Here is a 41,700-nt window from a genome sequence, read left to right as displayed (position 1 = left end):
GCAGGGCGAGCAGGGCCCCGCCGGACCGCAGGGCGAGCAGGGCCCCGCCGGACCGCAGGGCGAGCAGGGCCCCGCCGGACCGCAGGGCGAGCAGGGCCCCGCCGGACCGGACCTCTATGCGTCTTTTGTTGCGTATATGCAGCAGTTTGCCAATGGATCCCCCATCTCCTTTACCCAGGCAGTGGCGGATCCCACCGGGCATATCTCCCAGCCCTCGGCCACCCAGGTGGCCTTGGCACCGGGCACCTATTTTGTCACCTACCATGTCTCTGCGGTCCTGGAGGCAGCCGGCTATCTCCAGATAACGCCATTTTATAATGGCGCCGCCTTTCTGGAGTACGGTGTCTACGACCGGGTGAGCAGTGCCAGTGTGAGCGTATCCGGCTCCGCCGCGTTTATCGCGGTCGTCCCGGCGCAGACTGTGCTCACCCTGAACTGCAACAGCAGTGCCGCTGTCCGGGATGGCGCCATGACCATGGTGATTATGGGGCTGCACACCGAAGAGAGCGGAGCTTGATCAAGGGAAAGCGGGGGCCGCGTGAAGGCGGCCCCCGCTTTCCCCGTTCGCTTTATCCCAGCGCCACATCCAGCACCATCATCACCAGAAACCCCAGCACAAATCCGCAGGTGCCCGCCCGGCTGTGGGCCTGAGGCACCAGCTCCTCCACCACCACATACAGCATGGCCCCGGCCGCAAAGCTCAGCAGCCAGGGCATCAGCGGCTCCACACCGGCCGCCGCCAGCACCACAAGGACGCCGAACACCGGCTCCACGGCGCCGGAGAGCATCCCTCCCGCAAAAGCCCGGGACCGGGACCAGCCCCCCTGCCGCAGGGGCAGGGCCACGGCGGCGCCCTCCGGAAAGTTCTGGATGCCGATGCCCATGGCCAGGGCCGCCGCGCCGGCAAGCCCCTCTCCGCCCGCCGCCAGGGCAAAGGCCAGCCCCACCGCCATGCCCTCCGGCACGTTATGTAGGGTGATGGCCGTCATCAGCAGGGTGGTCTGCCGCCAGGAAGCGTCCAGGCGGCCCCGGGAGCGCCGCAGGCGGGGCAGCAGACCGTCCAGCGCCGCCAGGAACACCACCCCCAGCAGCATCCCGCCCGCAGCGGGCAGCCAGGACGGCAGGGGCAGCGCCGCCGACCTGTTGATGGCCGGGAGCAGCAGGCTCCACACGGAGGCCGCCGTCATGACCCCGGCCGCAAAGCCCAGCAGAGCCTTTTGAAAGTGGGGCCGGGGCTCCCCGGCGAAAAAAAACACCATGGCCGCGCCCAGGGTGGTCATCAAAAACGTGAAGCCTGTGCCCAGGGCCGCCCAGCCAAGAGACTGCAGCATAGCACCAACGCCTTTTCTCTGATTCGGGCGGAACACCGCCCGTATGCCAGTATAGGCGGCAGGACTTCCCTGTGTGACAGGGCTTGCGTCCGGGCTGGATGTGTGCTATCATAAAAATAACAGGAAAAACTCATATAAGTTCGCTGTCATGGCGCGAACGTCTCTACGGAGCCGCCGAAGGCTCTGCTATGGGTGTCTGTTGGGAGAGGTGCAGCCTCTGCCGGCAGGCGCTTCTTTTCTGCCCAAAACACTGAAACGGAAAAAGGAGATCTGCCATGTCACTGACGATCATCAAAGGGACCATTCTGTCCGCCCCCGCCCTGGGACAGCTGGAGGCCGTACCGGGCGGGTATCTGGTGGCCGTGGACGGCGCCATTCAGGGCATCTACCCGGTGCTGCCGGAGCAGTACGCCGGCGCCCCGGCGGAGGATTTTGGGGACGCGCTGATCCTCCAGTCCTTCGCGGACCTGCACCTTCACGCGCCCCAGTATCCCATGCTGGGCATGGGCATGGACCTGCCCCTGCTGGACTGGCTGAATGCCTACGCCTTCCCCACGGAGGCCCGGTTCGCCGACACCGGCTACGCCCGGGAGATCTACCGCCGCCTGGCCCGGGAGCTGATCGAAAACGGCACCACCCGGGTGTGCATGTTCTCCTCCCTCCACACGGACGCCACGCTGATCCTGATGGAGGAGCTGGAGAAGGCGGGCGTCACCGGCTACGTGGGCAAGGTGAACATGGACCGGAACGCCGCCCCCGGCGTGCTGGAGGAGACCACAGAGGAATCCATGCGGGAGACGCTCCGCTGGCTGGAGGCGAGCCGGGATTTCCGCCTGGTGAAGCCCATGCTGACGCCCCGGTTCACCCCCTCCTGCACCGACGAGCTGATGGCGTTTCTGGGCAGGCTGGCAGCGGAGCGGGATCTGCCCGTCCAGTCCCACCTGTCGGAAAACCAGGCGGAGATGGCCTGGGTGCGCCAGCTCCACCCGGACTGCCAGCAATACTGGGAGACCTATGCCAAATACGGCCTGTGGAATGACCGCACCGTCATGGCCCACTGTGTCTGGTCCGACGGGCGGGAGCGGCGGGCCATGGGGGACGCCGGCGTGACGGCGGTCCACTGCGCCGACTCCAATCAGAACATCTGCTCCGGCGTGGCGCCGGTGCGGGCCATGCTGAACGAGGGCGTAAAGGTGGCCCTGGGCAGCGACATCGCCGGTGGGGACCACCTGCACATGTTCGATGTGGTGGCCGCCTCCATCCGGGCCTCCAAGGCCCGGCGGGTGCTGGACAACTGGGAGACGGACTTGCTCACCGTGCCGGAGGGGTGGTATCTGGGCACCTCCGCCGGGGCGGCGTACTTTGGAGAGCGGCCGGGCTTTGCCCCGGGCAACCGCCTCCACGCCCTGGTCCTGGCGGACGACCAGCTGCCTCAGCCCCACCCCCTGACGCCCCAGGAGCGTCTGGAGCGGGCGGTGTATCTGCGGCAGAACGGCGCCATCCGGGCGGTCTGGAGCGAGGGGCGGAAGGTGTTCTCCGCGGAGAATTGAGGAAAGAGCGGGATGCGTCCCGCGCTTTCCTTGTTCCCGGGCGGTTGCTGACCGCCCCTGCATCCCCGCCGCAGGAGCTGGCCATAAATAAAGATGCGGCACATCCGCCTGGATGCGCCGCATCTTTTTGTCGTTGTCACGCCCCGGCAAACTGCCCCGGGTCCCGCAGGGCGTCTGCCGTCTCCTGGGATACTTCCGCAGAGAATGTCAGCAAGCCTCCCAGGCCTTCTATGTTGATGGCGTCTCCCACGCCCTCCAGGGTGTCGGACAGGACCTCCGTGGTGACGGCATTGCTGTCGGAGCGCACCTGGGTGCGGAACACTTCCAGATATTCCCGCTCCGCGTCCGGGTCCTCCCCGGCGTGGAGGGTGGTCTCCTGCCAGTAGACATAGGTGTAGAGGGGATCTCCCTCCGCGCTCCCGTGGTCTGCGCTCTCTCCGCCGGCCTCGTTGATGAGGGCGTCGATCTCCGCCACGGCTGTGTCGTCCGTAACGGTGTACAGCTCTTGGCCGTCCGCGTCCAGGATCTGGTAGTAGTGGTCCTTTTCCGGCTCTGCGGCGGGCTCGTCTGCTGTCTGCCCGCCGCAGGCGGTCAGCAGCAGCGTCAGGGCCAGGGCGCAGAGAATCCAGCACTTTTTCATACATGCCTCCTGTAATTTTTCCATGGGCCTTCGGGCAGATGTCACCGCAGACGCAGCTCCTCCAAATAGGTCTGGTCCGCCTGGGTCATATTCTGGCACCGGGCGGAGATGTGCAGGGCCGCGGGCGTGTCGCCGCCGGCGCTGCGGAATACAAAGGATATCTCCAGGTCCCACTCACCCGGTGTCAGGGGAATGGTCTCCTGCACGTCGGTGTCCGCCTCCAGCTCCGCTCCCGTGGCCGCATATTCATAGACCGCCTCACCCTCCGGAGAGATCAGGCGGACCTCCACCCGGCTCTCGCCGGAGATCAGGCCCTCTTCTTCCAGGGGGAGCAAGTGGTTGAATTGGATCTCCAGGTCCAGGGTGTCCTCGCCGGACACCTGGAAGGGCCAGTGACCGCCGGTGACGGTGGGCCGGGCCTCCTCTTCAAAGGTGTGGTCCAGGCGGAATACATAGCCCGCCTGGATGCCGTTCAGCAGCTCCTCCCGGGTGCTGTAATACTCGTACAGAGACTCTGTGTCCTCTGCCGGGGCGGCGTCCTCCGCCGGGTCCGTCGTCTCCGGGGATGCCGCATCCCCATCGGGGGCAGTCTCGTCCCAGATGGCCTCGCCGTCGATCACCAGTGATCCGTCCTCGCCGGTGCGGACCTCCGCGTCCCCCAGGGGGACGCTGCAGGCCGCCAGGGACAATGTCATCCAACCCGCCAGGGCGAGGGCGCCCAGGCGCTTTTTCAAATCGCTCAAAGAAGTTCCCTCTTTCTCTCTCAAAACAGCTGCACCACGCCGTAGGTGAGCACCGTGACGATGGCTCCGGCGATCACCACGCCCAGAAAAATAGCCGGCACCGCGTGGCGCATGCGGATGTCCAGCAGGGCTGCCACCAGGGCGCCGGTCCAGGCGCCGGTGCCCGGCAGGGGGATGGCCACCAGGATGATGAGCCCCGGCAGGCGGTACTTCCGCACCACCCGGCCCTTCAGGTGGGCCCGGCGCTCCAGCCAGGCGATCTTGGGGCCGAAGAGGCGGGTGCCCCGCAGCCAGTCGAAGATCCGGCGGATCAGCAGCAGGATAAAGGGCACCGGCACCATGTTGCCCAGGACGGACACCACGCAGGCCACGGCCGGGGAGAGCCCCGCCGCCACCCCCACGGGAATGGCGCCCCGGAGCTCCAGCACCGGCACCATGGCGGTGCCGAAGGTCAGCAGGATCGCTTGCATCAGGTTTTCCTCTACGGGCATGGCGGCCTCCCTCAAAATTTCCGGGGCCGCGGGATCGCTCCCGCGGCCCGCCGGAAGCGTATGGTCCAGTTTACTCCAGATTCAGACGCTTTTTCAAGGTGATTGTGGTAACAATATAGAACACTGCGCCGTAAAGCACCGTCAGGACGATCATTCCCAGCATGGCAACGTGCATGGCCGCCACACCGGTGAAGTGGAAGTCCATCGATGCCAGCAGACGCTGGACCACCCCGTTATCCAGGCTGATCAGCAGAATGCCGCTGGCCATCTGCATCACGAACTGGAACACGAAGAAGAACACCACGGACATGGCCATCTTGTGGTTGGCAAAGCTGTGGCCCACCGCCAGGGCGGCATAGAACTGCAGGGAGAAGCTCATGCAGGCCGCCAGCATCAGCACCATGAATTCCATCAGGAACGCCGTGCCGTTGACAGCGTAGTAAGCGTTCAGCTGCTGGAACAGCTTGGGGAAAATGCCGGCCAGGTCCGTCAGGAAGCTCACGTTGAAGGCAGCCACAAACGCGGACAGGATCACCACCACGCCGGTGGCGATGAACCACACGGCGGAGACGATCAGCTTGCTCCACACATGCTGGTGGACGGAGGCGGGCAGGGTGAACATGATGTAGCCCTCGTCCCCCAGCAGATTCTTGTAGAACCGCTGGAGCATCAGGATGAACGCCACAATGAACACGCCGATGATGGCCGCCACATAGGCCAGGATCACCAGAGCTGCCAGGATGTTCAGAACGACATTGCTGGTGTCCATCAGCCGGGCGGAGAAATTGAAGCCCAGGGCCACCGCCAGCAAAACCAGATACAGGGGGCCCATGATGCGGGCCGTGGCACGGAACTCGTGCTTCAAGAGTTTCGTCAGCATTTGAACACCTCCCGGAACAGGGCGTCCACGCTCATGCCCTTCTCCTCCCGGATCTCATCCACGGAGGACTGGAGCACCACCTGGCCCTGATTGATGAAAATGACCTCGTCCAGCACCTTCTCCACATCTGCGATCAGGTGGGTGGAGATGATGACCGCCGCCTCGGGGTTGTAATTGGTGATGATGGTGGAGAGGATGTAGTCCCGGGTGGCCGGGTCCACGCCGCCGATGGGCTCATCCAGCAGATACAGCTTCGCCGCACGGCTCATGACCATAATGAGCTGCACCTTCTCCCGGTTGCCCTTGGACATCTGCTTGATCCGCTGGGTCAGGCGGATGTTCAGATGCTGGAGCATCTCCTCCGCCGCCTTCCGGTTGAAGTCCCGATAAAAGTCGCCGTAGAAGTCCAGCAGCTGCTTCACGGACATCCAGGTGGGGATGCAGGTCCGCTCCGGCAGGTAGCTGACACAGGCGTGGCTCTCCTTCCCGGGGACCATATCGCACACCAGCACCTCCCCCTCGCTGGGGGTCAGCAGGCCGTTGGCCAGCTTGATGAGGGTGGTCTTGCCGCTGCCGTTGGGACCCAGCAGGCCCACGATCCGGCCCGGCTCGATGGTCAGATTCACATGGGTCAGCGCCGGGGCGCTGCCGTAGTGCTTCGTCAGATCTTTACACTCCAGAACTGCCATTGTCTTCTCCTCCCTTGCTCTCTTCCTGCCGCAGCAGCGTCAGGATCTCCTCCCGGTCATAGCCCAGATGGGTCATGGCCTCCAGGAACGCCTGGATGTGGCGCTCCGCCAAGCTTCTCTTTGCCGATGCGATCATGGCCTGATCCTCCGTTACAAATCTACCCGTGGTCCGCTGGCTGTAGACCAGCCCGTCCCGCTCCAGCTCCGTCAGAGCCCGCTGCATGGTGTTGGGGTTCACCCCGGCCTCCGTGGCCAGGTCCCGCACGGAGGGCAGCCGCTCTCCGGGCGGAAACGCGCCTGTGACGATGCCCACCTTGATCTGTGCGATCAGCTGGGAGTAAATCGGCGCGTCATTGGAAAACTGCCACTTCACATAAGCACCTCCCATTTTTGTTTTATTGTACTAAGCAATTAATACAATAACACATCTTAGCCGTTTGTCAAGGGGGTTTGAGAAATTTTTTTGAGCGGCCCTTGGGCGCAAAAAGTGCCGCAGCGGCAAACCGCTGCGGCGCAAAGGATTCATGGACTATTCCGATTTGCCCGATGGGCTTCTCCGGTCATACCGGCGGCCCAGGATGAGGATGGCCAGGCCAACGATGGTCACCAGCAAGCAGACAACCGTCCCCCAAAGGCCCGCCCACAGAATATTCGCATGTGCCTGCGGCCGCTCCGACAAGAGCACCAGCAGCACATAAGTAATCCGATACAACAGGCCGTGCGCCAAATATAGAAGCGGCCAGGGCAGCACAAATCCCGTTCCCAGCAGTCCCACCAGCACCGGGAGCCAGCCCAGGTGATTCCAGCGGAAGTTTCCCGCCATTCTCCGGCCCCGGATGGCAAGGACAGCGCCCGCCGCCGTAATCAGAGCCGCCGGTACGACATTTAAAAGGAGCGGGTCCATCAGCACCAGGCACCACTCCTCCGGCGTGAGGCTGTTCAGGGCTCCCACGCTTCGGGCGTACCTCGCCAAATCCACGCTCTCCCGCAGCAGCCGCACACCGCCCCAGGCCGCCAGGACCCAGGCCAGCAGATAGCCCTTGTTCCGGTACCACTGCTTGATCCGTCCCCACAGGCCCGCCGGGGTCTGGGCCCTGGCTGTCTCCGGTTCCTCCCGTTCCTCCAACAATAAGTAGTCCGTGGACACGCCGAACTGGCGGCTGATGCGGACCAGCTTCTCCGCCTCCGGCATGGCCTCGCTCCGCTCCCACTTGCTGACCGCCTGGCGGCTCACGTCCAGCAGCTCGGCAAGCTGGTCCTGGCTCAATCCCGCCTGGGCCCGGAGCCTCTGCAGCTTCTCTCCAAAGGTCATGGTGCTCCCCTCCCCTGCCGTTCTCACACGTTCAGGATACCAGACGCCGCCGTCCGGCGCCAGCAACCGGACCTGGAAGTTCCGCTACCACAGGTAGCGGCGGGCATTTCAGCGGTATCTTTTCTCCAGGATCTCCACCACGTCCGCCAGGGCGCCGTCCAGCGCATGGGAGACGACGGTGGCGCCGCTGTCCCGGACGGCGGGGATGCAGTTGGCCGGGGCGAAGCCCTCCGCCGCCAGGCGCAGCATGGGCAGGTCATTGGCCTCGTCCCCCACGCAGTAGACGTGGTCCAGCCCGATGCCCAGGTACTCCGCCAGGCGGCGGACCATGCCGCCCTTGTTGGCACCGTGGGCGGTCATCTCCAGCAGGTTTTGGCCGGAGAAGATCAGCTCGTAGTCGCCGCCCCAGCCCTGGGCCAGCAGAAAGTCCCGGATCTGCTCCAGCACGTCGTGGGACGCCTCGAACAGCAGCTTCCCCAAAGGCAGGGGCACGTCCAGCAGAGAGGGCGCCTCCGTCACCGCCACCTTGGTCAGGTGCTCGTGGTGCCGGGTGATGGCATTGGGATGTACCGCATGGATCACGTTGCCGATGTGATACGCCTCCACCGCCACCTCCGGGAACCGGTCCAGCACCAGCTGGCCCCGCTGGCGGGCGTTCTCGTCCAGCAGGGCGCTGACCAGGTACTCCTGCTTGGCAAAGTCGTACAGGGCCGCGCCGTTGCAGATGACGCCGGGGGCGTTCATGGGCACCAGAGGGGCATACTTCTCAAAGGCCGCCAGGGCCCGGCCGGTAGAGATGGCGAACCGGCCGCCCTCCGCCATGAAATATGTCAGCGCCTGCCGGTTCCGCTCCGGCAGGGGCGGGATGGGCTCCCCCCGCAGCAGGGCATCCTCCGTGTAGATCAGGGTGTTGTCAAAGTCGCTGGCCAGCAGCACGCCGTCAAATCTTCCCATGGGCGTCTCCTCCTTGTTCTTTCGGAAAAAGGGGGAGAGGCGCTGCCTCTCCCCCGGTCGTTTATTCGCTCTTGGGGGCAGAGCCGCCCTCGCCGCCGTTCTTGTTCCGCCGGCGGCCGCCCCGGTGATGGGGCCTGCGGCGGCGCTTGGTCTCTCCCTCTCCGCCGGGGGCGGCGGACTGCCCCTCTGCCGGCTTCGGCTGGGTGGGCTTGCTCTCCTGCCTGGGGGGACGGGGCTTGGACTCCTTCTGCTCCGGCCGCTTGGCCTCTGCCTTGGACTGCTCGGCCCCCTCACCGCTTTTGCCGCCTCTTCGGCGGCCGCCCCGGTGCCGGCGGCGGGGCTTGCTCTCGCCGCTGCCGGGGGCGCCGATCTTCTCCCGGGTGGGTGCATCCTCCAGCCGGGCATCCATATAGAACGGCGTGGTGAGGGTCGGGGTCTCCAGGCCCTCTTCCTCATCCCGTTCCTCCACATAGCGGGCCGGCCGCTCCGGAATGGTGATGCCCTCCCGGCTGCCCTTGCCGTTGCGCAGGATGCAGATCTCACAGTTGTGATAGCACTTCAGCGGCTCCGGCGCGCTGTCCAGGCTGACCTTCACCGTCTCCCGCAGCAGATCCACGCTCTTCACGTTGCCGGGGCCGTCCGGCGTCTGGACGAAGGACTCCACCTTGGGCATCCGCTTGGAGGCGTCCTCATAGACGTTCTGCTCGTATTTCAGGCAGCACATCAGCCGCCCGCAGGTGCCGGAGATCTTGGCGGGGTTCAGGCTGAGGTTCTGGGTCTTGGCCATTTTGATGGACACCGGCAGGAAGCCGTCCAGGAACTGGGAGCAGCAGAAGGGCCGGCCGCAGATGCCCAGGCCGCCGATCATCTTGGCCTCGTCCCGCACGCCGATCTGCCGCAGCTCGATCCGGGCCCGGAACACGCCGGCCAGGTCCCGCACCAGCTCCCGGAAATCCACCCGGCCGTCGGCGGTGAAGTAAAAGACGATCTTGCTGCCGTCAAAGCTGGCGGAGACGTTCACCAGCTTCATCTCCAGGCCGTGGGCGGCGATCTTCTTCTCGCAGATGTCGAAGGCCTCGCTCTCCCGCTTCTTGTTCTGCTCCACGGTGCGGCGGTCACTGTCCGTGGCCAGGCGCAGCATGGGGCTCAGGGTCTTGACGATGGCGGAGTCCTCCACCTCGTGGTTCCCCTCCGTGCACGTGGCGAACTCCGGCCCCTGAGCCGTCTCCACGATCACCTGGTCCCCCATCTTCACCTGATGGCCGCAGGGATCGAAATAGTAATTCTTACATCCGCCCCGAAAGCGGACACTGATGACTTCTGTCAAAGGATACCCTCCAATTCCACCGCGAGAGCGCCCAGCACATGGCCTGTCCCCACATTGTAGGTGCACTCACCGCGATACTTCTGTAACAGTTCTATTGTGCGCATGATTTGGGTTTTTGTCAAGTTTTTCGCAAGGATCGGGGCAGTCTCCCGGCAGTCCTCCACCGGTTTTCCGCCGTATTGCAGCAGCAGCGCCGCCGCGCACAGGGCCCGGCCCCGCTCCAGCAGGGCGGCCAGGTCCTCCCGGGTGATGCGCTTTTTCTCCAGCCGCACCGCCAGCTCCGCCACCTTTCCCCGCTTCCGCTCCGCCAGACAGCGGCACAGAGCCTCCGCCGCCTGGATCTCTTCCCCGCCGCCTTCCTCCGCCGGGTGCAGCTTCAGCTCCACGCAGCGGGACCGCAGGGTCTGGAGCACCACAGCGGCATTTTCCGCGCAGAAGAGAAACGCCGCGTAGGGCGGCCCCTCCTCCACCACCTTCAGCAGCACGTTCTGATCCTGCTCTGTCAAAAGGGCGCAGTCCGGGAACACGTAGACCTTCCGGGCCCCCTCGTTGGGGCGGATGTAGGCGTCCGCCCGGATGGCGCGCACCACGTCCACCGCGATGTTCTTGTGGTCCGGGTCCTGAACGGTGATCACATCCGGGTGGATGCCCGACAGCACCTTCCGGCAGGCGGGACAGACGCCGCAGGGCCGCTCCCCCTCCCCGGCGCACTCCAGGGCTGCTGCGGCAAAGCGGGCAGCGGCGGCCCGGTCTCCGCTGCCGGTGAACAGCAGCGCGTGGGACAGGGTGCCGCGGGTGGCGGCCTCCCGGATTCGAATGGCGGCGGGATCGTCGGCCCGCAGGCCCAGTGGGGTCATGGCGCTCTCTCCTTTTTACGCACAAGGCGAATTGCTTTTTATTTTACCACAGGACCGTCCGAAAAGGAAGCACGTATGGATTTTCTTCGTTGCGCAACCGTTAATTGTTGGGATTGCACAAAGCTTTGTGAAAACATTCCAGGTTTTATGGAATTTCTTAGTGTTTTTATGTATTGTTTTCCAAAAAAATTCCAAATATAATAGAGAGGTATCGACCAAAATGCATTTCATGTATCCTCGGGCCGGAGACCTCCGACTCGATCTACGGTAAGAAAGAGAGGTTTTGACTACATGAGCAAAAAATACGTCTACTTGTTCAGCGAAGGCAACGCCAACATGCGCGAGCTGCTGGGCGGCAAGGGCGCCAACCTGGCCGAGATGACCAACATCGGCCTGCCGGTGCCCCAGGGCTTCACCATCACCACCGAGGCCTGCACCCAGTACTACGAGGATGGCCGCCAGATCAATGAGGAGATCCAGGCCGAGATCATGGAGTACGTGGCCAAGCTGGAGGGGATCACCGGCAAGAAGTTCGGTGACATCGAGAACCCCCTGCTGGTCTCTGTCCGCTCCGGCGCCCGGGCCTCCATGCCCGGCATGATGGATACCATCCTGAACCTGGGCCTGAACGAGGACGTGGTGGACGTGCTGGCCAAGAAGTCCGGCAACCCCCGCTGGGCCTGGGACTGCTATCGCCGCTTCATCCAGATGTACTCCGACGTGGTCATGGAAGTGGGCAAGAAGTACTTCGAGCAGCTCATCGACCAGATGAAGGAAGCCCGCGGCGTCACCCAGGACGTGGAGCTGACCGCCGAGGACCTGAAGGAGCTGGCCGGCCAGTTCAAGGCCGAGTACAAGGCCAAGATCGGCTCCGACTTCCCCTCCGATCCCGTGGAGCAGCTGATGGGCGCCATCAAGGCCGTGTTCCGCTCCTGGGACAACCCCCGCGCCAATGTGTACCGCCGGGACAACGACATCCCCTACTCCTGGGGCACCGCCGTCAACGTCCAGTCCATGGCCTTCGGCAACATGGGCGATGACTGCGGCACCGGCGTGGCCTTTACCCGCAACCCCGCCACCGGCGAGAAGAAGCTGTTCGGTGAGTTCCTGACCAACGCCCAGGGCGAGGACGTGGTGGCCGGCATCCGGACTCCCATGCCCATCAGCGAGATGGCGGAGAAGTTCCCCGAGGCCTTCGCTCAGTTTGAGAACGTCTGCAAGACTCTGGAGGACCACTACCGGGATATGCAGGACATGGAGTTCACCGTGGAGCACGGCAAGCTCTACATGCTGCAGACCCGCAACGGCAAGCGCACCCCCGCCGCCGCCCTGAAGATCGCCTGCGATCTGGTGGACGAGGGCATGATCGACGAAAAGCGGGCCGTGGCCATGATCGAGCCCCGCACCCTGGACACGCTGCTGCATCCCCAGTTTGACGGTGAGGTGCTGAAGAAGACCCCCGTCATCGGCAACGCTCTGGCCGCCTCTCCCGGCGCCGCCTGCGGCAAGGTCGTCTTCTCCGCTGAGGACGCCAAGGCCTGGGCCGAGCGGGGCGAGAAGGTGGTCCTGGTCCGGCTGGAGACCTCTCCCGAGGACATCGAGGGCATGAAGGCCGCCCAGGGCATCCTGACCGTCCGCGGCGGCATGACCTCCCACGCGGCCGTGGTGGCCCGCGGCATGGGCAAGTGCTGCGTCTCCGGCTGCGGCGCCATCAAGATGGACGAGGAGAACAAGCAGTTCGAGCTTGCCGGCAAGACCTTCCACGAGGGCGACTGGCTCTCCATCGACGGCTCCACCGGCAAGATCTACGACGGCGCCATCCCCACGGTGGACGCCTCCATCGGCGGTGAGTTCGGCCGGGTCATGGGCTGGGCTGACCAGTACCGCCGTCTGAAGGTCCGCACCAATGCGGATACCCCCCACGATGCCGCCCAGGCCCGGAAGTTCGGCGCCGAGGGCATCGGCCTGTGCCGGACCGAGCACATGTTCTTCAACGAGGACCGCATCCCCGCCATCCGCCGGATGATCTGCTCCGACACCGTGGAGCAGCGGGAGGCCGCTCTGGCCGTGCTGGAGCCCATGCAGCAGTCCGACTTCGAGGGCATCTACGAGGCCATGGAAGGCCTGCCGGTCACCATCCGCTTCCTGGATCCCCCGCTGCACGAGTTCGTGCCCACCGACGAAGCCGACATCGAGCAGCTGGCCAAGGATATGGGCAAGACCGTCTCTGAGATCAAGGCCATCATCGCCGGCCTCCATGAGTTCAACCCCATGATGGGCCACCGGGGCTGCCGTCTGGACGTCACCTATCCGGAGATCGCCGTGATGCAGACCCGCGCCATCATCAAGGCCGCTCTGAACGTCCAGGCCCGCCATCCCGAGTGGACCATGGTGCCTGAGATCATGATCCCCCTGGTGGGCGAGGCCAAGGAGCTGTCCTATGTGAAGAAGATCGTGGTGGAGACCGCCGACGCCATCATCAAGGAGGCGGGCTCTAACATGAAGTACCTGGTGGGCACCATGATCGAGATCCCCCGGGCCGCCCTCACTGCGGACGAGGTCGCCAAGCAGGCCGACTTCTTCTCCTTCGGCACCAATGACCTGACCCAGATGACCTTCGGCTTCAGCCGCGACGACGCCGGTAAGTTCCTGGACGCCTACTACGACAAGAAGATCTACGAGAACGATCCCTTTGCCAAGCTGGACCAGACCGGCGTGGGCAAGCTGGTGGATATGGCCTGCAAGCTGGGCCGTTCCGTCAACCCCGACCTGCATCTGGGCGTGTGCGGCGAGCACGGCGGCGACCCCTCCAGCGTGGAGTTCTTCCATCGGACGGGTCTGGATTACGTGTCCTGCTCTCCCTTCCGGGTGCCCATCGCCCGGCTGGCTGCCGCCCAGGCCGCCATCAAGGACGCGCAGTAAGAGACACTTCCAAGCCCCATATTCCAGAAAAACGCCGCCCCGGCTCAATGAGCCGGGGCGGCGCTTTTTTGCTCTCACTTCCGTGTTTCAGGCGCGGCGCTTTTCGGATGCGGGCCCTTCAGCGTCTCCCGCCGTCTGTCCGTCCGCGCCGGGTCCTGAACGCCAGGACTGCGCAGGAGACGATGGAGAATGCCACCAGATCCTCTGCCAGGGGCGGGAGCCAGATATGCGCATCCGTGAGCGCCATCCTTCCCAGATCGGAATTGATGTAAAGAAACAGCGCACAGCCCAGAACACCCGGGACGGACAGGCAGATAAACTGCCTCTTGCCGCTGCGGGCCAATACCCCGCACACGGCACCGAGGAGAACGAACACGAGCTCCGCGGCCAAAAACAGACGCACGGAGCCGTTCTGCAGTCCGTACCGCAGGACATCCAGGCCGCTGTTCAGGAAAAGCTGTATCATGGCAATCCCTCTTGTTTCGCCTCTCTGCGTCCGGGCTGCGGCGGCCAGCCTGTTCCGGCCGCCGCGCCGCCCTTACTTCGCCGTGGGCATGAAGGGCCGCAGGACCCCTGCCACCTGGGAGATGGGCATGGTCTGGAGATAGATGTGGCCCGGCCCGGTGATGACGGTGTTGAAGATGCCCTCGCCGCCGAACACCATGTTCTTCACTCCCGGCACCGCCTGGATCTCCATGGAGCAGGTGGCGTCCATGGCCGCCAGGTATCCGGTGTCCACCACCAGGGACTCGCCCGGATCCAGGTCGTACTCCACGATGTGGCCGTCGAACTCCGCAAAGGCGATGCCGCTGCCGGAGAGCTTCTGCATGATGAAGCCCTCGCCGCCGAAGAAGCCGGATCCCAGCTTCTTCTGAAGGAATACGGACAGCTGGACGCCTGCCTCGCTGGCCAGGAAGCCGCTCTTCTGGACGATCAGCTCCCGTCCCGGGCCGATCTGGAACGCCCGGATGCTGCCCGGGAAGCTGGAGGCGAATGCGATCAGTCCCTGGCCGCCCTGGGCGGTATAGCGGTTCTGGAAAATGGAGTCGCCGGAGAGCATCCGGCCGAAGGCCTTTCCCAAACCGCCGTTGGTGCTGGTCTCCATCTTCATGTTGGGGGTCATCCAGCTCATGCTGCCCCGCTCGGTGATCATGGTCTCGCCGGGCTCCAGCTGGCAGATCACCACCGGCAGCGGCGTGCCCTCGATCTGATATTCCATGGTGTGCTCCTTTCTCTTCTCGGCCCGGGGCCGGTTTTCTCCATTGTAACCGGGGCCGCTGTGCCGTGTCAATCCAAACCGGGCGGCTTTCCAGATCCTTACAGAGATTTTACAGCCCCGGCATCCGTTTGGGTGCCGGGGCTGTGCTCCGCTCAGTATTCCACTTCGCCGGTGTACACCAGTCTGGCGTCGCCGGTGAGCGTGACTTTTTCGTCGGTGTAATTCACCACCAAGTCACCGCCGCGGACCCGGACCGTGATGTCCCGGCCCTTTTCGCACTGTCCGGCAGCCACCGCGGCCACCACCGCCGCGCAGGCGCCGGTGCCGCAGGCCATGGTCTCGCCGCTGCCCCGCTCCCAGACCCGCATCTTGATGGTGCTGGGGTTCACCACCCGGATGAACTCCGTGTTGATCCGGTCCGGGAAGTAGGGCGCGTGCTCGAAGAGGGGGCCGACGGTCCCCACGTCCACGCCGTCCACCCGGGGACAGAACACCACGCAGTGGGGGTTGCCCATGTCCACGCAGGTGATGTTCCAGGACTGGCCGCCGATCTCCACCGGGTAGTCCACCACCTGCCGCTCCGGGATGTTCAGATGGAGAGCCGTGGTGTCCAGGGCGGCGTAGCCCATGTCCACGCAGGCGGAGGTCACCTTGCCGTCGGTGGTGTACACCCGGACGGTCTTGGTGCCCTTGTCCGTCTCGATGGTCATCTCCTCTTTGCGGACGATGTGATTGTCGTAGAGGTACTTGGCCATGCACCGCAGGGCATTGCCGGCCATGGAGCCCTCGGACCCGTCGGCATTGAACATCCGCATCCGGGCGTCCGCCTTCCGGGACCGCTCCATAAGGATGATGCCGTCAGCCCCGATGCCGTAGTGCCGGTCGCAGAGGGTGACGCACAATGACTCCGGACAGGTGATCTCCCCGTCGAAATCCTCCAGGAAGATGTAGTCGTTGCCGCAGGTCTGCATCTTGGCGAAGGGCAGCTTCTGCCGCTCCGTCCGCAGGTGGCAGATGTCGATGAGCTCCGTGTTCCCCTGGTTGTACCGGCTGGCCAGGATATCCGTCAGGGCGCCGGCGGTGTCCAGCGAGGTCAGGCAGGGGATGCCCAGCTGGACGCACCGGTGGTTCAGGTGGATGAAGTCCCGGATATACTCCGGCTCCGTGGAGCCGGTGAGGATGACATAGTCGATCTTTCCGGCCTCCAGCAGCTGGAACACCCGGTTGTCCCGGCCCAGCTTGCCCACCACCTCCACATCGGTGCCCAGGCGCCCGATCTCCCGGGCGGTGCCGTCGGTGGCGTAGAGGCGGAAGCCCATCTCGTCCAGCTTCCGGGCGATGTCGACGATCTCCGGCTGGTCCCGGCGGTTCACGGAGATCAGGACCCCCGCGTGCTGGCTCTTCTCCACCTTGTATCCGGCGGAGACCAGGCCCTTGAACAGGGCCTCCTGCATGTCCTTGCCCAGGCCAAGCACCTCGCCGGTGGACTTCATCTCCGGGGACAGGGCGGCGTTGGCGTCGGTGATCTTCTCGAAGGAGAACACAGGCACCTTCACCGCCACATAGGGGGGCCGGCGGTACAGCCCGGTGCCGTAGCCCAGGGCCTTCAGGGGCTGGCCCACCATGACCCGGGTGGCCAGGTCCACCATGGGCACGCCGGTGACCTTGGAGATGTAGGGCACTGTCCGGCTGGCCCGGGGGTTCACCTCGATGACGTACAGCTCCCCCTGGTAGATCAGGTACTGGATGTTGATAAGGCCCCGGGTCCCCAGAGACAGGGCCAGCTTCTCCGAGCAGTCGATGATGGTCTTGAGCATCTTGTCGCCGATGGAGAAGGGCGGATAGACGGCGATGGAGTCGCCGGAGTGGACGCCGGTGCGCTCGATGTGCTGCATGACGCCGGGGATCAGCACGTCCGTGCCGTCGGAGATGACATCCACCTCCAGCTCCTTGCCCATGAGATACTGGTCCACCAGGACCGGGTTCTCGATCTTGCCGGAGAGGATGATCTCCATATACCGGCGGACCTCCTCGTCGTTATGGGCGATGACCATGTTCTGGCCGCCGATGACGTAAGAAGGCCGCAGCAGCACGGGATAGCCCAGCTCGTTGGCCGCCGCCAGGGCCTCGTCCATGCCCAGCACGCCCCGGCCGGCAGCCCGCTTGATGGAAAACCGCTCCAGCAGCTCGTCGAACCGCTCCCGGTCCTCTGCCATGTCGATGGACTCGGCGCTGGTGCCCAGAATAGGGATGCCGCGGCTGTCCAGGAACTTCGTCAGCTTGATGGCGGTCTGGCCGCCGAAGGCCACCACCACCCCCACCGGCTTCTCCACGGCGATGATGTGCATGACGTCCTCCGGGTACAGGGGCTCGAAGTACAGCCGGTCGGCGGTGTCGTAGTCGGTGGAGACGGTCTCCGGGTTGTTGTTGACAATCACCACGTCATAGCCCAGCTCCTTCAGCGTCCAGACGCAGTGGACGGAGGAGTAGTCGAACTCAATGCCCTGGCCGATGCGGATGGGGCCGGAGCCCAGCACCATGATGACGGGCTTGCCGCTGCGGGGGAAGGCCCGGGACTCGCAGAAGCGGTCATAGGTGGAGTAGAAATACGGCGTCTCCGCGTCGAACTCCGCGCCGCAGGTGTCCACCATCTTGTAGACGGCGTCCCGGTGCTCCGGCAGCGCCTCGCCGCCGGAGAGGCGGCGCAGTGCCTCGTCGGGATAGCCCAGCCGCTTGCCCTCCCGGTACTGCTCTTCCGTCAGGCCGCCGGCGATGGATGTTTCATATTCCGCCAGCTTCCGCAGCTTGCAGAGGAACCAGCGGTCGATCTTGGTGATGTCATGGATCTCCTCCACCGTGACGCCGGACTTCAGCGCCTCGAACACCGTGAAGAGCCGGTGGTCGTCCACCCGGCGGAGCCGCTCCCGGATGGGGGCATCGTCCCCGTGGTCCGGCTTCCGGTTCAGGGTGTCCATGCCGATCTCCGCCCCCCGGACGGCCTTCAGAAGCGCCATCTCGAAGCTGGGGGCGATGGCCATGACCTCGCCGGTGGCCTTCATCTGGGTGCCCAGGGTCCGGCTGGCATCGGCGAACTTGTCAAAGGGCCACTTGGGCATCTTCACCACGATGTAGTCCAGGGTGGGCTCAAAGCAGGCGCAGGTCTTGCCGGTGATGTCGTTTTTGATCTCGTCCAGGGTGTAGCCCAGGGCGATCTTGGTGGTGATCTTGGCGATGGGGTAGCCGGTGGCCTTGGAGGCCAGGGCCGAGGAGCGGGACACACGGGGGTTCACCTCGATGACCGCATACTCGAAGCTCTCCGGGTTCAGGGCCAGCTGCACGTTGCACCCGCCCACGATCCCCAGGTGGGTGATGATGTCCAGAGACGCCTTGCGGAGCATCTGGAACTCCTTGTCCGCCAGGGTCTGGGTGGGCGCCACCACGATGGAGTCGCCGGTGTGGACGCCCACCGGGTCCAAGTTCTCCATGGAGCAGACGGCGATGACGTTGCCCACGCTGTCCCGCATGGTCTCGAACTCGATCTCCTTCCAGCCGAAGATGGCCTTCTCCACCAGGATCTGGGTGATGGGAGAGGCGTCCAGGCCGGTGCCTGCAATGATCTTCAGCTCCTCGGGGTCCTTGGCCGCGCCGCCGCCGGCGCCGCCCAGGGTGAAGGCGGGCCGCACGATGACGGGATAGCCGATCCGCTCCGCCACCGCCAGGGCCTGGTCCACGGTCTCCGCGATGTCGGAGGCGATGACCGGCTGGCCGATCTCCGCCATGGCCTCCTTGAAGAGCTCCCGGTCCTCCGCCCGGGAGATGGCCGCCGCGTCGGTGCCCAGCAGGCGGACGCCCTGCTGTTGGAGAAAGCCCTCCTTATCCAGCTGCATGGCCAGGGTCAGGCCCGTCTGGCCCCCCAGGCCCGCCAGGATGGAGTCGGGCCGCTCCTTTTTGATGATGCGCTTGATGGTCTCTACCGTCAGGGGCTCCAGGTAGATCTCGTCCGCCATGGCCTGGTCCGTCATGATGGTGGCGGGGTTGGAGTTGCAGAGGACCACATTGACGCCGGCGTCCTTCAGCACCCGGCAGGCCTGGGCGCCGGCGTAGTCGAACTCCGCCGCCTGGCCGATGACGATGGGGCCGGAGCCGATGACCAGCACCTTTTGAATGCGCTTATCCAGCGGCATTACCGGTCACCCCCTTTCATCAGGTCTACAAATTGGTCGAACAGGAACGAGGTGTCCTTGGGGCCGGTGCAGGCCTCCGGGTGGAACTGGACCGTGAAGGCCCGCAGGTCCGGGTAGTCGATGCCCTCGCAGGTGCCGTCGTTGGCGTTGATAAAGCGGACTTTGCCTGCCGGCAGGCTGTCGCCGTCCACGGCGTAGCCGTGGTTCTGGCTGGTGATGTAGGTGCGCACACCGTTCAGGTCCCGCACCGGCTGGTTGACGCCCCGGTGGCCGTATTTCAGCTTGTAGGTGCTGCCCCCCACCGCCAGGGCCGTCAGCTGGTGGCCCAGGCAGATGCCGAACAGGGGCACTTTGCCCAGCAGCTTTTTGATCTGCTCGATCTGGTAGGTGTTCTCCGCCGGGTCCCCGGGGCCGTTGGAGAGCATGACGCCGTCGGGGTTTGATGCCAGCACCTCCTCCGCGCCGGCAGAAGCCGGCAGGACGGTGACGGTACAGCCCCGCTTCTGCAGCTCCCGGACGATGTTGCGCTTAGCGCCGTAGTCCAGCAGGCTGACCCGGAACCGCTCCTCCCCCACCGCCGGGTGGACGGAGGGCTCCTTGCAGGTGACCGCCTCCACCACGCCGGTGACGGCGTAGGTCCTCACCGGCGTCAGGTCTGCCGGGACTTCCTCACAGATGGCCGCGTTCATGACGCCGTGCTCCCGGATGATGCGGGTCAGCTCCCGGGTGTCCACGCCCCAGAGCCCCGGCACGCCCTGTGCCTTCAAAAAAGCGTCCAGGTCTCCCTGGCAGCGGAAATTGGATGGCTCTTCACACCACTCCCGCACCACGTAGCCCCGGACGCAACACGCGCCTTCAAAATCCTCCGGAATGATCCCGTAATTGCCGATCAGCGGATAGGTCTGCATCACGATCTGCCCCGCATAGCTGGGATCCGTCAATGTCTCGATATAGCCGCACATGCCGGTGGTGAACACCAGCTCGCCCACGGCGTCCGCCGGACCTCCGAACCGGAAGCCCTCAAACACCTGGCCGTCCTGCAATACCAGATATCCCTTCTTCATGTCATTCCTCCCACTCCGGCATAGGGCCGGAAAATCCCTATTGGATGTTATTATGAGGTTTTTTGCCGAAGCCGTCAATCCTTATCCCGTTCAGCCGCGGTAGACTTTTCCAGGGATATAGGTACTACTTTTTGTGCATTTTCGCAAAGGTCGCCCTATTTGCTGCAAAATGCAAAAAAATCCGCCATTTTTCGTTGCCGCGGGACCTGCCTTCTTTTATAATAGGAGCATCACAACCAGCAGGGAGGCGCCGCCTGTGGCAAAGCACCTGGACAAGTTCAGCCGTCCTTTTCAGAACAGCCCCATTCCCTTTGTGCTGGCAGAGGCACTGACCAACGGCACCGGCGACATCGTGGATCTGGTCTGCCGTTTTTTGAATCCGGCCGCGGCAGCTCTGCTGCAGCTGGCGCCGGAGGAGGTCCAGGACCGGCGGCTGTCCCAATTCGCGCCCCTGCCGGCGGCGGGGGTCCTTGCGCCGGTGCAGGCAGTGGCATTCTCCGGGTCCTCTGCCTCCTTCCCCTATGTCACTGCGGCAGGGCAAGCTCTGTCCGTCACCTGCTATCAGGTGATGTACGGCATCGTGGCGCTCCTTCTGGATCCTCAGGGGTCCGCTGAGTCTGCCCAGGGGGAGCCGTCCCTGCCGGATGCGCTTCCCTGCGCCTCGCTGGAGCTGAGCCGGGAGGGCCTGCGCTGCAGGGCCTGCAACCGCCAGCTGTGCCAGCTGAGCGGCAGGAGTCAGAAAGTCCTGCTGGAGCAGCGGGGGAGCCGTTTTTCCGCCCTTGTGGAGCCTGCGGACTGGCCCGCCCTGCTGCAGGAGCTGCTGGATGCGGCCCGGGAGCGCCGGACAGCCGACCAGGACTTCCGCCTGCTTCGGGCAGACGGAAGTCCGGTCTGGGTGAGTCTGCGGGCAGAGGTCGTCTCCTCCCGCAGGGGCATCACGGTTTTCCGGGCCGTTTTGTGGGACATCGACCGGCTCCGCCGGGAGGGGCTGGCGCTGCGGAAGGCCCTCTCCCAGCAGGAGGCTGCCGGACGGATGCTGGACCAGATGCCCGTGGGGCTGTGTCTGCTGCGGTCGCAGCCCGGCCGCGCGTTGACCGTCCTGCGGATGAATCGGGAGTTCTCCCGTCTGCTGGAGCTGTCCCCGGACCAGCTGGAGCAGCGCCTGCAGGCAGATCCAAGCAGCTTCCTTCCGCCTGCAGACCGGGAAGAACTGCTGTCTGCGGCTGTCCGCGCCCGGGCGGGTCGATCTCCGCTCCGCCGGGTCTGCCGTGTGCTCTCCGGTTCCGGACAGGAACGGTTTTTCTCTCTTCACATCGCCTGGGAACCCCAGGCGGACGGAAGCTCCATGGTCTCCATTGCCTGTGTGGACGCCTCGCAGGACGCCGCCGACCAAGCGGAGCACCGGGCCCGGGCCCAGATGTGCGACCTGCTGCTGGAGCACACCTCCCTGCTGACTCTGGACTATGACCCCGTGCAGGACCTGGCGCAGATCCAGCGGCACAGCCCCAGCGGCCGCAGGACCAGCCGCACCGTCTCCGGCTACCTGAAGAGCCTCTCCACCGCAGCCTATCTCCACCCGGAGGACCGGCGGCGGCTGGCCGGTGCGATCCGCCGGGCGCTGACCCATCCCGGAACGATCTCCAGCTCCTACCGCGCGGACTATGAGGGTACCGGCTGGCGGCGGTATCGCGTCTCCTGGATGAGCCTGTTCGATGAACAGGGGGACATCCGCCGCCTCCTGGGCAAGGCGGAGGATGTCACCAGCCTGCAGGCGGCGGCAGAGCATTTCCGCCAGCTTGCGTCGCAGCACCGGAAACAGGCCCGGACCTGCCTGGCTGCCGCCCGACTGGATCTGACTGCTGACCAGACGCTGGACGCCAGGGCCGCTTCCCGCAGCCTGCTGCGCGCCCTGTTTGACCGCACGGCCGGCGCCTGTCTCCAGCAGATGGCCGCCGCCCTGCCGGATCCGGAGGAGCAGCAGCGGTTTGCGGCGCTGTTTTCTCCGGAGGCCCTGTGCAGTGCTTTTGCCGCCGGCACTTTCCAGCTCTCCCTGGAACACCGGGTGGAAGCTGGAAAGTACGGGATCCTTCCAGTCCAGACCTCCGCTGAGCTGGCGGAAAATCCCGACACCCTGCATCTGGAGGCGTTCTTTCAGCTGCGGGACCGGAGCGCGCACCATCTGCGCTCCGCCCTGCTGGACGCGCTGGCCAGCCAGGATTACGCCCTGGTGCTGACGGCGGACATCGCCGCCGGCGTCTGCCGTGCCTGGGGCACTGCGGCTGAGCGTCTGCCGGAGAACACCACCTTCCGGTCTCTGGCCGCCTGGTATCTCCGGCAGCTGCCGCCCACTTCGGAGCGGGCCGCTCTGCGGAAGGCCCTTACCCTGGCGCAGATCCTGACCCGTTTGGAGACCGCACCCACAGCGGAATTGGAACTGCCCGCTCCAGAGGGCGGCACTTATCGCCTGCGGTGTTCCCTGCTGGAAGAGATGCCCGGTGTGCTGCTGGTGACCTGCCGGCAGGTCCCATCTGACGGAACGCCGGCGCCCCAGGCGTAAAAAGCCCCGCCGCAGACATCAGTCCGCGGCGGGAATTCTATTACTCGTCCAGCTTGAGCACCGCCAGAAATGCCTCTGTGGGGATCTGTACGCTTCCCAGAGAGCGCATCTTTTTCTTGCCCTCCTTCTGCTTTTCCAGCAGCTTCTTTTTGCGGGTGATGTCGCCGCCGTAGCACTTGGCCAGCACGTCCTTGCGCATGGCCTTCACGGTCTCCCGGGCGATGACCCGGCCGCCGATGGCCGCCTGGACCGGCACCTCGAACAGCTGCCGGGGGATGTTCTCCTTCAGCTTCTCACACAGCCGCCGGGCCCGGGGGTACGCCTTGTCCCTGTGGGCGATGAAGCTCAGGGCGTCCACCATCTCGCCGTTCAGCTTCAGGTCCACCTTCACCAGCTCGCTGGGCCGGTAGCCGGAGAGCTCATAGTCCAGAGAGGCGTAGCCCTTGGTGTTGGCCTTCAGGGCGTCGAAGAAGTCGTAGATGATCTCGTTCAGAGGCATCTGATAGTGGAGCTCCACCAGGTTGGTGTCCAGGTACTGCATGTCCTTGAACTCGCCCCGGCGGTCCTGGCACATGGGCATGATGTTGCCCACATACTCGTTGGGGGCGATGATGTTCACCTTGACATAGGGCTCCTCCGCGTGCTCGATCGCCGCCGGGTCCGGGTAGTTGTGGGGATTGTCAACCGTGACCATGGTGCCGTCGGTCTTGTACACGTGGTAGATGACGGAGGGCAGGGTCGTCACCAGGTCCAGGTCGAACTCCCGCTCCAGCCGCTCCTGGATCACCTCCATGTGGAGCATGCCCAAAAAGCCGCACCGGAAGCCGAAGCCCAGGGCCACAGAGCTCTCCGGCTCAAAGCTCAGGGAGGCGTCGTTCAGCTGGAGCTTCTCCAGGGCGTCCCGCAGGTCCGGGTACTTGGAGCCGTCCTCCGTGTAGATGCCGCAGTACACCATGGGCTGCACCGGCCGGTAGCCGGGCAGCGGCTCCGCTGTGGGAGCGGCTGCGTCGGTGACCGTGTCGCCCACCCGGGTATCCTTCACATTCTTGATAGAGGCGGTGAAGTAGCCCACCTCGCCGGCCTGGAGCTGATCGCAGGGCTCCATGCCCAGGGGCAGCAGGTGGCCGCACTCGATGACCTGGTAAGTGGCACCGGAGGCCATCATCTTCACCTGCTGGCCCGTGCGGATGCTGCCCTCCATGATGCGGAAGTAGACGATGACGCCGCGGTACGAGTCGTACTGGCTGTCAAAGATCAGGGCCTTCAGGGGCGCCTCCGGGTCCCCCTTGGGGGGCGGGACATTCTTCACGATGTCCTCCAGCACCGCCTCGATGTTGGTGCCCAGCTTGGCGGAGATCTCCGGCGCGTCCAGGGCCGGCAGGCCGATGATGTCCTCCACCTCCTGCTTGGCCTTGGCGGGGTCCGCCGCCGGCAGGTCGATCTTGTTGAACACCGGCAGGATCTCCAGGTCGTGTTCCATGGCCAGGTACGTGTTGGCCAGGGTCTGGGCCTCCACGCCCTGGGTGGAGTCCACCACCAGAACCGCGCCCTCGCAGGCGGCCAGGGAGCGGGAGACCTCGTAGTTGAAGTCCACATGGCCCGGGGTGTCGATGAGGTTCAGCTCATAGTCCTCCCCGTCCTGGGCATGGTAGGTCAGCCGGACGGCCCGGGCCTTGATGGTGATGCCCCGCTCCCGCTCCAGGTCCATGTTGTCCAGCAGCTGGCTCTCCATCTCCCGGGCGGAGACGGCGTTGCACTTCTCCAGCAGCCGGTCCGCCAGCGTGGACTTGCCGTGGTCAATATGGGCAATGATGCTGAAGTTTCGGATGTTGCTCTGCTTTGTCATATACGGTGTTCCTCCATCGGCAAGTCCACGCAAGGCCCGCCATGCGGGCCCGGCGCGGAGCGCCGTAAATTCAAATCATAAACGGGGACCCCGCAAATTTTTCGTTTTCGCGGGGACGCCGTCAGGCGGCGTGCTCGGCGTTCCACCGGGTCCAGAAGTCCTCGTCCCAGAACTTGTCGTAATCATAGTGTACCACAAATTCCCGCCAGCTGGCGAGCGTCTCTTCCAGATTTTCCTCCGTCAGCCGGCCCTCGTCCGCCCGGAGCATGGCGAGGATCTCCCGGCAGACTTCCCCGGAGTGGTGGATGTAGTCGCAGTAGTTGTCCAGATCCGTCACGATGTCCGCATCCATGAGGTATCCGTAGAGCCTCACATTGTCGTACTGCAGCAGCGTCTCCCCGGCCTGCCGGATGGCGGCGAGCACCGCATCCACCCGCCCCTCCCGGGTGACCTTGTCCCAGAAGAGCATGCTGTAGGGCGGCAGGAAGAAGTCAAACTCCGTCTCCGGATGCTCCCGAATCCATCCCTCCGCCACCGCCAGATTGGCGGCCACGTTGTCCTGATAGGTGTCAGAGGGCAGTTCCTCCCCTGCGATCTCCGGCCGGTCGTAGTTGGCCAGGGCGGACATGTGGTTCCACCATTGGTCTTTGTCCCAGGTGAACCCCTCGTCGATGGTGTCGCCCTCTCCCCAGCGGTTGGACAGCAGGGTGTAGGCGCTGTAGTACAGGGTATCTTTATTCAGGAGATACTGGATGTCATCCAGCGGATTGGCGTTGTAGAGGTACTCCGGCATGGCGGCGGTGACGCCGCTCTCGTCCCGGATCAGGGTGTTCACGTCCAGTCCGAAGATCACCCGCTCCGGGTCCTGAGCCCGGAAGAGGACGCCCAGCACCTGATCGAACTCACTGTAATACCCGTCCGGGATGGTGAGCCGCACGGCGGAAGTGCCGAAGGTCTCCTCGATCCAGCTGGCGCGGTAATTGGCCGCCATGGAGGTCCCCACCAGGACGGTGTCCGCCTCCACGTTCTTCGCCAGCCCTGCCATCTGGTACCGCTCGTTGAACAGCACTGGCTGCCACTGGTCCGGCACCCGGTAATACAGGCACGGATCCACCGCGTACACGACGGCTCCGCAGACCGCCAGCAGCGCGGCGAGACATGCCAGGAGGCCGCAGACCCAGCGTCGATATGCTTGCTTCATACGGTCCTCCTCAGAAATTGGAATAGATGAAGGTGGTGACGCCGGTGAAGGACAGCACGCACCACAGCGTCAGGATCACCAGTCCGGCCCCCCGCCAGACGGTGGGGCGGAAGTCCTCCATGCGGCGGATCACGTTCCGGGGCCAGAGGACGGCGAGCATGCCCGCCCCGTACAGCAGCACCACCCGCAGGATGTTCCGCCAGGGCCCCAGGGCCGGAAGCAGCATCTGCACGGCGCTGGCCTCCTCGGTGAACAGGCCTTCCAGCAGCCAGGCCTCCGGCTTGGCAAGGCCTCCGGTGACGGCCCGGGACAGCAGCTCCAGAGCCCCGGCGCAGTCCGGCGCCCGGAAGAACACCCAGGCGATGTTGACGAACAGGAACGTCAGCCCCCACCGCAGCAGGAGAGGCAGATGGTCCCGTCGCGTCCCCCAGGCCCGTTCGATGACCTGGGCCAGCCCGTGGAGGGCGCCCCACACCAGGAATGTCCAGCCAGCCCCGTGCCAGAAGCCGCTGACCAGGAAGATGATGAGAATGTTGCAGTACGTCCGGGCCGTTCCCCTGCGGCTGCCGCCCAGGGGGAAATACAGGCACTCCCGCAAGAAGGTGGTCAGGGTGATGTGCCACCGCTTCCAGAACTCCGTCACAGAGGCGCTGCGGTAGGGGGAGTCGAAGTTCACCGGCAGGCGGATGCCGAAGAGCCGGGCCACACCGGCGGCGATGTCGCAGTAGCCGGAGAAATCAAAGTACAGCTGGAGGGTATAGCCCAGGATCACAAGCCAGGCCGCCGGGGCGCTCAGCTCCCCCAGGCGGGTCCAGCCGTTGTTCACCACGGTGCCGAAGGAATCCGCCAGCAGCACCTTCTTGATGGTGCCGCAGCAGATGGCGTAGACGCCGGCCGCGGCATCAGACCAGTCCGGATGGAGAAAGGTCTCCCCCCGCAGCTGGGGAAAGAAGGTGTCCGGCCGCAGGATGGGGCCGGAGGTGACGGTGGGGAAAAACAGGCCGTAGAGCAGCAGCCGGTCCCCCGGTCCCGGGACATATTCCCCTGTGCAGACCTCCTTCAGCAGCCACAGCTGCTGGAAGGTGAAAAAGCTCAGGCCCAGAGGGGCCCAGCCCACCTCCACCGCGCCGCCGGTGAGGAATTCCGTGTACTTGAACCCCACCAGCACGGCGATGTGATAGACGCAGGCAAGGACCATCGTCCGGCGGCGGCTGCCGCCGGACCGGGCCATCCGGCGGATGGCCCACGATGTCACGCAGATGCCCAGCAGCAGGCAGGCAAGGCCGCCCAGCACCACCGCCGGTCCGCCCGGTCCCAGGAGGTAGAAGACGGCGGAGGCCGCCGTCAGCAGAGCGGCCCCGGCGCCGGAGCTGCGCCGCCCCACCGGCAGGCAGACTGCCAGGGCGACCGCCAAAAAGCCGAAAAAGGCCAGAGACTGAAAGCTCATCTGCTCTTCTCCGTCAGGGCGCTGAGGCGGGCGTCCGTTGTGCTCAGCACCTGGGTCAGGCTCTGGCACCGGCCGGGATAGGCGGCGGTCAGCGCCTCATTGGACAGGTCCGGGAACTCCGCCTTCTTCGCCGCCTGGGCCCGAAGGCTGCGGGTGTACTGGATCTCCGACAGCTTCATGTCCGCCTCTGCCGTGCCCATGGTGCAGGCGGCGGGGTCCAGGGAGAAGTACGCCTCATTGGCGCCGGCGGTCCGGTACAGGTGCCGGTACAGCTGGTACACGGCGCTGCCCAGATATCCGGCGGCGGCGTTGATGGCCCCCTTGTCGTTCAGCTTGCCCAGCAGGCCGAACAGCACGCCGATGGCGCCGGAGAGCAGCTTGCTCTGCAGCGTCGCCAGCACGCTGCCCTGGAGGATGTTCCCCGGCTCGGCGGCGTTCAGGATCTCCTGCTCCGTCAGCATGTTCCCCTCCCGGGACAGCGTGCGGCCCAGGATGAAGTCCGCGGAGACGTGGTAGTAGTCGCAGGCCTTCACCACGAAGGCCAGGCCCGGCTCCCGGATGCCGTTCTCATAATGGCTCAGCAACGCCTGGGAGATGCCCAGGTCCGCCGCCGCCGTGCGCTGGGAGACGCCCCGCTCCTGCCGCAGCAGGGACAGGGTACGGGAAAATTCAGTTGAGGAAGCCATCGTTTCTCTCTCCTTTGGTTTTTATACACGACGTATAGTTTAGCAAATACGATACAAATTGTAAAGAAAAAACGGGCCTGTCTGTCATTTTTTAAGGGACGGTACTGCCCTGCAGCACCGTCCCCTGTTCTCTCCGTCCCGCTCAGCCTCAGAACAGCCCCAGCTGTCCCAGCAGCAGGTCGCCGCCGATGGAGTGCAGCTGGCGGGCGTTTTCCTCCCAAAGCCGGTCCGCCGCCGCCATCTTCCGGATGATGTCCTGCACCGTGGCCTCCAGAGCAGAGCCCGCCCGGTAGTCCGCCGGGAAGATGAAGTCCACCCGCCCCTTGGCCAGCAGATCCTCCACGCCGGGGCGGTTGCTCTCCTGATACACGGCGATGGCCTGGCCGCCGTAGGCCCGCATCATCTTCATGCAGGGCACGTCGGAAAGGCCATCCCCCATGTAGATCATGTTGGGGAAGGGCACCCGCTTGCTGTCGTCGGGCATGGAGGCGTTCAGGTCCCGGTCATTGGACACGTCCAGGACCCCCTTGTTGATCCGGTAGACAAACTGGGTCTTGGCGGTGAAATTCACCGCCAGCTTGGGCCACACGGGGACGCCGTTCTCGTCATAGTAGAACTCGCTGGCGTAGATCTCCTTGAATTCCCCGCTGATGGAGGACCCCTCGATGATCTCCCGCAGGCCGGAGGAGATGATGTAGTGCTCCACCTGGACGCCCTGCCGGGCACCGAAGTCGTTGATCCGCCGGAACCAGTCCTCCACCCCGGGGAACAGCACGATGCTCCGGCCCTTCTCCACCAGGTCCGCCCGGGTGAAGGGCCGATCCCGCCGTTCCGCCTCCCGGATCATGGTGTACATATAGGCCAGGATCCCGTCCATCCGGTTCCGGTGGCCGAAGCCGTTGGCCTCCGCCCAGAACTCCGCGGGCGTCATCCCCAGGGAGGGGATGAAGGCGTAGTCCTGCATGTCGGTGGTGCACAGCGTCTTGTCGAAATCGTACAAAAAGGCCACGATGGGCTGCTGCTTCATGGCAGGTCCCTCCAATCAAAATCCCAGGAAGAAAAAAGCGGCTCCTGCGAGCCGCTTTTGCATTTTCAGTCTTCTCCGCCGGAGTAGTTGCGGCCGAACTTCAGGTCGCTGAGGTTGATGCGGCGGGTAGGCTCATCCACAGTGTCCGCGGCAAAGGGATCACCCTCCGGATAATCATCCTCTGCTGCAGGCGCCTCTTCTTCTGCCGTGGTCTCCTCTTCCTCCGCGCTCTCCTCTCCGAACGCGGCCATCACCTTTTCTTCGATCTGTTCCACCGTCTCCGCCGTCTCCGGCTGAGAAGGCGGGATCTCCGCCTCCACCGGCAGGGTGGGCAGCTGCTCTAGGAATTTCAGCTCCCGGTCGCACAGCTCCCGGGCGGCGGAGATGAACTTTGCCAGATCCATCTGGCCCTGACGCAGCCGCTCCTCGGCGGTCTCCACCTCCTGGCGCAGCTGGCCGATCTTCTCCCGGGCGCTGCTCTCCGCCTGGGCCAGGATCTCGTCCCGCTTGGCCTCCGCCTCGTGGACGATGGAGTCCGCCATCTTCTGGGCAGTCAGCAGCGTGGCGCGCATGGAGTCCTCCGTGGCGCGGTAGTCCTCCACCTTTTCCACCAGGACCTTCAGCTTGGCCTTCAGCGCGGCATTTTCCTTATAAAGCGCAGTGTAGTCGTCGGTGAGCTCATCCAGGAACTCATCGACCATGGCCATATTGTATCCGCCCATCACCGCCTTGGAAAAGGCGTGGGTGGAAACTTCCTGCGGTGTCAGCATAGTGCGATGTTACCCCCCTCGTCCGGCTCAGAAATAGAGACCGTTGTTTTCCAGCTCGTCGATCAGATCGCCTTCGATATCCACGTGATAGGGCGTGATGATGTAAGTATTGGCGGCCACCTTCTTGATCTTGCCCTCGCCGGCATAGGCCACGCCGGACAGGAAGTCGATCAGGCGCCGGGCGATGTCCTTGTTGGTGGACTCCAGGTTCAGCACCACGGTCCGCTTGTCCTTCAGATGATCAGCGATCTCGGAGGCGTTCTCGAACCGCTCCGGCTTCACCAGGACCACCTTCAGCTGGGTGGTGGCGTGGATGTTCACCACCTTGTTGCGGCGGTCCTCCACCTTCATCTTCCGGTCCTCAAAGGCGCTCTGCCGGGCCGGCTCTTCGAAGTCGTCGTACTCCTCGTCCTCATCCTCGTAGGGGTGGGTCCATTTCTTCAGTTCGTCCAATAAGCTCATAATAGCCTCCTGTCGGAGCCGCGCTCCGGTCTTTTCAGTTGTAATGGCGGGCGCCGAAAATCGCGCTGCCGACCCGCACCATGGTGGCACCGGCCCGGATCGCATCTTCGTAGTCGCCGCTCATGCCCATGGAAAGGTATTCTAATTCATTATGGAACAATTTCTTGTTCATGTCAACATAAAGTGCCTGAACTTCCTGAAAATACCGGAAATTGGCGTCCCGCTCCGCATCTGCCGGCGGGATCGTCATCAGTCCCCGCACCCGGACATGCGGCCGCTCCAGGGCGGTCTCTGCCCCGGCCAGCACGTCCTCCGGCGCAAAGCCGCTCTTGGCGGCCTCCCGGCCGATGTTGACCTCCAGCAGGATGTCCTGCACCAGGTCCCGGGCGGCGGCCACCTTCTCGATCTCGTCCAGCAGCTCCCGCGAGCCCACAGACTGGATCAGGGCCACATGGCCCACCACCTGCTTGACCTTGTTGCGCTGCAGGTGGCCGATGAAGTGCAGGGGCGCGCCGTCATAGGCGTGCTGCTCCAGCTTCTGCACCATCTCCTGCACCCGGTTCTCCCCCAGGGCGTCGATGCCGGCGGCAACGGCCTCCCGGCAGGCGGCGGCGTCGTTCATCTTGCTGGCGCCCACCAGCAGGATCTCCTTCGGATCCCGGCCGGCCTCCCGGGCCGCCGCAGCCATGTTCTCCCTGATCTTTGCAATGTTTTCCGCGATCGTCATCAGCGTTCCAATGCTCCTTCCCGTAATGCCGGCCCTGCCGGTCCTCTTTCTCAGTTTCCCATGATTTTTCCATCATACAGCTCATAGGCTGTGATGATCACTTCATCTCCGGCCCGCAGCCGGATCTCCTCCTGTGACTTGGTGACCTCCTCCGCAGTATCCAGCGTGGACCGGACCAGTGCAAAGTCCTCTCCGCTGTACAGCACGTCCACCGGTTTGAAGCGGGCCTCCATCCCCACGATGCAGTAAACGCCGGTCTCATTCACTGTGGATTCCGTGCCATCCTCGTCCGTGACGGTCCGCTCCCGCACCCGCACGGCCTCCTTGGGCACCCGGATGCCGGTATAGGTCTGCCGGATCACCTCGGCACTCTGCTGGCGCAGCAGCGTCAGGCCGGAGAGATACGTGTCTCCCCGGAACACCACAGCCACCCGGCCGTTTTCCGCCTCGCTGACATGGATCAGCTCCACGCTCAGATCCTGGCTCACGCCCTTGGCAAAGCGCAGCTTCAGCGTCCCGCTCTCCTCCAGGGTCTGCGCCTCGCTCTCCTCCACCACAGCCACATAATACCATGTGTCCCCCAGCACCAGCTTGCCGACGTTGTTCGGGAGGCCGCTCTCATCCGGCTCCAGCGCAGAGATCTGGCCGGGCGTCAGCTGTTCCACATTCTCCGGCGTCAGGATCGTTTCATAGCCGTCCACAACAGCGCTGTAGAGTCCGGATTCCGGGGCCGTGATCCGGCGGACAGAGCTGCCCGCCTGGGCCTGCAGGGTGTTCACCTGGCTCTGCAGCTCCGCCAGCCGCGCCGAGAGGTCCGCCGTATCTGAGTACGTGTAGTCCCGCTTCATCACCAGGCTGCGCAGCTCGTCGCCATAGTCCTCAGCGGTATCCAGCCGGTCCGCCGCCAGGGCGCCCCGGTAGTTCCGGATCGTCTGAAGGATCTGCGCATCCAGGCGCAGAGAGACCTCCGCCCCCAGTGCCGCCTCCTCCGCATACTGCAGCTGCTCGATCTGCGTCTGGAGAGACTGGATCTGCTGCTGCAGCTCCAGGGACGCCTGGTCCGCATAGACCAGGGCCACCACACCGCCGGCACTGACCCGCTCCCCCTCGGTCCGCTGCTGCTGCAGCAGGCCGCTGGTGTCGTCGGGCAGGACGGTCTCATCCCGCACCACATAGCCGGACAGCGCCGTGGACAGCTCCACTTCATATCGGTACGCCAGCGTCGTGGTCAGCGGGTCTCCAAAATACCGCACAGCCTGAATGGCAAAATAGGCCAGGACCCCCAACGTGACCAGCGCCAGCAATAATTTCGTTCCAAGCGTTCTCTCTTTCATGGATTACCTCGATCTGTCTCTCTGCCCCGACGGGCCCGGCAGCGGCCGGCCCCAGTCAGCGTTCCGCGCTGACCGGGGACCCCGGCTCTCCTTTTCATAGGCCGACGTGCGTGCGGCCCATGGAGCCGTTTTGCTCCGCAGGCCGCTTTCGCGGCGGCGCGCTCACGCCTGCGTGGCGGCCGGCTCCTCACGCTCCAGATCCACCGGCCGCACCGGCGCAATGGTGGAGATCGCGTGCTTGTAGATGATCTGCTGCCGGCCGTCGCTGTCCAGCACCACCACAAAGGCGTCAAAGCCCGTGATGGTGCCCCGCATTTGGAAGCCGTTCATCAGAAACATGGTGACGGGCAGCTTGTCCCGTCTGGCCCGGAGGAGAAACAGGTCCTGTAAGTTCGCTTTTGTCTGCATATATGTCCGCTCCTTTTTCTGTATGAGTCGGACGATGTCCCTGTCTCCCGTCCGCTCACCGCTAGGATACGCCAGCGGCGGTCAGGATTTCCGTCGAAACCTGGAGGGCCCGGGCAAAATCACGGTCTTTTTCCCACCAGATCCAGTGGATGTCCGGATTCCGCCGCAGCCAGGTCAGCTGGCGCTTGGCGTACTGCCGGGAGCGGAGCTTCACCTCTGCCACGGCCTCCTCCACGGCGGCGGTGCCGTCCAGGATCCCCAGGAACTCCTTGTACCCGATGGCCTGAAGGGCCGTGGCCTCCCGGGGCAGGCCGCTTTCCAGCAGCTGCCGGACCTCCTCCAGCAGGCCCGCGGCCACCATGGCGTCCACCCGGCGGTCGATGAGGGCCTTCATATCCGCCCGGTCCCGGAACTGCAGGCCGATCCAGACGGCGTCGTACCGGGGCGGCAGGGCTGCGGTCTCCGCATTGTGGGCGGAGATGGTCTTTCCCGTCTCCCGGTAGACCTCCAGCGCCCGGAGGATCCGCTTCTCGTCCGCCGGGTGCAGCCGCTGCGCCGCCTCCGGGTCCACCTGCCGCAGCTCCTCCAGGAGCGAGCCGATGCCCTCCCGGGCCAGCCGGTCCTGGAGCTCCTTTCGGACGGCACCGCCGGCGTGGCCGCCGGCAAAGGTCCGGCCCTGGACCACGGCATCCAGCCACAGCCCGGTGCCGCCCACCAGGATGGGCCGCTTCCCCCGGGCCAGAATATCGTCCACGATGGGGATGGCCGCCTGGGCATACCGGGCGGCGGACCACTGCTCCGCCGGATCCGCCACGGCGATCATGTGGTGGGGCACGCCCTCCATCTCCTCCGCCGTAGGGGCGGCGGTGCCGATGGTCATGCCTTTGTAGATCTGCATGGAGTCGGCGGAGACCACTTCCCCGTCATATCGCTTTGCCAGCAGGACCCCCAGCTTCGTCTTGCCGCAGGCCGTGGGGCCCACCACGCAGATGATCTTCTCCGGCATCGCCATCCCTCCTCTCGTCTTTTTTGTCTCTGGCGGTCTCTCAGAAGGTCTCCGCCAGCCGGCGGGCCTTTTCGCAGGCCTCCGCCAGAATCTCTTCCGTTTTAGCCGGGTCCAGATCCAGGCCGCCGGCGAACACGTAGTCGAACGCCGGGATGCCGAACATGGCGCACAGCTGCTTCCAGTGCAGGACGCCCAGACTCTCCGGCCGCTCCACGTCGCCGCCGGAGGTGAGGTACACCAGCTTCTCTGCCCGGCAGTCCCCGTGGCAGCCGTCCGCCTCGTAGTGATACGTCAGCCCGTTGGCGGAGATGTACTCGATATACGTCCGCAATGCCGCCGGGAAGGTCAGGTCCCAGAAGGGCGCCGCCACCACGACCCGGTCCGCCGCCCGGAACTGGCGGGCCAGGTCGAATACCGGCGCGTCAAAGCACCGGATGCCCGCCAGGGCGTCCCGGTCGTTCAGCATCTCCGGATCAAAGGGCTTCAGCGCCAGCAGCGCCTCCGGCGCCACGGTCTCCACCTCCGCCTCGGGATGAAGGTCCTTCCATGTTTCCAAAAACGCTTTCGCCAGCGCCAGGGTCCGGGACGCCTCTCCCCGCTGGCTGATGCAGCTGTTCACAAACAGCAGTTTCATGACAAATTACTCCTTTTCCTCCAAAACGGTCGTGATAATGGGCTTTCCCTCCCGATCCAGCAGCGGCGTCATCCCACCGGCCTCGCCGGAAGAGTGCCACAGATAATTGACTCCGGTCTCCCGGTCCACCCAGATCGCCGTGTTCTCAAAAACGCTGCTCTCCACATGGGTCTGTACGAATCGCTTCTCCTTCTTCGCCATACAAGAAACCTCCTGAAAACCCAAAAATCGTCCGCTATCCTCACAGGAAAAGGGGCTAGGGAAAAACCTGCGGTTTTTCCCAGTTCGTTCGCCAGCGGCGAACGAATAAATTGAAATCATTTTCGCCGCGGCGTGTACGTGGCGAAAATTCCTTGACCCGTGCGCCCTGGGCGCACACACCAGTGACCGACGTCACTGGTGTGGGGGGAGGTCGAGGGGGGACGCAGTCCCCCTTCGAAGTCTCACGCCCGCCGGAACATTTTCTCCAGCTCGTACTTCGTCAGCTTCACCGCCACCGGGCGGCCGTGGGGGCAGTATTTGACCTCCCCGCTCTGGACCCGGTCCACCAGCACCCGCAGCTCCGCCGGGTCGCTGACCCAGCCGCCCTTGATGGCCGCCTTGCAGGCCATGGTGTGCAGCAGATTCTCCCGCTTCTCATCCGGGGACCGGCCGGTCCGCAGGCACTCGGCGAACTCCTCCAGGGTGGACACCGTGTCGGCGGCGTCGATGTCCGCCGGCACCTCCCGCACCAGCAGGGCCCCGCCGCCGAAGTCCTCGCAGGCAAAGCCGAACTGCTCCAGCAGGGGCAGGTTCTCCAGCAGCAGCGCCCCGTCCTCCCGGCTCAGCTCCGCCGCGATGGGGGCCAGCAGCGTCTGCCGCATGGGGGGCTCCTGGGCATTTTTCAGCTTGTCGAAGTTGATCCGCTCGTGGGCGGCGTGCTTGTCGATGAGCCAGACGCAGCCGTCGGCGCTCTCACAGATGATGTAGGTCCGCAGCACCTCCCCGGCGATGCGCCAGGGGGCCTCCTTCGTCTCCAGGGCGGTCTGGCCCGGCAGGTTCTCCGTCAGCTTCAGCTGCTCCGGCGGGATGGCCGGCACAAAGGGCCGGGGGGCGGATCTTTGCGGAGCCGCCGTTTCCGCAGAGGCAGCTGCCGGTGCGGGAGCCGCGGGCTCCTCTGCCCGCCGCTCTGCCGCAGAAGCCGTCACGGAGACAGGCGGCTGTCCCAGAGCGCCCCGGTATGCGGGTGTCGGAGGCGTCTGCTGTTTCCCGGATGGTATCGTCACAGAGGACGGAGCCCGGCCCAGGGCACTCTGGGTCGCCGGACGGCTGGTCTGGTAAAAGGACGTCCGTCCGCTGTCCGCCACCTTGGCGGGGGCGCGCAGCTCCGTGTTCCAGGCGGGCCGGGCCGGCGCAGCCGGAGGCGCTGCGGGCTTTCCGCCGCCCTGGCGGAACGTCTTGGCGTCCATGGTCTGGAAGAAGTCCTGCCGGGAGGCCGCCGTCAGGGGCGGCTCCTTCGCCGGAACGGCAGCAGGGGCGCCGGTCCTGTCCAGGGCGTCCAGCACCGTGTGGTAGACGGCGTCGAACACGTCGTGCTCCCGGGCGAACTTCACCTGGGTCTTGGCCGGATGGACGTTCACGTCCACCGCCGTCACCGGCAGCGTCACAGACAGGACACAGCCCGGAAATTTCCCCTTCATGATCTGGTTGCGGTAGCCCTCCTCCAGCGCCGCCGTCAGCAGCTGGGATTTGATGAACCGGCCGTTGACGAAGAACACCTGCATGGACCGGGAGCCCCGGCCCATCAGCGGTGCGGTGACGAAGCCGGAGACGGAGATGTCTCCCCCGCTGCCGGACACCGGCACCAGCCCCCGGGCGAAGTCCCGGCCCAGGGCGGCGTAGATTGCGGATTCCAGCTTTCCGTCGCCGGGGGTCAGCAGGGCCTCCACCCCGTCCTTGATGAATTTGAAGGAGACGTCCGGGTGGGACAGGGCCAGGTGCTGCATCAGGCCGTTCACCGCCGCTGTCTCCGCGCTGTCCTTGCGCATGAACTTCAGCCGGGCGGGTGTATTGTAGAACAGGTCCCGGACCGTGATGGTGGTGCCCTCCGGCGCGCCGGCGGCCTCCACCGTCCCGGGCACGCCCCCCTCCAGGTGGAGGGACGCCCCCTCCGCCGCACCGGCCTGGCGGGTCAGGATGTCCACCCGGCTGACGGCGGAGATGGCGGCCAGAGCCTCGCCCCGGAACCCCAGGGTGCCGATCTTCCCCAGGTCCGCCTCCGTCCGCAGCTTGGAGGTGGCGTGGCGCAGGAAGGCGGTGGGCAGCTCGGCCGGGGCGATGCCGCAGCCGTTGTCCGTCACCCGGATCAGGCCCATGCCGCCCCGGCGGATCTCCACCACCACGGCGGTGGAGCCGGCGTCGATGGCGTTCTCCACCAGCTCCTTCACCACGCTGGCGGGCCGTTCCACCACTTCACCGGCGGCGATCAGGTCCGCCACATGGGAATCCAGTTGTTGAATGTGAGGCATAGCGCGTTCCTTTCTAAGCTCAAAGCAGCAGCACAGCGACGACGGGGATGGTCAGGATCGAGGCGATGGTGGTCAAGAATGTGATCTGTGCCATGGAATCTGTGTCCCCGCCGTACTCCATGCTCAGCAGCGTCCCGTTCACTGCCACCGGCATGGCCATCTGGGAGATGGCGATCCCCACGACCATCGCATCGAATCCGAAGGGGCGCAGGATCAGGCACAGCACCACCGGCAGCACCAGCAGGCGGACCACCGTCAGCACCCACAGCTTGGGGGAGCGGAAGACCTGGCCGGGAGACATGCCCGCCAGCAGGGATCCCACTACCAGCAGGGACAGCGGTACGGTGATGTCGCCCACAAAGTCCAGCATCTCCCCCACCAGAGCCGGCGGCCGCAGACGGGTCAGCGCCAGCACCAGGCCCAGGACAGAGGCCACGATGCAGGGGGAGACCAGCTGCTTCCACCGGAATCGGGCCGCGCCGGCCAGCAGCAGCGGCCCCAGGCTGAAGGACAGCAGGTTGAAGGGAAGTGCCAGAACAGCGGCGTAGAACAGGGCGCCGTCCCCAAACAGGGCCACCGCCACAGGGTAGCCGATGAACCCCACATTGGGGAAGGCCAGCGCATACCGCCACACGCCCTTCTCTCCCCGGCTGCCCGGCAGCAGGCGCGGCACCACCAGCGCAAATACCGCCTCCAGCAGGTAGAACACCACGCCCACTTCCAGAATGGAGAGAATGGTCCCCAGGCCCGGCAGCTCCTCACCGGTGACCACTGCAGCCACGATCATGGCCGGCATGGTGATGTTCAGCAGCAGCTTGGAGATCTTCTGATCCGTCTCCCCGCCCAGGTAGCCCAGCCGGTTGGCGCCATAGCCTGCCGCGATGGCGAACAGGATCACCAGCATCTCTCCGAATACGTCCCAAAAATTCATTCCGTCTGTCTCTCTCCCCGTCGTCTTCTTGTTGTTCTCTCAGGCCACCAGCGTCCAGGCGGAGAGGGCGTTGGCCGCCGCGTGGAGGCCGATGGACGTCCACAGCGTCCCCGTCCGGTCATAGACCCAGGCCAGCACCAGCCCCGGCACCAGATACTGGAGCATCAGCAGAAAATAGGTGATGTCCCGGTTCACCACCGCGAACTGCCACACGTGCAGCAGGGCGAACAGCAAACAGCTCACCAGATATCCCACAGCCGCGCTCTTGCGCCGGAGATTGCCGAACACCAGCCCCCGGAACAGCACCTCCTCCACAAAGGGCGCCAGAAAGACGACGATCAGCAGCGTCATGTGGGGGGCGTCCTCGATCTGGGCGGAGATGGTGGTGTCGTTCAGATTGGTCTGGTTGGAGACCACCAGCCGGGTCAGCCGGAACACCAGTTCGTTCAGGCCGTACAGGGCCACCAGACCGACGGCCATATACTTACAGGCCCCGCCCAGGTTGTCTGCAAAATTCCGGGACGTCCGCCCCAGAAAACCGTGGAAGATGATGATGGTGGCAGCGAACAGGATGTAATAATAGAGGATGTTCTGCAGCCCGGCGCTGATGGTCACCCCCAGCAGCCCGCCGATCATACGGAACAGGGGCGCGGTGACAAAGGGCAGCACCAGCAGGTAGATGACAAAGAGCACCGTGCCCGCGATCTGTTCTCCCGCCGACATATAGGCGGCGCTCTTTTTTCTCGGCATCTCGTTTCCTCCCGATGGTCACTTCAGCTTTTGCTTCCACTCATAAATCAGGTTCATGGCCTCTAGCGGCGTCAGCGTCTCCACCTGGCAGCGGCGGAGGGCGTCTAGGACCTCCCCCTCGCCGATGGCGGTGAGGGACACCTGATCCTCTTCCTTCCGGGCGGCCACGTACTGGACGCCGTTCTCCTCCTCCAGCTCCTTCAGGACCGTCTTGGCCCGCTGGACCACCTTGTCCGGCAGCCCCGCCAGCTTGGCCACCTCGATGCCGTAGCTGCGGTCCGCCCCGCCGGGGAGGATCTTCCGCAGGAAGATGATGTCCTCTCCCCGGGTCTTGACGGCGATGTTGTAGTTCACGGTGCCGGGCAGGGTGTTCTCCAGCTCCGTCAGCTCGTGGTAGTGGGTGGCAAAGAGGGTCTTGGCCCCCAGCAGCTTCTTGTCCGCGCAGTACTCCAGCACCGCCCGGGCGATGGACATGCCGTCAAAGGTGCTGGTGCCCCGGCCGATCTCATCCAGGATCAGCAGGGAGTGCTTCGTGGCATGGCGCAGGATGTCCGCCACCTCCGTCATCTCCACCATGAAGGTGGACTGGCCGGCGGACAGGTCGTCGCTGGCGCCGATGCGGGTGAAGATCCGGTCCACCACGCCGATGCGGGCGCTGGCCGCCGGGACGAAGGCGCCCATCTGGGCCATCAGCACGATCAGGGCCACCTGGCGCATATAGGTGGACTTGCCCGCCATATTGGGGCCGGTGATGATGGCCACCCGGTCCTCCTTTTCCCCCATGAACGTGTCGTTGGGGACGAAGAGGCTGTCCTTCAGCATCTGCTCCACCACCGGGTGGCGGCCGTCGCGGATCTCGATGACGCCGGACTCGTCCACCGTGGGGCGGCAGTAGTGGTTCCGCACCGCCACGGCGGCAAAGGACACCAGGGCGTCCAGCTCCGCCACCGCCGCGGCGGTCCGCTGGATGCGGGCGCTCTGGGCGGAGATGGCCTGCCGCAGCTGGGTAAACAGCTCGTACTCCAGGGCCACCACCCGGTCCGAGGCGGTGAGGATCTCATGCTCCAGGTCCTTCAGCTCCTGGGTGATGTACCGCTCGCCGTTCACCAGCGTCTGCTTGCGGATGTAGGTGTCCGGCACCTGGTCCTTAAAGGAGTTGGATACCTCGATGTAGTACCCGAACACCTTGTTGTAGCCGATCTTCAGGGTCCGGATGCCCGTTTTCTCCTTCTCTTTGGCCTCGATCTCCGCCAGGACGCCCTTGCCGCCGTTCATGATGCGGCGCAGGCGGTCCACTTCCCCGTTGTAGCCGTCCCGGATGAAGCCGCCCTCCCGGACGGAGAACGGCGGCTCGTCGCAGATGGCGGCGCCGATGTGTTCCCCGATCTCCGTCAGGTCCTCCAGCTCCCCGGCCAGCTCCGCCAGCCGGCCGCCGGAAAAGGCCGTCAGCTGTTCCCGCAGGGCCGGCAGCCGTTCAATGGCGGCCCGGAGGGACACCATGTCCCGCCCGCCGGCGGTGCCGTAGACGATGCGGCCGATGAGCCGCTCCATGTCCCCCAGTCCCGTCAGGGCGGCGGTGAGCTCTTCCCTGGCAATGGTATTCTCCACCAGGGCGGCCACGGCGGCGTTGCGCTTGACGATGGCGGTGACGCTCAGCAGCGGCCGCTCCAGCCAGCTGCGGAGCATCCGGCCCCCCATGGGGGTCCTGGTCTTGTCCAGCACCCACAGGAGCGAGCCCTTCTTCTCCCGGTCCCGGAGGGTCTCCGTCAGCTCCAGATTCCGCCGGGCGGTGAGATCCAGCTCCATGAACCGGCCCTGCTCGTAGTAGTCCAGGTCGTTGATGTGGGAGAGGTCCGTCTTCTGGGTCTCGTACAGATAGTGGAGCAGCCCGCCCAGAGCCATGGCCGCCGCAGGGTTGGTCCTGGGCAGGCGGTCGAATGCCTCCTCTCCAAACTGGCGGCGGATGTTCTTCTCCGCCTCCGTCAGGCGGAAGCGGCCCTCGCCGCCGTTCTCCACCCGGCAGCGGAATTTCTCCGTCAGCGTGTCGGTGAGGGCCTTTTCCGAATAGGCCCCGTCGTTCACCACCGCCTCCGCCGGGGAGAAGCGGCCCAGCTCGTTGATGACGTGCTCCACCCGCTCCGGCCCGTCGAAGGCCGTCAGGTGGGTCTTGCCGGTGGAGATGTCGCAGAAGGCCGCGCCGGCGTTCTGGCTGTCGATATAGATGCCGCAGAGGAAGTTGGAGGACTTGTCCTCCAGGCAGGCGGCGTCGATGACCGTGCCGGGGGTCACCACCCGGATGATGTCCCGCTTCACCAGCCCCTTGGCCGTTGCCGGGTCCTCCATCTGCTCGCAGATGGCCACCTTGTAGCCCTTGGCGATGAGCCGGGCGATGTAGGCCTCGCTGGCATGGTAGGGGATGCCGCACATGGGCACCCGCTCCTCCTCGGGCTTGGCGTGCTTGCCGTGGTCCCGGGAGGTGAGGGTCAGATCCAGCTCCCGGGAGGCCAGCTTGGCGTCGTCGGCGAACATCTCGTAGAAGTCGCCCAGGCGGAAGAACAGGATGGAGTCCGGGTTGTCCTTCTTGATCTCCAGGTACTGCTTCATCATGGGGGTCAGTTCGGCCAAAAGGGGTCACCTCTTTTATCTTTCTATCGAAGGATGTTGAATTTGGGGTTATGGGAGTGCGTCCCATTGGACGCGGGGAAACAGCCATGCTGATGGCTGGGCAGATGCGCCCCCCATTTTCTTTTTGAGACATCAAAAAGAAAATGCGTCGCGCCCGGTGGAAAAGAAAAAATGTTCGGCGGGTCGGTCTGCGCCAGCGCAGACCTCCTACCGCCGGCGGGGGAAGGTTGACTGTCCCTTGCGGCAGTCAGGGACGGAAACGCGCTGTCCTTGGGGAAACCTTTGGCCCGGGGAGGTCTGGGATACATGCTGCGCCGATTTTCGCTGCCGCTGGCCGGTTGTTGATGAAGGCTTCAGCATAGGACAACGCAACAGCTCCTACGCCCGCCGGGGGAGCGCGTAGCGAAGCGGAACGCGCGGAAAGAGAAGCTTGTCAAATGCGTCCTTGCACCCCGACGCAAGACGCACCATCCGCCACGGGACGGCAGTATCGACCTCGTAGAAGAGTCTAGCGTGCCCGAAGGTCAGGCAAAATCGGAGCAGGCACCACTACGCCGACTCCCGTGCGCACGGAGGGCCACTGCACCGGAGTGCGCCCAAGCGCCCTTTTCTTTTGGAC

34 protein-coding genes, 2 pseudogenes and 1 riboswitch are annotated in these 41,700 nt (G+C 64.9%); of the genes and pseudogenes, 4 read left to right on the top strand and 32 right to left on the bottom strand.

Annotated elements, in window-relative coordinates; all coding sequences use genetic code 11:
* Nucleotides 1–517, top strand: a pseudogene (locus tag H9X91_RS11700) (collagen-like protein); the annotation flags it as partial.
* Between the two features lie 52 nt (nt 518–569).
* Here the strand turns inward: H9X91_RS11700 and H9X91_RS11695 are convergent.
* Nucleotides 570–1,331 carry a ZIP family metal transporter gene (locus H9X91_RS11695; RefSeq protein ID WP_204805266.1) on the bottom strand — a complete coding sequence of 254 codons (762 nt, stop codon included), beginning with the start codon at nt 1,329–1,331 and terminating at the stop codon, nt 570–572.
* Between the two features lie 110 nt (nt 1,332–1,441).
* A riboswitch (purine riboswitch) is annotated at nt 1,442–1,540 on the top strand.
* Between the two features lie 66 nt (nt 1,541–1,606).
* Here H9X91_RS11695 and H9X91_RS11690 point away from each other — a divergent pair.
* The gene (locus tag H9X91_RS11690; protein WP_204805265.1) at nt 1,607–2,881 is read left to right on the top strand and encodes an amidohydrolase family protein; all 1,275 of its coding nucleotides are present in this window, start codon (nt 1,607–1,609) and stop codon (nt 2,879–2,881) included.
* Between the two features lie 136 nt (nt 2,882–3,017).
* On the opposite strand, the gene H9X91_RS11685 is transcribed toward H9X91_RS11690, so the two are convergent.
* The 10 genes and pseudogenes from H9X91_RS11685 to H9X91_RS11640 all read right to left on the bottom strand — a co-directional run bounded on the left by H9X91_RS11685 (nt 3,018) and on the right by H9X91_RS11640 (nt 10,774).
* Nucleotides 3,018–3,521, bottom strand: coding sequence for a hypothetical protein (locus tag H9X91_RS11685; protein WP_204805264.1), 504 nt, complete (start codon nt 3,519–3,521; stop codon nt 3,018–3,020).
* 41 nt (nt 3,522–3,562) lie between these two features.
* Nucleotides 3,563–4,264 carry a hypothetical protein gene (locus H9X91_RS11680; RefSeq protein ID WP_204805263.1) on the bottom strand — a complete coding sequence of 234 codons (702 nt, stop codon included), beginning with the start codon at nt 4,262–4,264 and terminating at the stop codon, nt 3,563–3,565.
* Nucleotides 4,265–4,284: 20 nt separating this feature from the next.
* Nucleotides 4,285–4,755, bottom strand: a complete 471-nt coding sequence (locus H9X91_RS11675) for a COG2426 family protein (protein ID WP_204805262.1) — start codon at nt 4,753–4,755, stop codon at nt 4,285–4,287.
* A 70-nt stretch (nt 4,756–4,825) separates the two neighbouring features.
* Nucleotides 4,826–5,635: a hypothetical protein gene (locus tag H9X91_RS11670; RefSeq protein ID WP_204805261.1), complete on the bottom strand. Its 810-nt coding sequence runs from the start codon at nt 5,633–5,635 to the stop codon at nt 4,826–4,828.
* Nucleotides 5,629–6,324, bottom strand: a complete 696-nt coding sequence (locus H9X91_RS11665) for an ABC transporter ATP-binding protein (protein ID WP_204805260.1) — start codon at nt 6,322–6,324, stop codon at nt 5,629–5,631. Before H9X91_RS11665 ends, H9X91_RS11670 begins: the two co-directional genes overlap by 7 nt.
* Nucleotides 6,305–6,697, bottom strand: a complete 393-nt coding sequence (locus tag H9X91_RS11660; RefSeq protein ID WP_338111980.1) for a GntR family transcriptional regulator — start codon at nt 6,695–6,697, stop codon at nt 6,305–6,307. The genes H9X91_RS11665 and H9X91_RS11660 overlap by 20 nt, the downstream gene beginning before the upstream one ends.
* A gap of 156 nt (nt 6,698–6,853) precedes the next feature.
* Complete coding sequence (locus H9X91_RS11655; protein WP_204805256.1) at nt 6,854–7,636, bottom strand: helix-turn-helix domain-containing protein; 783 nt, start codon at nt 7,634–7,636, stop codon at nt 6,854–6,856.
* 108 nt (nt 7,637–7,744) lie between these two features.
* Complete coding sequence (locus H9X91_RS11650; protein WP_204805255.1) at nt 7,745–8,590, bottom strand: HAD-IIB family hydrolase; 846 nt, start codon at nt 8,588–8,590, stop codon at nt 7,745–7,747.
* A gap of 439 nt (nt 8,591–9,029) precedes the next feature.
* A pseudogene (locus tag H9X91_RS11645) lies at nt 9,030–9,917 on the bottom strand (PSP1 domain-containing protein); the annotation flags it as partial.
* A complete protein-coding gene (locus H9X91_RS11640) occupies nt 9,914–10,774 on the bottom strand; it encodes a DNA polymerase III subunit delta' (RefSeq protein ID WP_204805251.1) in 861 nt (286 codons plus the stop codon). The gene H9X91_RS11640 and the pseudogene H9X91_RS11645, both read right to left, overlap by 4 nt.
* 291 nt (nt 10,775–11,065) lie before the next feature.
* Here H9X91_RS11640 and ppdK point away from each other — a divergent pair, with 291 nt between their 5' ends.
* Nucleotides 11,066–13,696, top strand: a complete 2,631-nt coding sequence (gene ppdK / locus H9X91_RS11635) for a pyruvate, phosphate dikinase (RefSeq protein WP_204805249.1) — start codon at nt 11,066–11,068, stop codon at nt 13,694–13,696.
* A gap of 118 nt (nt 13,697–13,814) precedes the next feature.
* On the opposite strand, the gene H9X91_RS11630 is transcribed toward ppdK, so the two are convergent.
* The 4 genes from H9X91_RS11630 to H9X91_RS11615 all read right to left on the bottom strand — a co-directional run bounded on the left by H9X91_RS11630 (nt 13,815) and on the right by H9X91_RS11615 (nt 20,163).
* Nucleotides 13,815–14,162 (bottom strand): hypothetical protein, encoded by a 348-nt coding sequence (locus H9X91_RS11630; protein ID WP_204805248.1) that lies wholly within the window; start codon nt 14,160–14,162, stop codon nt 13,815–13,817.
* Between the two features lie 72 nt (nt 14,163–14,234).
* On the bottom strand, nt 14,235–14,915 hold the full coding sequence (locus tag H9X91_RS11625) for a TIGR00266 family protein (protein WP_204805247.1): 681 nt from the start codon (nt 14,913–14,915) through the stop codon (nt 14,235–14,237).
* A 152-nt stretch (nt 14,916–15,067) separates the two neighbouring features.
* Complete coding sequence (gene carB, locus H9X91_RS11620; RefSeq protein ID WP_204805246.1) at nt 15,068–19,099, bottom strand: carbamoyl-phosphate synthase large subunit; 4,032 nt, start codon at nt 19,097–19,099, stop codon at nt 15,068–15,070.
* Nucleotides 19,099–20,163, bottom strand: a complete 1,065-nt coding sequence (locus H9X91_RS11615) for a carbamoyl phosphate synthase small subunit (RefSeq protein WP_204805245.1) — start codon at nt 20,161–20,163, stop codon at nt 19,099–19,101. Before H9X91_RS11615 ends, carB begins: the two co-directional genes overlap by 1 nt.
* Nucleotides 20,164–20,419: 256 nt before the next feature.
* On the opposite strand from H9X91_RS11615, the gene H9X91_RS11610 reads away from it, so the two are divergent.
* Nucleotides 20,420–22,720, top strand: a complete 2,301-nt coding sequence (locus H9X91_RS11610; protein ID WP_204805244.1) for a PAS domain-containing protein — start codon at nt 20,420–20,422, stop codon at nt 22,718–22,720.
* Nucleotides 22,721–22,760: 40 nt separating this feature from the next.
* Here the strand turns inward: H9X91_RS11610 and lepA are convergent, their stop codons facing one another.
* From lepA to mutS, 17 genes are all read right to left on the bottom strand, one after another.
* Entirely contained in the window at nt 22,761–24,566 is a 1,806-nt protein-coding gene (lepA, locus tag H9X91_RS11605) for a translation elongation factor 4 (protein WP_204805242.1), read from the bottom strand.
* Nucleotides 24,567–24,687: 121 nt separating this feature from the next.
* Nucleotides 24,688–25,767, bottom strand: a complete 1,080-nt coding sequence (locus tag H9X91_RS11600; protein ID WP_204805240.1) for a hypothetical protein — start codon at nt 25,765–25,767, stop codon at nt 24,688–24,690.
* Nucleotides 25,768–25,777: 10 nt separating this feature from the next.
* Nucleotides 25,778–27,214 (bottom strand): MBOAT family O-acyltransferase, encoded by a 1,437-nt coding sequence (locus H9X91_RS11595; protein ID WP_204805238.1) that lies wholly within the window; start codon nt 27,212–27,214, stop codon nt 25,778–25,780.
* The gene (locus tag H9X91_RS11590; RefSeq protein ID WP_204805236.1) at nt 27,211–27,900 is read right to left on the bottom strand and encodes a helix-turn-helix domain-containing protein; all 690 of its coding nucleotides are present in this window, start codon (nt 27,898–27,900) and stop codon (nt 27,211–27,213) included. Before H9X91_RS11590 ends, H9X91_RS11595 begins: the two co-directional genes overlap by 4 nt.
* A gap of 148 nt (nt 27,901–28,048) precedes the next feature.
* Nucleotides 28,049–28,927 (bottom strand): HAD family hydrolase, encoded by an 879-nt coding sequence (locus H9X91_RS11585; RefSeq protein WP_204805234.1) that lies wholly within the window; start codon nt 28,925–28,927, stop codon nt 28,049–28,051.
* Nucleotides 28,928–28,992: 65 nt separating this feature from the next.
* Nucleotides 28,993–29,697 (bottom strand): DivIVA domain-containing protein, encoded by a 705-nt coding sequence (locus H9X91_RS11580; protein WP_204805232.1) that lies wholly within the window; start codon nt 29,695–29,697, stop codon nt 28,993–28,995.
* 27 nt (nt 29,698–29,724) lie between these two features.
* Nucleotides 29,725–30,159: a cell division protein SepF gene (locus H9X91_RS11575; RefSeq protein WP_204805230.1), complete on the bottom strand. Its 435-nt coding sequence runs from the start codon at nt 30,157–30,159 to the stop codon at nt 29,725–29,727.
* 34 nt (nt 30,160–30,193) lie between these two features.
* Entirely contained in the window at nt 30,194–30,886 is a 693-nt protein-coding gene (locus tag H9X91_RS11570) for a YggS family pyridoxal phosphate-dependent enzyme (protein ID WP_204805228.1), read from the bottom strand.
* A gap of 50 nt (nt 30,887–30,936) precedes the next feature.
* A complete protein-coding gene (locus H9X91_RS11565; RefSeq protein ID WP_204805226.1) occupies nt 30,937–32,220 on the bottom strand; it encodes a biotin/lipoyl attachment domain-containing protein in 1,284 nt (427 codons plus the stop codon).
* Nucleotides 32,221–32,382: 162 nt separating this feature from the next.
* Entirely contained in the window at nt 32,383–32,628 is a 246-nt protein-coding gene (gene hfq / locus H9X91_RS11560; protein WP_204805224.1) for an RNA chaperone Hfq, read from the bottom strand.
* 61 nt (nt 32,629–32,689) lie between these two features.
* Nucleotides 32,690–33,634 (bottom strand): tRNA (adenosine(37)-N6)-dimethylallyltransferase MiaA, encoded by a 945-nt coding sequence (gene miaA, locus H9X91_RS11555; RefSeq protein ID WP_204805223.1) that lies wholly within the window; start codon nt 33,632–33,634, stop codon nt 32,690–32,692.
* A 40-nt stretch (nt 33,635–33,674) separates the two neighbouring features.
* Nucleotides 33,675–34,268, bottom strand: a complete 594-nt coding sequence (locus H9X91_RS11550) for an NAD(P)H-dependent oxidoreductase (RefSeq protein ID WP_204805221.1) — start codon at nt 34,266–34,268, stop codon at nt 33,675–33,677.
* A gap of 6 nt (nt 34,269–34,274) precedes the next feature.
* Nucleotides 34,275–34,469: a DUF6440 family protein gene (locus tag H9X91_RS11545; protein WP_204805218.1), complete on the bottom strand. Its 195-nt coding sequence runs from the start codon at nt 34,467–34,469 to the stop codon at nt 34,275–34,277.
* A 242-nt stretch (nt 34,470–34,711) separates the two neighbouring features.
* Entirely contained in the window at nt 34,712–36,775 is a 2,064-nt protein-coding gene (gene mutL, locus H9X91_RS11540; RefSeq protein WP_204805217.1) for a DNA mismatch repair endonuclease MutL, read from the bottom strand.
* Nucleotides 36,776–36,794: 19 nt separating this feature from the next.
* Nucleotides 36,795–37,706 carry an AEC family transporter gene (locus H9X91_RS11535; protein ID WP_204805216.1) on the bottom strand — a complete coding sequence of 304 codons (912 nt, stop codon included), beginning with the start codon at nt 37,704–37,706 and terminating at the stop codon, nt 36,795–36,797.
* 39 nt (nt 37,707–37,745) lie between these two features.
* Complete coding sequence (locus H9X91_RS11530; RefSeq protein ID WP_204805215.1) at nt 37,746–38,456, bottom strand: CPBP family intramembrane glutamic endopeptidase; 711 nt, start codon at nt 38,454–38,456, stop codon at nt 37,746–37,748.
* A gap of 18 nt (nt 38,457–38,474) precedes the next feature.
* The gene (gene mutS, locus H9X91_RS11525) at nt 38,475–41,081 is read right to left on the bottom strand and encodes a DNA mismatch repair protein MutS (RefSeq protein ID WP_204805214.1); all 2,607 of its coding nucleotides are present in this window, start codon (nt 41,079–41,081) and stop codon (nt 38,475–38,477) included.
* Nucleotides 41,082–41,700: the final 619 nt, after the last annotated feature.

Origin of the sequence: Oscillibacter valericigenes, from assembly GCF_016902445.1 — a bacterium.
GTDB lineage: Bacteria > Bacillota > Clostridia > Oscillospirales > Oscillospiraceae > Oscillibacter > Oscillibacter avistercoris.
The sequence above is the reverse complement of the archived record's forward strand: the minus strand, read 5'-3'. Positions and strand labels throughout refer to the sequence as shown.

Coding starts and splice junctions, on each gene's coding strand:
- H9X91_RS11695 (WP_204805266.1), bottom strand. CDS start 1,331: ATGCTGCAGTCTCTTGGCTGGGCGGCCCTGGGCACAGGCTTCACGTTT.
- H9X91_RS11690 (WP_204805265.1), top strand. CDS start 1,607: ATGTCACTGACGATCATCAAAGGGACCATTCTGTCCGCCCCCGCCCTG.
- H9X91_RS11685 (WP_204805264.1), bottom strand. CDS start 3,521: ATGAAAAAGTGCTGGATTCTCTGCGCCCTGGCCCTGACGCTGCTGCTG.
- H9X91_RS11675 (WP_204805262.1), bottom strand. CDS start 4,755: ATGCCCGTAGAGGAAAACCTGATGCAAGCGATCCTGCTGACCTTCGGC.
- H9X91_RS11670 (WP_204805261.1), bottom strand. CDS start 5,635: ATGCTGACGAAACTCTTGAAGCACGAGTTCCGTGCCACGGCCCGCATC.
- H9X91_RS11665 (WP_204805260.1), bottom strand. CDS start 6,324: ATGGCAGTTCTGGAGTGTAAAGATCTGACGAAGCACTACGGCAGCGCC.
- H9X91_RS11655 (WP_204805256.1), bottom strand. CDS start 7,636: ATGACCTTTGGAGAGAAGCTGCAGAGGCTCCGGGCCCAGGCGGGATTG.
- H9X91_RS11650 (WP_204805255.1), bottom strand. CDS start 8,590: ATGGGAAGATTTGACGGCGTGCTGCTGGCCAGCGACTTTGACAACACC.
- H9X91_RS11640 (WP_204805251.1), bottom strand. CDS start 10,774: ATGACCCCACTGGGCCTGCGGGCCGACGATCCCGCCGCCATTCGAATC.
- ppdK (WP_204805249.1), top strand. CDS start 11,066: ATGAGCAAAAAATACGTCTACTTGTTCAGCGAAGGCAACGCCAACATG.
- H9X91_RS11630 (WP_204805248.1), bottom strand. CDS start 14,162: ATGATACAGCTTTTCCTGAACAGCGGCCTGGATGTCCTGCGGTACGGA.
- H9X91_RS11625 (WP_204805247.1), bottom strand. CDS start 14,915: ATGGAATATCAGATCGAGGGCACGCCGCTGCCGGTGGTGATCTGCCAG.
- carB (WP_204805246.1), bottom strand. CDS start 19,099: ATGCCGCTGGATAAGCGCATTCAAAAGGTGCTGGTCATCGGCTCCGGC.
- H9X91_RS11615 (WP_204805245.1), bottom strand. CDS start 20,163: ATGAAGAAGGGATATCTGGTATTGCAGGACGGCCAGGTGTTTGAGGGC.
- lepA (WP_204805242.1), bottom strand. CDS start 24,566: ATGACAAAGCAGAGCAACATCCGAAACTTCAGCATCATTGCCCATATT.
- H9X91_RS11600 (WP_204805240.1), bottom strand. CDS start 25,767: ATGAAGCAAGCATATCGACGCTGGGTCTGCGGCCTCCTGGCATGTCTC.
- H9X91_RS11595 (WP_204805238.1), bottom strand. CDS start 27,214: ATGAGCTTTCAGTCTCTGGCCTTTTTCGGCTTTTTGGCGGTCGCCCTG.
- H9X91_RS11590 (WP_204805236.1), bottom strand. CDS start 27,900: ATGGCTTCCTCAACTGAATTTTCCCGTACCCTGTCCCTGCTGCGGCAG.
- H9X91_RS11585 (WP_204805234.1), bottom strand. CDS start 28,927: ATGAAGCAGCAGCCCATCGTGGCCTTTTTGTACGATTTCGACAAGACG.
- H9X91_RS11580 (WP_204805232.1), bottom strand. CDS start 29,697: ATGCTGACACCGCAGGAAGTTTCCACCCACGCCTTTTCCAAGGCGGTG.
- H9X91_RS11575 (WP_204805230.1), bottom strand. CDS start 30,159: ATGAGCTTATTGGACGAACTGAAGAAATGGACCCACCCCTACGAGGAT.
- H9X91_RS11570 (WP_204805228.1), bottom strand. CDS start 30,886: ATGACGATCGCGGAAAACATTGCAAAGATCAGGGAGAACATGGCTGCG.
- H9X91_RS11565 (WP_204805226.1), bottom strand. CDS start 32,220: ATGAAAGAGAGAACGCTTGGAACGAAATTATTGCTGGCGCTGGTCACG.
- hfq (WP_204805224.1), bottom strand. CDS start 32,628: ATGCAGACAAAAGCGAACTTACAGGACCTGTTTCTCCTCCGGGCCAGA.
- miaA (WP_204805223.1), bottom strand. CDS start 33,634: ATGCCGGAGAAGATCATCTGCGTGGTGGGCCCCACGGCCTGCGGCAAG.
- H9X91_RS11550 (WP_204805221.1), bottom strand. CDS start 34,268: ATGAAACTGCTGTTTGTGAACAGCTGCATCAGCCAGCGGGGAGAGGCG.
- H9X91_RS11545 (WP_204805218.1), bottom strand. CDS start 34,469: ATGGCGAAGAAGGAGAAGCGATTCGTACAGACCCATGTGGAGAGCAGC.
- mutL (WP_204805217.1), bottom strand. CDS start 36,775: ATGCCTCACATTCAACAACTGGATTCCCATGTGGCGGACCTGATCGCC.
- H9X91_RS11535 (WP_204805216.1), bottom strand. CDS start 37,706: ATGAATTTTTGGGACGTATTCGGAGAGATGCTGGTGATCCTGTTCGCC.
- H9X91_RS11530 (WP_204805215.1), bottom strand. CDS start 38,456: ATGCCGAGAAAAAAGAGCGCCGCCTATATGTCGGCGGGAGAACAGATC.